The organism is Paenibacillus aquistagni (genome assembly GCF_900177815.1).
In the GTDB taxonomy this organism is placed as follows: Bacteria; Bacillota; Bacilli; order Paenibacillales; family Paenibacillaceae; genus Paenibacillus_B; species Paenibacillus_B aquistagni.
Genome location: NZ_FXAZ01000009.1, coordinates 57,672 through 114,981, shown reverse-complemented (window position 1 = coordinate 114,981; position 57,310 = coordinate 57,672). Strand labels below are relative to the sequence as shown.

The window sequence follows — 57,310 nt, the reverse complement described above, 5'->3', positions numbered from 1 at the left end:
TGCAACAGCAATCATCCTCGGTTAGTGTTCAACCTTCTAGCTACAATCAACAGCTATTCAAGCAAGGATTAATACAGCGTGTGCTTGATGAGACAAATGTGGACGAGATGCTCAAATATGCTTCTAGCATAGGCGTGAATTGGAATCATCCTTGGTTCATGCTCAGTCATGTGCATGTACAGTATGCGAGCTACGATGAACATTACCTTCAGCAATCGTTATCGTTAATTTACTATGCCATCCACAATATTGCGGAAGAGCTGGCCAAAACGTACGAAGGGATTACGCCATTTTTACGGGAGCAGCACCTTGTGATTGTATACAACTACAACGTTAATCTGGCTGATAATAATGTGTTGAACTTTAACAGCTATCTGCTCACCTTGAAGGAGCGAGTAGCTAAATTTATGAGGCTGAATGTTGTAAGCGTTACGATTACAGATAAGCTGCAGCTTAAGCAGCTTAGTGCGTGTTATCACTCCTTGCTGCGCCATAAATATGAGTTTTATGTTGGGGAGTCGATGGTGATTGATGACCGGCAGCAGGGGATGAGACCAACATGGCAGCCCTTGCTTGAAGGGGAGCTGGATCATTATAAGCTTGAATTAAGGCAGGCACTAGATAGACATGATGTGGATGGCATTCAGCATGTTCTAGCGAATATGGAGCGCAGCTTCCGAGAGAGACCAGTGGAGCCTCATGTATTGATGCATGAGCTGCAAGTTTGCTTGCGCGAACTGGCAATTGCCGCTTCTATTCGAATCGATGAAGCCGAGGCGATCTATGATTATATGGAGCAGGCACGGACTTTAGCTGATGTGCTTAAGCTGGCTGAACGTCTGTTGACAGCAATAGCCTTGCTTAACGGTAAACAGGATAAACAAAGACGTGATTCATTAGCTGGTAATAATGAACCAAAGCTGCAGCAAATCCAATGTTTTATCGAGCAGCATTTAGCAGATAGTGTGACATCCATTGATATTGCGAACTATTTGTATTTGAATCCTAGTTACTTCTCTCGCTATTTTAAACGTATGACGGGCAGTAATTTCACAGATTATGTGCATCAGTATAAAGTCAACATTGCTTCGCAGAAGCTGAAAACATCAGGACAGACCCTAGAGCAGATCGCATTGGCACTAGGCTACTCAGACCGTACCTATTTCTCTAAAGTATTCAAGAAATACATGGGCGTAACACCAAGTGAATACAAGAATAAATACTCGTAATTCATTTACCAAAAAAGAGGAAAGAGATGATAATAGATGACATCATTAACTCAGCTTACAATTGAAATTCACGATGCGAATCATGCTGTATTGGCAGCCGCTGCTGATCAGGGGCAAGCCCAGCTTGTCTATCGTCAGGCCTATCAAGAGGGTGACCAAATTGTTGTCAAGAGTGAGCATCCCCGCCAATATTTGATGCTGCAGCTTGACGATACGATGCCGGAAACGTTCGTCTATTTAGCGACAACCAGCTATCGGCTTACGATTCCATTTGGAGAGAAGAAAATTTCCTATAATCCGAAATCATACAGCGGCGACATCCATGCGCTTAGCGTGCGACTAGCGACTGCAGCGGAAATCTCCAGTTACAAAAATGTAGCCCTTAATCCGTTCGACCAACATGAGAATGACAGTTGTTATCCGCATGCGATCGCGAATGTGGAAACACGCGGCGAGTCCGTGTTTGCCGCACGCAATGCCATTGATGGCAATTGTTTTAATGCAGGTCACGGGGCGTGGCCATTTGAGTCGTGGGGCATTAACCAACAAGATGACGCTGAGATGAGCGTGCAATTTGGCCGTACGGTAGCAATTGACGCCATCGCTCTTACGCTGCGAGCAGACTTCCCTCACGATAATTATTGGGAGCAAGCAACCGTCTGCTTCTCCAATGGGGGTTGTGAGACGATTCAGCTCACGAAGACGAATGCAAAGCAGGTCATTAAGCTTAAGCCGCGTCAGGTAGAATCGCTGACATTAAAAAACTTAATCAAGTCCGCTGACCCGTCGCCGTTCCCTGCGCTAACGCAAATTGAAGTGTATGGCTCTGAAGTAAAGTGAGCGCATAGTTTGCAGCTTGATGCAAAAGCGACATTTATAAAAGATATAGGATGCCCTGCTCGCTGTAGTGGCATTCTATATCTTTTTTCGTACTAAGGTCAAAATTTTCCCTGTGGAAGGTCATAATCCGTCCTAGGCTCTCTCTTGCCTGCTGAGTATGATGAAATCAACAATCAGTTATTTGGAAGGAGCATGTTCAAATGATCGAGCAGAACAAGCAAGGTAGAGGGCGACTCACCATTCCAACCGACCTTGATGTCGTAGGAGAAACGCTGAAAACGATGGAGCTATGGGGCGCAGATGCTGTGCGCGATGCAGACGGCACGACTTTTCCGCAAGAGTTAGCTGAATGTGGAGCGAAAGTATATGCGACTTACTATACAACCCGCAAAGACAACAATTGGGCAAAAGCAAACCCTGACGAAGTACAGCAATGCTATATTACAACTCGATTTGTTGCAGCTGTAGATGCAGAACTGTCCATTCGGTTATTGGAAGGGATTAGCGAAGACCTATTACAGGTCAACAGCCACGATGATATTTACCGCTGGTGGGAAGTCATCGATCGTACCACTGGCGAGGTCGTACCAACGAATCGCTGGCGCTATGATGAGGCTAGCGGCTGCGTAATTATAAGTAACACGATACCGTACCATGAGTACAGCGTGAGCTTCTTAACCTATCTAATTTGGGATCCCGTTCATATGTACAATGCCGTCGTTAACGATTGGAAGGATTTTGAACGGCAAATAACGTTTGATGTACGTCAGCCTAAGACACGGGAATACTCGAAAGGCAGATTGCGTGAATTTCTGCGGGACAAGCCTTATGTTAATGTAGTACGCTTCACCACGTTCTTCCATCAGTTCACGCTCATATTCGATGAGCTGCGTCGGGAGAAATATGTGGATTGGTATGGCTATTCTGCGAGCGTCAGCCCTTATATTCTCGAACAGTTCGAGCGTGAGGTGGGTTATAAATTCCGTCCGGAATATATTATAGACGAAGGCTACTACAACAACCAGTATCGGATTCCGTCCAAGGAGTACTTGGACTTTATGGCCTTCCAACGGCGCGAGGTGGCACAGCTCGCTAAAGAGCTCGTTGATATTACCCATGAAGAAGGCCGCGAAGCGATGATGTTCTTAGGTGACCATTTCATTGGCACAGAGCCTTATATGGATGAGTTTAAAACCATCGGGTTAGATGCGGTCGTCGGCAGTGTCGGCAATGGTTCAACATTGCGCTTAATTAGCGACATTCCTGGGGTGAAATATACAGAAGGGCGCTTCTTGCCATACTTCTTCCCTGATACGTTCCATCCTGGCGGCAATCCAACGGCTGAAGCTCAAGAGAACTGGTTAACAGCTAGACGCGCAATCTTGCGTAAGCCAGTAGATCGCATTGGCTATGGAGGCTACTTGAAGCTGGCGCTGGATTTCCCTGACTTTGTTGATTATGTTACACAAGTAGCGGATGAATTTCGTGATTTATATGAGAAGGCGCGCACAAAGCCTCAGTGCTTAGCGAAAGTTGCTGTTCTGAATTGCTGGGGGAAAATGCGTTCTTGGGGCTGCCATATGGTGCATCATGCGCTGTACCAGAAGCAAAACTACAGCTACGCGGGGATTATAGAAATTTTGAGCGGTGCTCCTTTTGATGTATCGTTTATTAGCTTTGATGACATTCGTGAGCAGCCGCAGCTGCTAAATGATATCGATGTCATTATTAACGTCGGTGATGCTGGAACGGCTCATGGTGGTGGCGATAACTGGACAGATCCGTTTATTGTCGAGCATATCCGTGCATTTATTGCTCGTGGTGGCGGCTTTATCGGTGTAGGCGAACCTTCTGCTGCTCAGCATCAAGGCCGTTTCTTCCAGCTAGGCGATGCTCTAGGCGTAGAATTAGAGCGTGGTTATACCCTAGGCTACGATAAATACAATTGGGATGTAAAGCCGGCACACTTTATTACTGCCGATATGGATGGAGACATTCATTTTGGGGAAGGTAAGAAAAATGTATACGCAACTAGCGCTGATATTATAGCTTGTAAGGACAAAGAAGTGCAGCTTGCAGTCCATAACTACTACGGAGGTCGATCTGTCTATATCGGTGGACTACCGTATAGTGCCGAGAACGCCCGTCTGCTGCACCGTGCGATATTATGGTCGTGCAGCAAGGATCACGAATTGCACAATTGGTTTAGTTCGGATGCCCATACGGAAATTCATGCGTATCCGGATACAGGTACGTATTGCGTTGTCAATAACACGGCAGAGCCGCGCAGTACGACTGTATACGCGAATGGCAAGCAATTCGAACTGGAGCTTAAGGGCGGCGAATTGCGATGGTTTGATATATAAGCAATGACCAGATAAGCCCGACACTATTATGATGGAATTGATGCTTGCGGAAGATCGTCAGGAGCAACAACGTGATTATAGCTTGAATCGTAGTTTGGTTGTGATGATTATAAAAGCGAGGCGTGTTTAATCACGCCTCGCTAATGATCTTGAAGTCGCTGATTTATTCTCGCGGCTTTTTTGGCTTGGCTGATTGTTGTAGATTGATATAATAAAGCTTCCTATATACATAACCGTTATAAACTATAATATGCAGCACATAAAAGACTGCTTTCTAGGGGATAACAGTTGTAGATTTTTTGTAGAAAGAATCTACTTTTTTGTTCTGTTTCATCCTTAATAAGGAATGTGTAAATACTAAAAACGCCCTGAATCCTTATGTAAAGGAATTCACGGCGTTGTATCAGCAATCGAAGTCTGTCAAATTAATTCTAATGGCGTCCCAGGAGGACGTTGAAAAAAGCTAACAGACCCTTATATATCAACAATTACTGTTTTTCAGTTGTAGAATTTTTGTAGAATGGCCTAGTAGATTACCCAACCATTGAGCCAAAAATTTTGATAGTACTCTTCACATCTTGTTCGCGTAACTCTTTAACTATGTGAGCGTAATAGCTGAGTGTTGTTTCAATGCCTTCATGTCCTAATCTTTCGGATACATAATAAATCGATACCTTCTTGTATAATAGCACACTTGCGTGTGTGTGTCTTAAACCGTGGATGCTGATAGGCTCGATTTTGCTTTTAGTTAATATACTTTTTAATTCTTTGTTGACTGCACCGTTACTGATTACCATGTATTTTGACTGAGGACTATAGAAAACTAATCCGTATGGTGTATCTGGCAACGTAGTGAACAGTTCCTTAAATATCTTCATGGTTTTTGCATCAATCTTAATTACTCTATTGGACTGTGGGTTCTTTGTCGGTCCGAACCCTGTATGCATCTTTTTGGTGTAGCCCCATGTCTTATTGATTCTTAGTTCATTCGTCTTAAAGTTAAAATCCTCTTTTGTGAGTCCGACTAATTCACCAAAACGAAGTCCAGATACTAACGCTAACAATATGAGATGTTTGGTTAATGTATTGAGGTTCTTGTTCAGTTCCCCTAATAAACGCTTGCTCTCAAAGTAGCTTAAGTGCTTTTCTTCAGGCTTCTTCGAAGCAGTACCACCAGTCAAAATAACCCCACGTGTAAAATCAACTCTGATGATTCCTTCATCGACAGCGTCTCTAATGCAAGCTCTTATGTGAGTGTTGAGTTTCCTTGTGGTGTCCTTAGCTCTAGTTTCGCCGTATCTGTTCAAAAAAGCCTGATACTGCCGTTTGGTGATGCTTTGAAGAGGAGTAGCAAGGAAATATTCTTGAAGTGTCTGTAATGTATTTAGGTAACGTTCATAGGTGTTGTTCACCACACCCTTCTTTTTGTATAGCTCTAGCCAATCCTTGAAATAGTCAGGGAAGGGTATTGGTTTTTGTTGAGGTACTAAGCCTTTTCTTAAATCTGCCTCAACTTCAGCAGCAGCTATTTGAGCTTCCTTTTTTGTCTTAAACCCGCTTTTTCGAATCGGTGAGTATTTACCATTTACCATCTGACTGACAGAGTACTGCCATGATTTCCCCACTTTCGTGAAGCTAGCCATTGTAATTCACTCCCTTCTACAGAACGTATGTTCGGTTATTATGTATGTTAAACAGCCTTTCGGCTGGAAAGCGTAAAGGTTTATTAAAGGTCAAATAATTCAATTACACCAAAGGGTGAAAAACAAACGGTATATTTTCCGACAGGAACATATAGACCATACTTCTCTTCATACCTCTTTATTGCTTCATCAAGGTATTCCTCAGTTACATTAAGGTACTCAGCCAATTCATACCTATTCCTCACGCCGTATTTGTGTGCGTTAATGAAAGATTCTAAAGGAATCAAATAGCCGTATCCCCATTCCCTACCGCGTAACTCTTGTTTTCGATTGCTAATGTCTTTTTGGTCAAGTATGTTCCCCGCGGATTTAAAATGATGACCTAACTCTTCGGCAAGTACACATGTCAATTCTGCCGTAGTGGAAATAGCTGCTTTATTAAGGGTAATGACACTATCTGTGTACAGTCCTTTTAACCTTAAGGATTTGAAATTGTGTTCCCTAATTTGAATACCACATAATTCCGCATCATCTAGGAGTTTGTCGAGCAAGTGACGATCCTCATTTCCGCTTAGTTTTTAAATACTTCGCATATTCCAGTATTTCCTGCATCTCTTCCTCGCTATAGTCTTCGCCTTCAAAATGGGCCGCGATTGTATTGGTTTCTTCATCCTTCTTTTCAATGCCCAATAGATGATCTAAGGAAACGTTGAACAACAGCGACAGATGACGTACGGTCTCCAAACGAGGGTCTCCTAAGCCATTTTCCCACTTTGAAATCATGCCTTTATTTATTGAAGATCCAAATCTAGAATTAAGTTTTTCAGCCAAATCATCTTGAGAAAGACCTTGTTGTATACGCAACTCTTTAATCACTTTACCTATTGAGTATGTCATTTTTAATCTCCCTTAATTTAGATATATCTAAACAGTATATTACACATGAGGTTTCAAAAACGCAACATTTATTTAGAAGAACGCTAAAAAAGTTATTGACTTTGAAACCACACAGGGTTATTCTTGAACCAAGGTTTCATATTCGAAACCAAGGGGGTGAGAATTTGAAACAGATTTTACGCCGACATACTCCATACACTAAGTTTAAGGCATTTTTAAACGAAACAGGTGTAAAACAGAATGAATTAGCAAAATTATTGAATAAATCAACATCTGCATTGAATCAAAATCTAAACGGAACAGGTGGTGATTTTTCAGTATCTGAATTAAGGATCATTTGCGCTACATTTGAGATAAGTGCAGATGAGTATTTTTTACGCCCTGAGGTTTCGAAAATGAAACATAAGGAAAAGTGAAAGGGAAGGTACGAACATGCAGAGTCTAAATGTTCAACTAACGATCCCCATTCCTGATGACATGGTGTTGATTCATAAGGTTGAGTATGAAGGTTTAAAAGCGAATGAGCTTACTGGCGTTTATTGGAACATGAAGGACTTAGAAGAACGAATCAACAGAAAAAGTGTTTGGATTAAAGAAAACATTCTATATCCCACTAAGTTTCGAGCTGTTCTTGACAGTGAGAATGGGGGATTTGTCTTTTACCCAAAGGCTCAGGGTCAAAACTGGGCTTTCCAAGCTACAAAGATGGCAGACTTTTTGGAAAAAAGGTTCAGTCAAATTTTTAGTTCGTGAGAAAGGGGGAAGCTTCATGGTAGAAAACGCTTTGAAGTTGGCTTTGGAAGCATTAAGTCGGGAGTTAAAAGGAAAGCCTATATCACCAGCAAGGGTACAAGCACTTGCAGAGGCAATAAAGGCTTTAAAGGAAATCAACTTTCTTTCACTGCATTGAGAATAATCTTATAGGCTTCGGCAACACAATCTGCAACAGTCGTAGCTTTGGGAAATTCATTGCGAGGTATCCAGTCATTTTCAATCATCTTAATAATGATTTCTTTAGCAATCTCTTTATCATTCAAATTTATAGCCTCCTTTCGAGAATATGATTATCGCACACTTTCATTTTATCTAGTGAAGGGGAAATGATCCAGACAATTACAAGAAAGGAAAATTAATATGAACAGAACTCAAATTGATGTTCTAGCAAACAAGTGGATGGAAAAGCAACGTAAATCGAATGTAGTAGTGCTATCAGGTCGGTTGGTAGTTGAAGCTGGCCAAGTATCATTACAGCTCGACGATGGCGAGCTGGTTGAGCTAAACACGAATGATTGTATTGAGGTTTTAAACGGTGAGCGATTCGAACCAGCTCCGTTATCACGGATTCTCGAAAAGACGGATTCGGCTGGTTGGTCACTGTATGCAGGGCTCTGTGCATCTGTAATACGCCGTAGCAGACACCCTACAGCGAATGAGTTGCTTAATACACAAAAGGAGCTAAATCAAATGTTGAGTGACGGAGCTAAGAAGCGTATTCAAAGAGCTATTGCGGAACGTGTTTATGCTATTGCTAGAGAAGGGCAGGACAAAGAACCATATTTCCAGCAGCTACATAGGGCAGTCAGGGAAAAATGGAATGTGGAATCTTATCATCAGATTGACCAAGCAAGTGTTCTAGAAGTAATCAATTATATTGGGTCTTGGAGACCAGAGGAGGGCGCAAGTATGGCTAGACCGTGGATGCAGGAGCTTATGTGGGTGAAACGCAATGAACAGGGTGTGATTATTGGATATAGTGAGACATTGCCCGAAGGCGTGGATTTCATTCCAACGGTTCCCCGCAACAAAAAGAAAGAACCCTCTGCAAAGGGTTCAGGTTCAAAGCAAAAATAAGTTATTGCTATTGTACACAATGTTAATTCTTTTATCAAGCAATAGGCAAGGAGTTGGCGACGGATGAAGACTGGATATGTTGGGATCGCCAATAAGATATGGGACGAGGTCATCCGTCGCAATTTTACCAAGCGTCAAAAGGATATATTGCTGTTCTTATGGCGCTTGTCTTACGGATGTCAACAAGATGTGGCGATTGTCTCCAAGCAAAAGTATTTTGCCATCTGTGGCGTGGGTGAGGGGCATATAGGGAAGGAATTGAAGATTCTTACCGAGTGCAAGGTAATCTCACGTAATGGCAGCGAGTACCGATTCAACGAAGATTGTCATTTATGGCAAGTCTCACCCGTTAGGGGATGGGATGAAGAAATATTCAAGACGATCCTTCATGACAACATAGAATCATCCAAAAGGCGAAAACTTACTGATTCGGTAAGCTCAGCTAATGAAGAAACTTACCAAAACGGTAAGTACTCAAAAGCTTCTAACTTACCAAAACAGGAAGTTAAACAAGCGAATAAAGTTACTGAAATGGTAAGTTGTCAGACTGGTGAATCCGAAGTAGAGACTTACCAAAACAGTGAGATTTCAAGTGAAGAAAAGTTACCGATTCGGGAAGTTGTTGAAAATACCAATCTTACCGATTCGGTAAGTTCAACAAGTGACGATTTTGAAGAAACTTACCGAAAAGGGAAGTCAAAACTTACTGAAAAGGTAAGTCCGACCCCCAAAAAAGCCAGTCGTGGCGCGGCTTCCGAGCGCTCTAAATACAGTATTAAAGACAGTAAAGATAAATACATTGTCGAGATAGTCAACCATCTCAACGATAAAGCAGGCAAAAACTTTAGTCCGAAGACGAAGAACACAATCAAGTTAATTAGCGCTAGGTTGGGCGAGGGAAGAACGTTAGAAGACTTTAAATATGTGGTTGATGTGAAAGTTGCAGAGTGGAAGGGTACTGACCGTGAAAAGTATCTTCGTCCTGAAACGTTATTCACGGAAACACATTTTGAAGCCTACCGAAATCAGCCATCTCCAACAAGCAAGGTTTTAACGAAGGGCGGCGGCAGCCGTTCACAGAACAACAAGGCTCGTCTTCAACAACGAATGGGGGAGATTGAACGTGAGTCCCAAACAGGTGATGCATTTGCTTTCGCTAGTATCAACGGCTTACCAGACGGTAGAAATAACTGATGAGTATATCGCGTTGTGGGAAACGATGTTGAAGGATGTTGATTACAGCATTGCAGCCCATAACCTTCACCGCCACATGTTAACGAGCAAGTATCCGCCAACAATCGCGGAGATTGTAGAAGATCGGGGGCAGATGCTTGCAAATCGTAGAATGCAGGAGACAAAGCAACGTATTGAGCTGCTAGACACTTGGAACGCTCAAGCTTACCTTCCAGAAGGCAGGGATCAGCATGCACAGTGAATTTTATAACCTTGATGCTGAAACATCCGTTTTAGGCAGCATCTTGCTAAAACCTGATTACATGGATCATACCAAGCTCCATGCAAATGACTTTTATTACGCTTCGCACAAAGTCATTTTTGAAGGAATGGCACGGCTGCATGAAGAAGGAACGCCCATTGACTTTGTTACATTATCGCAAGAGCTTGGTGACTCTTTAGTAGAGGTCGGCGGCGTTTCGTATGTATCCAAGCTTGCGGAAAGCGTTCCTTCCGTATCTAACTTCAAACATTATGAAGAGATCATAAAGGACTTGAGTTTGAAACGAAAGATGCTCGAAACACTACAAGCTAAATTTCGTGAGGGTCGATATAGCGAAGACAATGAACAGTTTATCAGTTCTGTGTTGGATAGTGTTCAGAGTCTCGCGGATGAGACGAAGCCAGAACGAACATTCAGGCCGATGTCTGACGTGCTGGTTGATCACGAAGATAAATTAGCCGAGCGTCAAAAAATGAAGGGTCTTACGGGTGTAAAGACTGCAAGTACAGTGATGGACAAATTAACAGGCGGGTATCAAAAGCAAGATTTAATTATTGTTGCAGCTCGTCCTTCGGTAGGTAAAACGGCTTATATGCTTAATGACGCAATCGCTGCCGCAAAATCAGGGACGGTCGATGCTGTAGGAATCATAAGTCTAGAAATGCCGGATGTGCCAGTTTCAGAGCGTGTCATTTCTGCTGTAGGGCATATTGATAGCTTCAAGATTCGAACAGGGAACCTCAACGACCAAGATTGGGGAAAGTACACAATGGCTCGTCAAATCGTCGCAGATATGCCTATACACATTGACGACTCGCCAAGTGCTACCATCAGTCAGATTGCGTCCAAGGTAAAAGCCTTCAAGAAAAAGCACGGAAGAATCATAGTGTTTATTGATTACCTTCAGTTGATTCATGGAGGGAAGAATTTCAGCAGCAAGACTGAAGAAGTCGGCTATATCAGCGGAAAGTTAAAGGAGATTGCCCGCGAGAATGATTGCCCTATCGTAGTCATCAGTTCTCTGAGTCGTAGTGTAGAGCAGCGACAAGATAAGCGACCGATGATGTCCGACTTAAGGGAATCAGGAAAGATTGAATATGATGCTGACATGGTCATATTCCTATATCGGGATGATTACTATAACACCGATTCAGAAAAGAAAAATATTGTTGAAGTGAACGTTGCTAAAGGACGGAACACGGGAACGGGCTTAATCGAAATGGCTTACTTAAAGAACTTCAATAAATTCGTAGATATTGCTAGCTAGCTCGGTGCATCTACACTGAGACGATTCATTGCATCCATTTTGCCGAACGTACGGTCTTATATTTCATAAATGGAGGGACTCATATCATGAGAAATCTAGCCGTTAAAGCATGGGTATTCAGACCTGATTTATTGTATCGAATTGTACTTGTTACTGGGAAAGACGAAGAAGGCGATAAATGTGATGTTAAAGGGAGAGTTTCTGACTGGATGGGCGACAAAATCGAAGTAAGAAGTATTTATAACTCAGATGTGATTTACACTTTCAGGCTGGAGAATTTTCATGAAGAAGGCTTGAAGCTAGAAGTTTGGGATACTCAGCCCAATGTATATTCTGTTCCAGACGAGTATTGGACGGAGAGTGAACGAAATGAAATGCAGCGCTAACAAACACCATCTGCTAAAAACTTTGAAATGCATGTCTTTCCCAAAAGCAATTCTGAATATTGACGCCATCGATAAAATTTACCTAATCAGCTCAGATGACACGGTCATTACTAAGTCGACTATAGAAGCCGAAGTACAAGACCAAGGACGAGTAACCGTGTCATGTACCATCTTGTATGATGTCCTCTCTAAAATAAGAGGGGACATAATCAAGCTTCAGACGAAGGACAAAAAGTTATATGTAATCGGTGAAAGTGCCAAGGTGTCCATTGCAACTTTAGACGATACATTCACGCATGAGATAGAAGAACCTGATCAATGGTTCTTTACAATACCAGCTTCAGTAATGCGAAAAGCGATCAAGAAGACTAACCATGCAATACAATACGAAAAGGTTCCAGACGCTATAAAAGGGCTTCATATTTGTGCTTCTGGAAATCAATTGACATTCACGGGCACAGATAAAAAACAGTTTGCCATGTTCAGGATTGAACTTCCCTCAGACGAACAATTTGAGGCAATTCTCCCAAAGGAACACCTTAAATGGGTGGAAGGCATCCTTGATGTTGGGGAAGTGAGTTTTTCCATTAAAGATAATTATGGGGTGTTTGCTACAGATACTCACATCCTATATACACGAACGCTCAACGGCAATTATCCAGCAGTATTAAAGTTGCTTGATAAGCAAACGGTTTGCACAGTCAAGGTAGATTCTAATGAACTCTTAAAATCGGTCGAACTAGCAACAATTACAGCAGACAAGAGCAACACCAAAGGAGCAAAAGAAGTGTTCTTGAGTACCAAAGTTGACGGTATAGGAATAGCTGCTCGCAATGAATTGGGGGATGTTACTGACATCCTTCACGCTGAAACCGATGGGCAAGAGTTAAAAGTTGTTTATGACTCAACCCATCTTATCCACGCTATCAAAGCAGCTTCAACAGATAAGACAGAACTAGGGTTCTTGGGTGCGGATTCGCCCTTGGTCATCAATGGTGAAGATTGCAAGTTCATGATCGGAGCTATCAAAAATCGGGAGGTATGACATGTTAAAGCAAATGGAAATGAAAATAATTGATGATGTCCTAGTCATCGAGGAGGAACGGTATGCAGGACTTGATTCCAGAGTACAAGAAGACGATGAAGATTCTTGTAAAGGCGAAAGAGCAAGCGCCTGATGAGGATGATGCCAAAATAATTGGCGAAATGATTTCGAGTACGCAATTTTCTATAGATTATTTAAAGAAAGGGCATCACCCTGAGAATCGACGAGGTATACACCGTCGTTCGGTGCAGCAGCGCACTACACCATTAGATCCATTATGGATGCAATCTTACGCAGCTCCTTCAGGTTGCGGGAGTTATACAAACATATCTGAATCTGGAAGGTTGCAAATTGATATGGCGCTATCTACCTTAACTGTACAGGAGAGACAAGCCTATACGTTGCATAAAGGATTGTGTTTCTCATTGAGTCAAATTGCATTAGAAATGGATGTATCCAAAAGCACGGTTCAAAGCTACATAGACAGAGCCGCGCAAAAGATAGAAGCGGAGCTTCAATGCAGTCTATTTTTTTAAGTTCATTTTTTGCCCTACGGTTGCCACCTATATATGAAAGATAAAATTTTAAAATTAGAAGGGTAGCCGCCTCTACTAGAGGCGGCTAATTGCACCATTAAGTTATGTCTTTTTTATATTGTTCAAGGAATTTCCAAAATAACACTTTTACTTTAATTGCTTTATCTTCGTCCGCGACTTTCATTTCGTTTAATCGTCCAAAGAATTGAAGGAGGTTAATAGTGTTGTTGCTTGAAATTGCAGTGAATGTCGATGCGAATTGACCAAATTCTTTAGGACCAATTATTTTTATTATGGCTTGTTGAACTTTAAAAGCAAAAATATCATCTATTTTAGCAGTATGCGCGATTTTTATTACTTCTACAACCCATTTGAGATGGCTTTTTATTTCGTTAATTTCCGTTAGTTTATGGATGATAGGATCCATTGACTTACCACGATGAACTATCGAAATTGGTTTATCCATTATTAATGTTGCAGAAGTATTGTCGCTATTAGTTAATTCAAATGTTGGATGAAAACCTACCGTTTTTTCTTTTGATTCACTGTTAACTAGTGTAAATCCATAACTCAGTTTTCCAATTCCCTTTAGTACAATATCTTCTTCGGACACGAAATCTAGTTTCATACTCGAATGATCAATACGAGCTAAAGCAAGTCTAAATTTAACATCAAGTTGTTCAAGTGCCCACAAAGCAATGTATAGAAGGACATGGTTATCGATAGGTCTGTATGATGGTGTAGCGAAACATCTCACAATTCTTTTCCCATCTTCAATTACAGTACGAACTAAAACCATTTCTTCCGCATTAATACCTTTGAACCAATAATCAAAGTTGCTTAATAACATAGGAAAATGCTCATGGTCTTGATCTTCAATAAGAAATTTAGCATAGTTACTCATTTTCACAGGAGCAAATAGTTGGTTTACTGCATCGCTTGTGGTAATAAATGCATCTTTTACATCATCTAATGAAATAATAAGTTGTGAATTCCCATCTTCATCTAATTCTGCACCAGCTATGGAAATTGCACGAGATTCTTTTGTAAAATCTTCCTTTGTCCATTTTTTTGTTGGGATCAACAAATCATATATATTCTTGATGCCGCTTATGTTCATGAATTCTTGTGAATCTGAGTATTCATCACCGGAAAAATTGTCGTAGACAGCTTTTTCGAACTCGTCAGAAGTATCTAATAATTTAACGAGTTCACTTTTTCTCACTAACTTATCAACAGTCATAAAAAAACCTCCCGTAAGGATGTGAAATTTAATGATTGAAATAGGTGACATACTTATAATGAAGAATGGTAGGGCATATGAAGTTATCATGGGGCAATCTGATAATTTGGTCGAAGGTGATCTTGTAGTTGTAGAGGTTGATGAGGACAATAGAAGAATTAGCGAGAATCAACAACTCAAGATCGTTGCATCAACTCCAATCATTGACATAATTAGGTGAGTATCTACAAACTTCGCCTTAGAACCTACTAATCCTTCTTGTCTATCCGACATTTGAATTATTTTTTTGTGCTTTTTAAATAAAGAATTAGAAGATAAAACGGCCTGTATATTCGCTTTAATTTGTCGTTCTCAATTGAATTATTCATAAATACTTTAATTTCACATTGAAGGAAAACTCTTCTTGGTGTCGAAGTGTGGCATATCAGGAGGGATAATGATGAAATATAAAAATGTGAGATTTGAATATTATGAGGTTGTTTATAGAACTAAAGATTCAACGAATAACAAAGATAAATTATTTGACTTAGTTCGATGGATCAATAAAGCAAACAAGATCAACGCATTAATTGATAGAACGTATGACTTTTATTCTGAAAAGGCAAGATTAGAAAAAGCTCAGTTCGATGACGATTTCAATTATTATTTTTTACATTTTGTAAGATTAGGGGACAATATTCCTTCAAAGGGTAAATTAGATGGAAAAGTAGAACCATTAGAATTAGATGATGATGAGTATATTGGGAATGAGGTTACCGCATTATATGATGAGGATCATCACATTCTTATGTTGCAACGAAACCGATCAAGTTTGGGACCAAGTGGTGTTGAATTCTACTTAAATCGGTTATGGGATAATGAGGAAGAAACAATTCATTTAAGACCAATTGCACCGAAAGGCATGTTCGAAAATGTAAAAAAAGCAGAGAAGTTTAGAAAGATTCATCTTAAATTTGCTGACATACATTCAAAAAAACCAGCAGGAAATGGACCTGTAATTGCGATGTTAAATAATTTTGGAAAGTTTGAAGGTGTAACAGGTGAAGTGGTTATTTCGGTGGGAAGAACAAAGGATAAATCACTAGATTCACAAACAATGATTGATACAATTCAAGATATCATGGACAATCAGGATAATGGTTTAATGAAAAAAGCTGAGTTGCATTATAAATATACAGATGATACTGCGGTTGAAATTGTTGATTTGTTTGCTAAGAAAACTCATGACTTTGGAAGTTTTCAAATGGAAAAAAGAACAACGTTAAGTCATGAAGCTATAGCCGAAAAAATGCATGAAATTTATCATCAGAATAATAAAAAAAGAAAAATACTTGATTACTTAATGAAGGAATGATTCTGTGTGAAGGAAAAACTGTTGGTATTCCTTGAGGTTTCATTTCCATTCCTTATTGCAGTTTTGTTCACAAGTATTGCAACCAGTTATGGATTTAATTCGAAAATCGATAATTTTGAAAAAATTATAGATGGGACAATTACTTTTTCGTCTATACTCGTGGGATTTATCGCAGCACTTATGGGGATTTTAGTTAGCATTAAGGATTCTGATATTGTAAAGCACATATTTCAGGTTCGAGGGAAGAGATTATTCGCATATTATCTATCCGAAACTGTTATTTTAGGTTTTATAACTGTGATTGCTTCGGGAGTTATGTATCCATTTATTGATAAACCTGATATTATCTTGCCTTTTATCCTGTGGCAATTCACAATTTTTTGGTTTCTCCCATCTTCCATGCGTATTGTATTAGTTATGATGCTTATTTTATTCAAGAGCAATATTAAGGAAGATGTACCTGAGAACAATAATTTAAGCAGAGAAGAGAGAGAGGAAGCTCGAATTCGTAATTCAAAAAAAAGATTGCAAAATAGTTGATGAACAAGGTGGTATTAAACTAATTTACTTTACTAAATTTAGTCGCTGATTATTCAGCGGCTTTTTTATATTGTCATGAAAGGGTGTGGAGTCATGATGAAAATCATTAATTGGTTGGTCAGAATTACCGCCTATCGTGAATCCGAACCTCCAAGGAATCGAGGTGAAAGGAGACATGGCAGGAAGACGTAAAAAGAAAGTCGTCCCTCTATACAAGGAGCCTACACAGCCTATTATGTGCAAGGGCTGTGTATGGGGAAAATGGGAAGGATCGAAACAGTTTTGCTCCAAACCCTTCATTTGCATTACGGTAGGTGATCAGAAATGAAGTTTGTTCAACCGATCAGAGATGTAAGAGTCATCGAGGGGCTTAAACAATATTTTTGGAATCAGAGTGTAAGGAACTTTTTATTCTTTTGTCTTGGTATTTATAGTGGCTTACGAGTTACTGACTTGCTTTCCTTAACGGCTGGCGCAGTGAGGAACAAGACTCACATCACTATTCGAGAGGGCAAGACAGGGAAAATCAAGAAATTCATTATCCATCCAGATATCAAGGACGTACTTGAACAATATATTGCTGATATGAACGATGATGAATATCTGTTTGCGAGTCGACAGAAAAAGACCATAAGCGGTGAAGTGGGAAGTCCTATCCACCGTTCAACAGCATATAAGATGCTCAACACAGCAGCGAAAGAATTCAATCTTACTGAAATAGGTTGCCACACGATGCGTAAAACGTGGGGGTATCATCTTTATATGCAAGACCCTACAAACATAGCGTTACTAATGCACATGTTCAACCATAGCACCCAAGCTATAACTTTGATGTATTTAGGGCTTACTCAGGATGCTATGGATAAGGCTGTATTGCGCTTGAGTTATTCAAAAAAACGTATTATGTAGCACTCAACTTTTTAAAGTGAAAAATAGCTTGATATATCAATATTTCTTCATATTCTGCGAGTGCAACTCTATATATGTTGTGATGCACTCAATTAACATAAATTAGTGGAATTCAGCATTAAAATCGCTCGACGTCGCGCAATCTATAATTACTAAATAATGGTTAATCGTAATGATTACGTGAAAACAAACTCAATTCACTATTTTTCGGGGGTGGGGCTGGTGCTATATGGCAAAGGAACGTAGTCCATTAAGGAGGAAAGCTTTCAAGATTTGGTGTGATAGCGGTCGTACAATGAAACCGTCACAGATCGCTAATAAGTTGAGAATCAACCCTTCTTTGGTTAGGAAATGGAAGAGTGTTGATGATTGGGAAAACAGATCAAACCCAACAGTCGGAGCACCCTATGGGAACAAGAACGCTTTAGGGAATAAAGGTGGAGGCGCACCGCCAAGGAATAAGAATGCTGTCACACATGGGATGTATGAAACCATTTGGGCAGATATGCTCGATCCTGCGGAGCAAATAAAGCTGATGCAAGTTGAGACAGACCCGCGGAAGCAAGTTGAAAATGAGATACGTTTCCTTGAGCTTCGCGAGCGTCGAATGCTTGAAAGAATCAATAAGATTAATGAAGGTTGGGATTCAAGTTCTGTTGTAAGTGAAAGTGCGCTCATCAAGGATGATGAGACAGACATTACCGTCATTGATGATAATGGGAAGACAACACACATGAAGATTACTCAGCCTGTTTTTAAAGAAGTAGCAAGGAAGGTTAAAACTCCACAGGTTCTTGAACGTATCCTTGCTATTGAGGATGCGCTAACGAGAGTTCAGGATAAGAAAGCAAAGCTTATTGAACTACTCTTGAAAATCGACCGCAAGGAATTGGACAGGGAAGAACAGCTTGTTCGCATCGAGAAGCTGAGAGCAGATGTAAAACTAATCAATTCGAAGGCGTGGTGAAGATATGGCGAAGTTTGCTATTCTTCAAAGCTTCTATGCCAGTAAAGAATGGCGTACATTCCGAGCAAATTTGATTCTTGAGCGCGGGAACTGTTGCGAGCGTTGTAAAGAAGTAATCTTGAGACCTGTTGACATCATAGGTCATCACATCATTGAGCTGACACCTGAGAATGTGCACGATCATACTATCAGCTTGAATCCTGAAAATGTCGAGCTAATATGCTATGACTGTCACAATATCGAACACAATCGATTCGGTCATCAAGGCAAGAAGCAAGTGTTCATGGTATACGGCGCGCCATTTAGTGGTAAGGCTGCACTCGTACATCAGCAGATGAAGCGAGGGGATTTGATTGTGGATATGGATCGCCTTTATGAAGCGATATCAGGATTGTCTTTCTATGATAAACCAGACAACCTATTTTCAAATGTTATCGCTGTTCATAACCTTCTGCTCGACAATATCAAGACACGGATGGGCAAGTGGAACAATGCTTGGATTATCGGCGGTCATGCGGACAAGTTCAAACGCGAGAGGTTGGCAAATGATTTAGGCGCTGACTTGATCTTCTGTAGCGCGACCATTGATGAATGTTTCGCGCGGCTGGAGGAAGACGAGGACAGGCGGTATAGGAAGACCGAATGGAAGAAATATATCGAAAAGTGGTTTGAACAATATTGTCCATAAGTCTGACTAGCTGTAAAATGGTGGATAAGGAAGTGGTCGTAATTTGACAAATCCGTTTTTTGGCGATTTCCGATATAGAAAATACGGAGGGTCAGCATGTCTTTATTAAACAACGTGTGGTTCGTAGGCATTATTGGTGGAATAATTAGTGGTGTTATTGTGTATTTCATAACTGATTTTTTTGTTAGTAAGAAAAATAAGAAAATATATAAAGAAAAAATAAATTTAGCTAATGCAGAAGTCCTTAACTCGCTAAAGCCGATGGTAACAGATGAAACTTCATTTGATATTAAACTTTATCAGACAGTTTCAAGGGCGATTGCAACAAAGCATAAGATAAATCAAATCGATTTATATGATTTTAAAATTGTAATTGATTTAATCACAACAGAAATTATGCAGTCACAATTTCTTTCTTATGAACAGAAGAAGAATTATGCTAACACCTTGATAAATGTATACAGAGAACAAGAAAAAATTGATATACAAAACGATAAAGAAATCCAAACAGTAGTGAGTATTTCCAATACCAACACCGTATCTTCGAAGTATTTAAGTCTTACGTTAGCAATAATGACAACATTATTTGCAATTATTTCTACAACATATATTAGTTTAGATAGGTTGAATGAGCTGAATAAGATTGCAAACATTAATGATCAAGTAAGAGCGGTACTTGTACTTTTGACAGCTATCCCATTACTTTCTGTGCTGGCTTTGACTTTAATGCAAAGCACCTTAGCATTAAAGAAAATTAAAAGAAATAAACTAATAGAAACAACTAGCTCGATAGGAACTGAGAATAAAGAAGAAAATTAATTTTTTTATAGTAATAACTAGCCCCCCCTTCTGGGGGTTTTTGTGTGTCTACTAATAACCGTATAGGGGACACAAATTTCACACACGCTTAAAATTTTGAAATTCGTTGGGAGGAAATGAACGTTGGAAAAAATCCAAGTTTATGCACAAGAATTGAAGAAGCTGCACGAGATTTTCCAAGATGTCGACCCTTCCCAATCCAAGTTGTGCGAGGGGTTGATTGAAGATGCTGCTTTTCTAAAGGCTGAAAATTATGTGTTAAAAGGAGTCCTTACCCAGATCGGGATGGTGAAGATTCATCCGAACCACCCAGAAATGCAAAAGCCAACAGAAGCCGCAAAACAGTACCTGAAAAATCTGAATTCCTACTCTGTTGTGATCAAGACGCTTAATGGCGTATTAAACAAAGTGGCGATGGATGATGAAGATGAATTGAGTGATTACGAATGACGCAAAGGTTGCGCACTTATTTGGCACACTCCAATCTATTGGAGTATATCAGTAAGTGTAAATCAGGTGAAATTATTATTGGCGAAGAGCTGATGATGATGCTGGATGTTTTGTTAACTCACTTTGACAATCCTGAAATCAAGATTGATTTTACAGAGGCTCAAAAACGTATAAAATTCATTGAATCAGAATGCCGACACTTCGAAGCGCCATTTGCAGGAAAGCCGTTCAAACTCGAATTATTTCAAAAAGCATTCGTTGAAGCGATATACTGCTTTCTTATTTACGACGATGAGGTCGGTCAGCACGTTCGACTTTATCAAGAAGTCCTATTTTTGGTTGCTCGCAAAAATGGAAAAACGCCGCTAGTCTCCGCCATAGATTTGTCGGAGTTTTTTTGTGGTGAAGTTGGAACAAAGATATTGTGTTCAAGCAATGATTATGAGCAAGCCGATCTCATGTTCCAAGCTATTGACGCGATGAGGGAAGAAAGCCCGACGTTATCGAAAGTGACAAGAAAAAATATTAAGGGAATCTTCTTTGGTAATCCCAAAAAGATAAAGAAAAAAGGGAAGTTTAGCTATGCCAACAAAGGCAGCATACGAAAGATATCTGCAAAAACAGGAGCAAAAGAAGGACGCAATATTAAAGTTGCCTCAGTGGATGAAGTTCATGAATTAAAGGACGACACATCAATTATGCCTATTCGACAGGCTCTTTCGACACAAGACGAACCCTTGTATTTTGAATTGACAACGGAAGGGGTTGTGAATGATGGTTACTTGGATGGTCGTTTAAAAGAAGCCAGACAGGTTTTAAACGGCGAATTGGAACGCCCGCGGTGGTTGATATGGCTTTACACGCAAGACAGTGAACAAGAGGTGTGGCAGGATGAAAGTTCATGGGTGAAATCAAATCCGGGACTTGGAGTCATTAAAAAACGTCGCTTCCTTCGCCAGATGGTAGAGGAAGCAAAGACCAGTAAGTCGAAGCGGGTTTTTGTTCTATCCAAGGACTTTAATATCAAACAAAATAATGCAACCGCTTGGCTTACAAGTGATGATATTAAGAATGAACAGACGTTCGATCTTGAAGAGTTCAGAAATTGCTTTGCAATTGGAGCGGTTGACTTGTCAAAGTCGGGTGACTTAGCAAGTGCTCGTGTCATTCTGATGAAGCCAGATAAGCCAGAGAAGTACACGCTTCAAAGATACTTCATACCTGAATCCAAATTAGCGAACTTAAGCAAGGAAGATAGAACCATGTTCGAGGATTGGATAAGAAAAGATTTGATTGAAGTATCATCAGGTAATGAGAATGACTTTAGCAAGGTGACAGCGTGGTTCTATAGGCTATTTAAGGACTATGGAATCCGAGTTTATAAAACAGGGTACGACAAATGGTCGGCGGTCTATTGGGCAAAAGAAATGGATGGGTTTGGTTTTGATTGCGTCCGAGTGTCACAAGAATTCGGCAGCATGTCGGAACCCATGAAACTTGTGGAAGCTGATCTACAAAGCAAGAAGATTATCTATAATGACAATCCAATTGATAAATGGTGTTTAGAAAATACAGCTTTGACGCCGAATTCAAAAATGGAGATCATGCCTACTAGGATTCAAGGTAAGGAAGATAAGAAAATTGATGGTGCAGTCACAATGATTATCGCTTATCGAATCTATATAGACAACCGAACTGAATTTCTAGAACTTGTTCGAAGAGGGGGGTGAGTGATTGTCGTTTATATCTAGCTTTAAACATTTAATCTCGAAGGGCAAGGAATTCGTTAGAGCCAAGATGTTGAATGGGTACATTCCTTCATTCAGCCAGTTTGGTCAGGATATTTACGCTTCAGATAGTGTACAAAATTGTATTGATATCATCGCAACCGATATCAGCAAATTACAGCCAAGGCATATTAGAACCGACAGTAATGGAATGCAAAAATATCCGAAGAGTAGTCTTAACCGACTTTTCAAAATCGCGCCGAATCCCATAATGACCACGCGCGATTTTCTAGAAAAAACGGTATGGCTGCTCTTTTTAAATTACAACGTCTTTATATATCCAACTTATGAATACAGGCAAACAAAGGACGGGAAGGTTCGTTATTACACAGGATTCTATCCCCTTAATCCCTACCAAGCTGATTTTGTAGAAGATGGAGCGGGTGTCCTGTACGTAAAGATGTACTTCCGGTCTGGAGATATCTTTACGATACCTTATTCGGAACTGATTCATATCCGTAAGAAATACTCGGTTAATGACATTATGGGTGGCGGGCTTAATGGTCAGCCCGATAATGCCGCATTGCTCAAAGTGCTGCAAATCAATGATGTTGTCTTACAAGGACTCGAAAAAGGGATCAAGACGAGTATGTCTGTGCGGGGCATTTTGAAAATCAATACGATGTTAGATGATGAGTCACAACGCAAAGAAAGAGAGCGCTTTGAGAAATTGCTATCTTCAGGCGATTCTGGAATTATGCCTCTCGACCTAAAGGGTGAGTTTTTGCCTGTAAACATTGACCCGAAGTTCGTGGACAAGGATGTCATGGAGTTTCTAAAAAGCAGCGTGCAGGAGTGGTACGGTATTTCGAAAGCGATCCTTTCGAGAGATTACAACGACGAACAGTATCAAGCCTATTATGAAAGCGTCCTAGAACCCATTGTGATCGGGCTTGGTCAAGCCTTCTCGAAAACGTTATTTACAGACCGCGAATTAGATATGGGGAATGAGATTGTATTCTATCACAAAGACGTGATGTATTTAAGCACAAACGCCAAACTTAACATTCTACAAACAGCAGGGGATCAGGGATTACTTTCGGACAATCAGAAATTGGCACTTCTAGGATACCCACCTATTGAGGGTGGAGAGAGAAGAACGATGTCATTGAATTATATTGATGTTAACCTTGCTAATGCTTATCAGATGGGAAGGAAGGGGGAAGGTACAAATGAGCAAAAGCAATCTACCTAACATAGCAACTCCAGTAAAGCGCAGTTTTGGACTGGTTGATCTTAGAGCTGTTGATGATGGCAATTACATTGAAGGACATCCAGCGGTATATGATCAGAAGACAAATATAGGCGGCTTTTTCTATGAAGTCATCGAACGTGGAGCGTTCGATGGTTGTAATTTCGATGATGTTCTTTTTAGTGTAAATCATGATTTGCGCAAAATTCCACTCGCCCGCAGCCGTCGTAATAACGGAAATTCAACTATGTTACTTCGAACGGATGATATCGGGCTTTATGTAAAGGCTAATCTTGATGTAGAAAACAATACCGAGGCTAAGGCGCTATATAGCTCAGTCAAGCGCGAAGACATCGATGGGATGTCTTTTATTTTTTATGTGGACGAAGAAGATTGGCAAGACCTTTCGACCGAGATGCCAACACGTCGCATCAAGAAGATTAAACGTGTAATCGAAGTTAGCGCGGTCAATTTCCCTGCTTACACAGGGACTGACATAAATGCTCGTGACCAAGATGCGTTGGATAACGCAAAGAAAGCATTGGATAATGTGCGGTCTCAGTTGGACAACTCGAACAACGAGCTGGAACTTTTAAAACTCAGAAATCAAATTCTAATGAAGGGCTAAGGTGAAAGAATATGAAAAAGAAGTTACAAGCATTGTTGGCAAAAAAAGAAGCTAGAAAAGCTGAGCTTGGCAATAAAGCAAACACCACAACATCGATTGAAGAAATGAGAAGTATTAATACCGAACTTGAGAGCTTGAATATAGAGATTCTAGAACTTCGCAGTATGATTGATTCCATGCCAAATGACGAAGAGGATGGAGAACTTCGCGACCAACTTCCACATGACCACGTACAGCAACGCAGCGGCTCGACATTGAGCGCTTCGAATGTTATTGGTTCATTTGGTCTAGGAAGAAATGGAGGGCAGCAAGAACGCGCACAGGAGCCAACAGATGTATACGGCACTCTTGAGTACCGCAGCGCATTTATGAAATTTGCAAAGACAGGACAAATTACACCTGAACTTCGCGCAGATGCTACCGCAACGACGGGGGATATTTCTGCCGTTATCCCAACAACGATCTTGAATGAAGTCATTACAAAATTAAAAGTTTACGGACAAGTGTTTAAACGGGTGCGCAAGCTTAACATCAAGGGTGGTGTAGAAGTACCGATTCTTTCTTTGAAACCTACTGCAACGTGGATCGGGGAAGGGAAGTCAGATAAACAAAAGGTTCAAGCCAATACGAAAGTATCTTTCAGTTATCACGGTCTAGAATGCAAAGTTTCTATTTCTTTACTTGCTGATACAACAACGCTGGAAGGGTTTGAGACCACGATTACAGACTTGATTGTCGAAGCTATGGTGAAAGCTGTTGACCTAGCAGTTATCCGTGGTGATGGTACGGGTAAGCCAAAAGGGATCATCAATGATACTCGTGTTCCTTCTGAGCAAATCATTTCTTTAACTGATGATGAATTTAAGTCATGGGAGGCTTGGAAGAAAAAAGTCTTTGCTAAAATGCCTCTAGCCTATAAAGCAGGCGCCACTTTCCTCATGGCTTCTGGAACCTACGATGGCTATATCGATGGAATGGTAGATAGTACAGGTCAGCCGATTGGTCGGACAAATTACGGCATTGTAGATGCACCACAAGGACGCTTTGGAGGCAAGGAGGTCATCGAGGTGGAGGACGATGTGATTGTACCTTATGATGGCGCTGCTGAGGATGAAGTAGTCGCCATTTATTGCAATCTGGGTAACTACGGGTTTAACTCAAATATGCAAATGACCTTGTTCCGATATCTTGACCATGACACAAATGAATGGATCGACAAAGCTATTCTTATTGCAGATGGTAAGTTAATAGACCCTAATGGCGTTGTGATCGTTAAAAAAGCAGTAAAAACACCTTAAGAGGGGGTTTCCCCTTCTTTCTTATTGAAGCGGGTGAGTAGATGGAATTATCGAGCGTAAAAGGGTATTTACGAGTTGATTTTGACGAAGATGACCTGTTAATCAATGGATTAATTCTCGCAACGAAGGTTTATCTGAGAGATGCAGGAGTGCCAGAGCAAGCAGCTAATGAGTTATACAATATGGTTGTCCTCATGTTAGTTGCTTTTTTCTATGAGAACCGTTCATCTGATGTGGGAGCAATACCAAGCACCATAAGTCATCTTATCACGCAGTTGAGTTGTAGCGGGGTGAGGCAATGAATGCAGGGAAGTTCAAACCTATTGAACTATGGGGAAACGTCGAAACGACCAACGAGCTTTTGGAAACAGATATATCTGCAAATAAGATTCGTACGGTTTGGGCTGAATTGATTCCACGAACGGGCGCGATGCTGAGGGGGGAAGCAGACACCATTATCAGCAAGTGTACGCATAAGTTTAAGATGCGTTATGGATCGGGCAAGGATATTGAAGAGGATATGTGGTTTGTGTACCGTGGTCAACGATTTGATATCAAGTTTATCCTAAATCCTCGCTTCAAGGATGAATCACTTGAAATCTTTGTGGAAGAGGTGGTCAGATGAATGGCATCGATTCGGATGGACTTGGCGACTTTGCTAAGCAGCTTTTAGCGCTCGCTGAACATAAAATGCCGCGAGAAGTCAACAAGTTTATGCGGAAAGAAGGTAGTACGCTTCTTCGTAAAACAAAGCAAAAAGCGAGGCAAAAGGTAAAAAAGAGAACAGGTAAGTATCTTAAGGGCATCAAGCGGGGCAAGGTCTATAAATTTCAAGGCGAGGATACGGCCATTCGGGTATATCACGGTGCGCCTCATGCCCACTTGCTTGAGGATGGACACAGGATTGTTGGGCGTGATGGTAAAGAACACGGATTTGCGAAAGGATACCACGTCTACAAAGAGTCAAGAAGGGAGTTTGAGAAAGAATTTATACGTGACTGTGAAAAATTCATCGACGACATGCTTGAACAGGGATTGAGGTGAGACGTTGATTACATTGAAAGATATTGCACTAGCTATTAATAAAAGATTGAAAGAGGTATTACCCGAAATTGAAATTAACAGCAAGGACATCAAAGAAGGTTTTAAAAGACCTTCTTTTTTTGTTGATTTCGAAAGTGGATCAAAACAGCAACTTACTCGTCATCAAGTCGAAAGAATGATTCACATCATCGTGTACTACTTTCCCAAAAATCCACATCAATACAAACTTGAGATTCTAAACATTCAGGAGTTGGTGGAGGATGCATTTCGTGATGAACTTGTTATTACAGATGATATCCGACTATACACGAACGAGATATCAAATAACGTTGTGGATGGCGTCTTACAGTTATCGTTTGACATTCATTATCTCGAAATTAACGATCCAGCACGACATGATTCCGAGCTTCCATTCATGGAAATTTTACAATACAAAGGGTGATGAAACATGGCAATTGGTTTGCCGCAAATTGAAATCACATTCTCTTCTTTGGCTCGTACAGCCGTACAACGGTCAGCCCGTGGGATTGTTGCTCTTATCGTGAAAGATGATACCGACACGTCATTTTCGGTGAAGGAATACAAGCTTGCTTCCGAGGTTGAGAAGGCAGCTTTTACCGCTGAGAACGTGAAATACATCCAAGACGTGTTGGGCGGCGGTGCTAGTAAAGTAATCGTCGCTAGGGTTTCCGTTGACAGCACAGAGGCAACAGAAGAAGCAATCCAAGCAATCGGGAAAAAGAAATACAATTGGATTGGTCACGCAACAGGAGCAGCCGCAGAACATACAAGCTTAGCCGCTTATGTCAAAGAGCAAGAGAAGACAGGCAAGAATATCAAGGCTATCGTTTACAAGGCTACAAATCCAGATAGTATGTGTGTCGTTAACTTCACCAATGAGACCTTGACCAAAATAGATGATAGCGAGATTGCAGGCGATAAGTACATCGCGCGTCTGCTTGGTCTCTTAGCTGGTTTACCCATGACACAGAGCGGCACGTACAAAGTGTTAGAAGATTTGAAGTCTGTCAAAGAGCCTGCTGACCTTGAAGCTGCTGTAAACAATGGTGAGCTTGTTCTATTTAATGACGATGATCAAGTACGGGTTGCCCGTGCTGTTAACTCGCTTCAGACACTAGGTGAAGGTGTGACCGAGGACATGAAGAAAATCATCGTCGTCGAAACGATGCACTTGATCCGAGAGGACATTTATACGACCTTTAAGCAAGATTACTTGGGCAAGTACAAAAACAAATATGACAATCAAATCTTGTTTATTAGCGCTGTGAATACCTATTTCGACGCTTTGGAGAGAGAAGAGATTCTTGATTCCGAATACGACAATAGAAGTGACATTGATGTAGAGGAGCAGCGTCAAGCATGGATAGATATTGGGAAAACGGAAGCATCGGATTGGGATGATTCAAAGGTAAGGATCAATACTTTTCGAAGCAACGTCTTCTTAGCTGGGAGCATCAAGATACTTGATGCGATTGAAGACTTGAAGTTTGGTATCACAATGCAATAGAGAAAGGGGGATGAAAAGTGAATAGAGGATCGGTAGTATTGTCTGGTACAGATGGAACGGCATGGATAAATGGAGAAGAGTGGGCAGAGCTGAAAGCAATTGAAGCGAAGGTGACAGGGGAGTTCGAAGACGTAACATTTTGTGGCGATTACGGTACTTACAAACGCTTTATGGGGCGAACATGTGAAGGGACATTGACCTTGAACAAGGTTATGAGCCGAGGAATGAAGCTGATGGCAGAAGCATTCAAAACGGGTGTAATGCCTGATATTAAAATCATCACGAAGCTGGTGAATAAGCAAACGGGCAAAGCGGAGCGGGTAGCCCTAAAAGATGTGGTCTTCAGTGAATTCGCTATAGCAAAATTCGAAAACCGTTCGTTGTTGGAAGAGGAATTACCTTTCACATTTAGTGATTACGATATCTTGGAAGCAATCTAGGAGGGATTAATATGAACCGTGATCCACGTTTAACATTAGCTGATTTGGTAGCGAAGAAATTGCAAAAACAGGAGAAGAAACGAAAGACAAAAGATTACTTTGTTCCGAGTCTTGAAGGTAATGTACTAATCGAGCAACCAGAAGAAGCAATAGTACTGAAGTCCATGGACATGATGGGGGATGGTAATCTAACTTCAATTGTGGCTGCTTATGATTATCTCATCTATAATTCCATTGCTGTGTTCCGTGATCCAGAACTGCATAAGGAATACGAAATTATTGACCCTATCGACATTGTGTCTGCGTTGTTAGAGTTAAACGAACGCTTCCAGATCGGTGAGGCAATAACAAAGATGTCAGGCATTGAGGACTTAGGTAACGATGTAAAAAACTAATCAAGCATGACCCCGATCTTCAGATCATTCAATTTTGGATGCTTCGTGGTCATGATCCTGATAAGCTGTCAAACCTAACTGAGCTTGAAAAGATGATCTACTTTGAATTTATGAATCAATACTATGAAGATGAAGAAAAACGACATCAAGCAATGTTTGGCGGCGGGTAATCTACCCGTCGCTATTTGCATTAGGGGGTGAGTGGTATAGCCAAAACCATTCATACAATACTTTCCCTTCGTGATCGATATTCTAAGCCAATAATAAGCGCTGCTGAGAATACCAAAAAAATGCAGCGACAAGTGAAGCAGGCTAGCAATACCATTTCCTCATTTGCTGATAATGCAAACAAGCGGTTCCTTTCTATCACCAAAACGGTAAGTACTTTTACCGCCACTACCATTGCGGCAGTCACGGGATTAGCTGTGAAGTCAGGCTTTAGCGAAGCCATGGATTTAGAGGGCTTCCGATTGCAATTAGAAACGGCGACCAAGGACGCGAAGAAAGCCGCTGAGATCATGTCCTATTCTATTGATCTGGCGAACAAAACCCCGTTTGAAGGCGGGGAGCTTGTCCAAGGTGCCGCTAAGCTGGAAGCGATGGGGATGAGCGCTAAGAAGTGGCTACCTCAGATCGGTGATATGGCAGCAGCAACGAATAAGCCGTTTGACCAAGCAATCGAGGCAATCATTGACGCTCAAGCGGGCGAGTTGGAGCGCCTGAAGGAATTCGGGATTACAAAAGCAAAGATCACCGAAAAAGCAAATGAAATGTTTCGTAATCAAGAGGTTGTCAACAACAAAGGGCAGATTGTTGACCAAGAAAAGTTCAACCAAGCTATGGTTCAGATCATGAACGACCGATTTACTGGAGGGATGGAAAAGCAATCTACTACCCTCAAGGGAATATGGTCAACCGTTACGGGCGTTACGAAGTCGGCTCTATCCAACATCGTCGGGATAACATCAGACGGCAGTATCAGGCAGGGCAGCCTATACGAAATGCTTAAGGACAAGATCAAATCCGTCGCTTCGACACTAGAGCGTTGGCAGAGTGACGGAACCTTGCAAAAGATCGCTGATGAAGTAACAAACAAAGTATCAGCAGCCATCGAATTCTTAAGCAATTCGGTCAAATGGTTGAAGGACAACATGGATTGGTTAGCTCCCGTGGCTGCTGGACTTCTAAGTACATTTATCGCATTTAATGTAATATCCAAGGTGGCGGGATTTGTAAAAACCTTAACTGGAGTTATTAAAGGGATAACAGCGGCTCAAGGAGCATGGAATGTTGTCATGGCTATGAATCCAATCGGATTGATTGCTACAGCAATAGGATTACTTGTAACAGCAGGGATACTGTTATGGAAAAACTGGGACACGGTCAAGGCGAAGGCGACTCAATTATGGCAGTATCTCACGAATGTATTTAATAACATCAAATCTTCGGTCACGCAGGTATGGACAAACTTGTCAAATTGGCTATCAAGCTTCCCGTTTGGTCAAGCCATCCTTGGTATAGTTGAGAATATCAGGAATTCAGTCGAACAAATCTTTAACGGCATTATAACCTTTGTAAAAGGAGTCTTCTCGGGCAATTGGTCGCAAGCGTGGACTGGAATAGTTGAGAGCTTCAAAGGGACGTTTAATTTGATCAAGACTTATGCAAAAGCCCCAATTAATTTTATCGTCGGCTTGATTAACGGCTTGATTGATAAGATCAATGGCATAAGCGTCGAAATCCCTGACTGGGTTCCAAGCGTTGGTGGTGAGACGTTCGGTTTCTCCATTCCTAAGATACCAGAGTTCAAAACAGGGACAAGTTACTTTAAAGGCGGACTAGCAAGGACGGATGAGGCAGGCGGTGAAATTAAAGCTTTGCCTAACGGTACAAAGATTATTCCGCATGACCTATCTAAACGCATGCTAGGTGGTCAAGGTGGGGTTAATGTTTATGTAACCGTTCAGGGGAACGTGATTGGGAACGAACAATATGCCGATCAAATGGGCGATTATATCGCACGTAAAATCATGCTAGCTTTAGGAAACAAGTAGGAGGGAGTACATGGATATTGTATTTAGCGCGAACAACATGCAGGAGACTTTGACGCTGCCCATCATCCCTCCTGACTTTCAATTCTCTATCCCCCGAAAAAATGAAGAGTTCGAGACGATAGGACAAGGGACGTTAAACCTAATAGGCTTAAGAGGGCTAAAGACATTAAGTATTTCGTCATTCTTCCCTCTTAAGACCTATCGTTTCGCGAAGCATAAGAAGGATGGATGGAGCTGTGTTCGCTTCTTCAACAAATGGGCAAATAAGCGGCTGCCTATCCGAATCATCGTGACAGATAACAAGTCTAACGAGATTGTGAACATGGCTTGCACGGTAGAAAGCTTCACTTACGGCTTAGATCGTGCGGGGGATATCGCTTATACGTTAGACTTGAAAGAATTTGTATTTGTGAAGGTGACGTGATGCATGAGCTTATTCTGGTACAAGGGAAGACAAAGAGAAACATCACACAGCTCGTGGGCAATGTGACATGGTCAAGTAACATGGATGCACTGGGAGTGGAATTGAGTTTCGATTATGCCTTTAACGATTCCGTTCATTTTGAAAAGTTTGATTTGATTGAGATAGGGAATCATGTCGTGCTGATGAATGAGGGGAAGGTAATTAGTCGTTTCGTCATTGTTGCTGAGAGCGTCAGTGGGCGGTTCGGGAAGTCTTACACATGCTTTGACTATTCGTGGTATCTCAATAAGAATGAGACCGTGATCCAATTCATAAAGGCTTCTGCAAGTCAAGCTATCGCAAAGATGCTGGATCGATTCGGAATCAAACACAAGATTACCCCAATTAAGACTCTAATCACAAAGATATACAAGGATATGACGATAAGTGATATCATCAATGACATTCTGGAGCAAGCGACACAAGAAACCAAAACAAAGTATCGGCTTGAGATGAACAAGGATGTATTGACCATATCGAAAATGAGTGATCTTGTTATAAGTCCAAAAGTGCGACTTAGCAGCAACATACCGTTAATACCGATTCCGTCAGCATTAGGGAATCCTTCTCGTTCTCGAAGTATTGAGGATATGAAAAATAATGTGATCGTCGTTAACGGTAAAGAGGATTCCAGCAAGGTACTTGCATCCTTAAAAGATTCAAAGAGTATGGCTAGGTATGGTCAACTTACTGAAGTGATTACAGCGGATGAAAAGAATGAATCACAGGCTCGCAACATCGCAAAGAACACGCTTGCTGAAATGAATCGGATCAAAGAGACGGTATCCATCGAAATGTTGGGTCACGATGATGTAAGGGCGGGTAGAATTCTAGCGATTAAAGAGCCTGTAACAGGACTATCAGGCAACTATCTGATCGTGTCCGCAAGCCACGCATTAAACAATGGCATTCACAAGGTTTCGGTTGAATTGGAGGCGGTATGATGGAAACGTGGGAAGTGCAGCTTGCGGGGTTGTTCAAGGAACGTAATAACCCGAAGCGGATCGGAGTGACGGCAGCCGTCATTATCGATCCGTTACCTAACCTTAAAATCGGTCTAGGTGATGAGATTATTTTGGACATGGATCAGTTGATCGTTGCCAATCGAATATATCAACTCTCATTGAAAGCAGGTGATGAGGTTGTGTTAGTGCCGGCTACAAGCGAACAACAATTCTATGTCATTGATAAGGTGGGTGCGTAATGTTCCCAACATTCGAATTTGAAGAGAACACTGGAACCATTGAACCTAAGATGGGGAAGGTGTTCCTTTTTTGATTTCAACGAAAGGAAACATGTATTAGTTGACGGCAAGCCCATTCTGGCGACATATGAGGAAGCAATCAAACAATGGCTTACGATGCTGCTGATTACGGAGCCTGACAAATACAGAGTATACAGGGGCACTTCATTTGGGATTGAGCTTGCCCATTTTATCGGTCGCCGCGATCTGCCAATAGGTGTGATTCTAAGTGAAACAAAACGGCAGATTGAGGAAAAGGCTTTGCTGCATCCCGAAATCCTAGAAGTCGATGAATTCGAAATCCGACGTTCAAACGGCGTTGCTGAGATCAGTTTCACAGTAACGACGAAACGTGGTGGGATAATCCCATTCGAAAGTGAGGTGAAATACAGTGGATGACATGCTTGCTTTCCTCTTAAGCAATGTAAGTGATGAATACGACAAATCGGAAGGGTACTTGGTCTACGACCTTCTGAAATCTGTTGCTATGCTGCTTACTGAACAAAACGCGAAGATAGAGAATGTCGAACAGCTCATCAATGTAGACAATCTATCAGGCAGCCTACTAGAAGCTTTCGTTTCGCAGCGCAAAGGGATAGTAAGGACGCAGGCGACATATGCAAAGGGTCAATTGTTTGCTTTAGGCAATGGTGAGATTTCAAAAGGCGACTTGTTCGAGACAAAGAACGGGGTACAATTCGAAGCGCTTGAAACGGTCGCGATTACAGGTAATGGAACTGTAAATATTAAAAGTGTGAAGGCGGGTGCTATTGGCAATGTTCCAGCCAACCAAGTCACACAAATGCCTGTGACCATTTCGGGGATTACGTCTGTGACGAATCCTAACCCCATCACTGGTGGTTATGAAGCAGAATCAGATGAAAGCTTGAGAGAACGCTATTATATTGCGATACGTACACCGCCGACGTCGGGCAATATTTATCATTACTTGCAATGGGCTAAAGAAGTGTCGGGGGTTGGCGATGCGAAGGTGTTTCCTGTCGCCCGCGGGGAAAACACGGTCGAAGTCGTGATTATAGATCAAAACAAGCTTCCAGCCCCTGCCGAGCTTGTGCAAAGGGTGCAAGAACACATAGACCCGAATAGCGAAGGGTTAGGGAATGGACAAGCGCCTATAGGTGCGAAATGCTTCGTTGTGGCTGCTGAAGGTCTTGAACTTAAAATCGACGTAGTGGTAACACCTGAATCGGGGTATGAGTTGGATACAGTGCTTGAAAACATAAAAGCTTCGATCACAAGCTATCTAAAAGAGATTGCTTTTAAGGTAAATTACGTTAGCTATGCAAAGATAGGCGAAGCAATCATAAACGCCGCAGGAGTGGAAGATTATTCTGGCTTAACCGTTAATGGAGGGATAGCAAATGTGCAAGTAGGGGAAAAGCAAGTCGCGATTCTAGGAGGTGTAACCCTTGGATAAGATCACAGAAAATCTACACAATGTAATGCGCCATGACCCATTAACGAATGAGATGTCAGGAGCAATCAATGTATCCATTGATGACTTGGATGCCCGTATCAGCGGCTTCGTGGATCAGCTCAACGTAGATACAGCTTCTTGGGGTCTTGATGTGTACGAGCATGAGTTAGGCATTCCTATCGATCATTCAAAACCACTTGACCAACGTCGAAGCGTGATCAAGTCGAAGCTTCGGGGCAGCGGAAAGGTCGGGGCTGCTCAAATTAAATTAGTTGCAGATTCTTACTCTAACGGTGATGTTTCTGTGACTCTCGATAAAGGTATCGTCATAGAATTCACAAGCATCTATGGCGTACCTGACAACATCGAAGACTTGAAAAAGGTTTTACGTGAAATTGCACCAGCTCATCTGAGCCTAAGCTTTATCTTTAAGTATGTCCTATACGGCGACATCAAAGATAAACAATACAGCGAGCTTTCCGCAATGTCATATAACGAGTTGGTGAACAAGGGGGCTGCCTCAAACTACTCATTGAGTTTGAATGCACTTGGTACGACTGCCCACGGGCTACCACTCATAGATGACACGATGACCGCAGATGTGCCACGGGACTATAATGCTCTATCTCAGGCAGTTGATACAGCAATCACAGAAGCGGTAAGCAGTATTGAAGTAACGCCCGAATCAATCGGTGCAGCGTCCAGTGCTGAATTTGACGAACATAAGAACAACCAAGACATTCATGTCACAGTATCAGATAAGACGAAATGGAATGCAGCATTCCCGAACACGGGCGGCGAGCTTAACGGGGACATGACGCTAACGCAAGGTAAAAAGATCAAAGTCAAAGCTCCAAACGGCTCTAGTATCGACGCTATCTATCATCAAGGCGGTGACCAAAACGGAACTGCTCTTGGTATCGGCGCAGGGGGTCTCACTGTTGTAGGAGCTGGAGAGTCTGCCAAAACGATCTTGAACAACATTCCTTCTATCTCACAAAACGAGGGAACCGAGGAACTGTTATTAGCTGCAGATACACATCTGCGGCTATGGAGTAATCTGCAAAATGGGGTTGCTGGACGAAAAGAAGCGACGTTTGACAATGCGGGCAATTTCGTTATTAACGGCAACAAGGCAATCACAGAAGGAACCTTGCGAGTAAGAAATGGTAAGCTGGAGTTCTGGGACGGCTCGGCTTGGAAAGGAGTTGGAGGTGGAGGAGTGACGCATTTAGTTAACAGCACTACGGTTGTGCAAGAAAAAACAACAGGAAATGTAATTCTTCAGGCCGACGAAAGAAAATTCCTCTTTGCATTTTATCCAAAAGGAACTGGCGCAATAAACGTTTACGCTAGTTTTAAAGACCCTGAAATTGCAATGGAGAATCAAAGAGCAAAGATAATTTTTACTTCATCAACTAGATATGGTTCCAGTGCAACTAGACCAGACTTAGTTAAAGCCGATTACCACTCTATATCCGGTAATGGTCATGAAACATATTTCGATTTAACATTACCGCAAGGAGCCGCTTCGCGCTCAGCTAATAATACAGATTCAGAAGCTGCATTTGATGTTAGATTGCCGCCAGGTTCGAGTTTGACTCTGATTGGTAGGATTGTAATAAATAATACATCCCCTATCACGTTCGAGATATCGAACCCAAGCTACGTCGAACAAACGTTAACAGCGCTTCAACTAAGATACACGATAAAGGAGGGGTAGAATGTATTCAATCATTTTAAACGGGAAAACCGTTGTAAGTTATATTGAAACGGAACTCATGCCACCTGATTACGAAGGTGAGTACATTAACATTGAAACTTTACCTAGTGGATTCAAGGAGAACTTTAACAAAGGGCGTTACACATACGAAAATGGGGATTTTATCTTCCACAAATACATTCCTATCAAGACACCTGAGGAAGTCATGAAGGATGACATCGCATCACTGGAGCTTACTGTTTCCGCCTTGACAGCCGAAAATCAAATGATGGCTAATGACCACGCTGCACTATTACTACAGCTAGCATCGAAAGGGGCATTATAATTATGAATTGGTATGCTATTGTCAAACGTTACTATGATATGGGGATTTACAAAATCGACCCAGCAGACCCGATGTATGTTGGACAGTTCGTTCAGCTCGGAAAGATCACAGAAGAACAGTACAAAGAAATCACGAATATTGATTTCGAAGCTTAAGCGCTGCCCGAATGGGTAGGCGCTATATTTATGCCCTCACAGCAAAGTGGGGGCTATTTTATTAAGGGGGTTACTCATGAAAGAGAATGGTATTGGGTTGATTGTAGCAACTGTCGGAACAATCGGAACAGCTTACCTAGGCGGTTGGGACATTGCGTTACGGATTTTGGTATTCTGCATGATCGCAGACTATGTAACGGGGGTCTTGGGAGCAATCCGCACAAGGACGCTTAACAGTGAAGTTATGTTCTGGGGCGGTATTCGTAAGGCGATTATCTTTGTTGTGATTGCACTTGCTGTGATGCTGGACGAGTATGTAGGGGATCAGTCTCCTATATTCCGCACGCTGGCCATGTATTTTTATGTTGGAAGAGAAGGGATCAGCATTGTTGAGAATCTAGGCGTGCTTAACGTTCCGCTGCCTTCCTTTGTCAAAAAGATCTTAGAACAACTGCAAGAGAAAGGAGATGGCTCCAATGGTAATTATCCAAAAGGGCAATAAATATACCAACAGCAGCAGCCGAGATGGGCATGTGCCGTGCTGCATCGTTAACCACATCTCAGCAGGCTCTATGGGTAGCATGGACAATTGGTTTACAAGCCCAAGTAATGATGTTTCATCGGCGCACTTTGGTGTGGCGAAGGATGGCCGCATTCATCAATATGTAGACATTCGGAGAATGGCGTGGGCCAATGGATTAACGGCAACAGGAACAACCCAAGCGCCTGCCAAAGTTGTACGAGATCGTTCAGGCATCAATCCTAACAAATATACGATTTCCATTGAACATGAAGGCGTGGATGGAGACCTGACCGAGCCCCAATTTTCCGCAAGCGTTTGGTTGCATCGCTATATTCAACAGGAAGTGGAGCGAATCTGGGGCAAGACGTTTGAGCTGGACAACTATAACGTTATTGGACACTGCCACATTGACCCAATCCGAAAGGCTTCGTGTCCTGGTCGCAAGTTTCCGTGGGGGCGACTATATTCAGTATTGAAGGAGGAGCAATTGGATAAGGTAAAGGTTGTAGTGAATGGAAAAATCCAGAAAGAGGGCTTTTTAATCGATGGAGTGACATATATCCCTGCGCGGGTTGTGGCCGAATCTCTAGGTGCGTCAGTCGCTTGGGACGGAAATCAGAAACGTGTGGACATCATTTCCAAATAGTTGTATTATTAGTGCATACTTATTTTTCATACAATGAGCCGCATGTTATTACATAGCGGCTCTTATTCTGTTCTTATGGAGTGATGCAATATATGAAGTATATCTTTCTAACAATTCTTCACAACTTAAAGTTACAGAACTCTTATAACACTGGTAGAGAAATTAGCATAGGTATGCGAATAAGTAACGGAAAGGGAAATTTGTCAAGAATAACAGAAACTAGATTACTGGAAAGTACACTAGGAATCCATTCAATAAATGAATTTAATGGTAAGAGTTATGTTTATATGAGCGGCGAATTTGATGATATTTCCACTAAAGAGCAAATGGATGAGAAGGGATCGATGTGTACTTTTCAACTATTACGAAAAGCTGAGCAGTTTGTTCTATGCACTTGGAATGTAAAGGATAATAACATTTATGTAAGAGATGGCTTTTTAGTTGTTTATAGTGACAATATAGAAGATGGATTTACTTACAAAGCTGCATTGACCACAATCTATGGGAAAGCTTCTGGAGATAATTCAGAAACAATTTTCACAGATGATGAATTAAGCAATGCGATAAGTTATTTTAGTCATTTGAACTACGGGCGATTTAAGTTGGATGAAATAGAATTAGAAAGTTTTGGAGGTAAGTACCCGCAATTCGATCATTTTTATAAAAGTCAGAGATATTCAAGAAAGGAAAGAGTTAAATACTTCGTAATAGCTGCAAGAGGAAATCCTGCTTTACCTATGAAAATTGTTTTGTACTGCACGGCATTAGAGTGCTTATTTTCAACCAGTAATACTGAAGTAAATCATAAGATAGCTGAAAGAGTTGCTTGTTTAATTGGATTGGAAGTAGTGGGGAAGGTTGACACATATAATTTCATCAAGAAGGCCTATGATCTGAGATCAAAGATCATCCACGGATCTGTTATTAAGACTCAAGAGGGGCAATTAATTGCTTTTTCAACTCGTTTAGATGAAATTCTAAGAAGACTTATTGTGGAAAATTACGATGTTTTTGATATGTCAGATAATGAAATGGACGATTATTTTATAAATGAATTGTTTACAGGGATACAAACTAACGAAGAAATATTGATGGGGATGCCTAAGTAGGTTGAGATTATAACTAGTTTATACTGAAGTTGAGTGGATAACTTACGGATGAACGATATCTCTTTTTAAGCAATAGCATGTATGCGAGCCGTATGGGGAAGAATCCCTGCGGCTCTTTTTTTTACTTCATTAGTGGCAGCCGAACTGCACCCCGTAAATAATACAGACATCATAATGATTCCAACTAATATTTTTCTCACATTACCCCTCCTATGGAATATTGATACAATTAATAATTGTACATCATTTCAAGTGCTGATGAAGTGACAATACTGATAAATGTGGTACGCCTTGGGATGAAGTAGGGAATAGACATAACGAAGGAATGATTTTAAGTCGCATGGTTTATCCTCGTGGGTTTTGTTGTTTTGAATGCCTGTTTGCGAAAAAAGCTACCTATTATAAGTGAGCTTTTTAAATCATGCTAAGATTAGCACATAAAAGACTGATTTCTAGGGGGACAATAGTTGTAGAATTTTTGTAGAATGATTCTACTTTTTATGTTATTCTTCTTCATTCTCGAAGGAGGGGGTGGATGCTAAAAACGCCCTGAACCCTTATGTAGTAAGGGATTCAAGGCGTTGTAACAGTAATTGAAGTCTGTTAAATTAATTCTAATGGCGTCCCAGGAGGGATTCGAACCCCCGACCGACGGCTTAGAAGGCCGTTGCTCTATCCAGCTGAGCTACTGGGACATTTTTTGAGAACAGATATGATTCTAACAAAAAAACATCATTTGTGCAACAAGAAATTTTGATTTTCTTGAATCCGCCTCGGCATATACAGAACAAGGAAGCTTCCGATATGCAGTATGAATAAGGTGTTTGTGATATAATGCTTACAACTGATCCTATATACATATGATGTCATCGGCGTTCGTTCACATTCAAGCAGCTGTGCAAGGAAAGAAGGTGTTGACTATAACAAATGCGAAGAAGAGCGAATCGAGCAAAGCCAACGTGGTGCTGTTTCCAAAGACCTATGATTATTATCAATTAGAGCTTACTCGGCTGTTAGAAGCGGAGCGCTATAAGGATGCGGTGCAGCTGCTTTCCTTTTTGCTGCAGTTTGAAGGAGAACAGCGTGAGATTAGAGAGGAATGGAATTCCTTATATCATTGGCTGCTTCAGGCCTTCCCTGACCTGCGCGAGGTGGAGGCGACTGTAACAAGCACTATACATACGGAGCAGGACCATAAAGATGACGATGAGGCTGAGCTTTCTGAATCAGATCTTATGAGGCAGCAGCTTGCGAAGAAGCAGATGCTGGATGAGGAATATATTGAGCGGCTTCTCCAATCACTGAAGGAGCCCCCCCTTGATGAGCGCAAGTGGATGGTGCTGGAGCAGCTTGCTTTAGCCGATTCCGAGACGCTGACGGATGATCTCATTCATTATTTGGAGACCGAAGAGCTCCATCCGCTGCTTCGATTCGGCTTGTTAACCACGCTTGTGAAGCGAGGGGCTAAAGGCAAGGTCACCTATTGGCACGGAGCAGAGCAGATTGTGGTCCAGATTGAGGATACGCCGCTTGACTATTCCACCTTTCCTGTTTCCTTGAGGGCTCCTGCAGAGCTCTTGTACGAATCGATGTCAGTCAGAGATCCATCGCTTACTTACTTTGCTCAGGAAATATGGCAGCAATTTGTAAAAGCCATATATGGAACAACGCTGTACAAGCAGATGAGAGACGAGGCTGAACCATCTGTGGCGATATGGGCAGCAGCGCTGCATAGTCTAGTGTCTCGCCTGCTTCAATTAGATGCGGACGATGTGTTTAGAATCTATGGTCTATCATCGGAGGATCGCATGGATTATGAACGCGGAATTCTTCGAATCTCAAACGCTATGATTGAAGATTAATGTGGTGAAGAGTGCAGTAATCGGTATCGAATGTGTCCAAAACGTGAAAACGCACACATTCTGGCAAAGGTGTCGCCTTGAAAATCTATTTGTAGTCAGATATAATGTAATGGTTATTTCGAACGTGCAAGAGTTAGCTCTAGCCATCGATCTTTTTGGAGGGGAAGGCATAAAATGAAAGCAACCTGGGAAAAAATAGAGAATAACGTTGGGGTTCTTGAAGTAGAAGTGAATGAGGAGCGAGTGACTGGAGCATTGGACCAAGCGTTCAAAAAGGTTCAGAAGCGTGCAAACGTTCCTGGATTCCGCAAAGGTAAAGTGCCTCGCCAAATCTTCGAAGCTAAATTCGGAGTGGAAAGCCTTTATCAAGACGCCATCGATATTTTGCTTCAAGAGGTTTACCCTGAAGCTGTGAAAGAAGCGTCTATCTTTCCAGTAGATCAGCCAGAAGTTGAAGTTGAACAGTTTGCAAAAGGACAAGCGTTCAAATTCAAAGCAAAAGTAACGGTTAAGCCTGAAGTTGAGCTTGGCGAATACAAAGGCCTTAACGTTGAAAAGCAAGCAGTAGAAGTAACAGAGGAAGACTTGAACGCTGAGCTTGAGCGTCTTCAACAACGCCATGCTGAATTGGTCGTCGTTGACGAAGATACAGCAAAAGAAGGCGACACAGTTGTCATGGACTTTGAAGGCTTCGTTGACGGTGAAGCATTTGAAGGCGGCAAAGGCGATCGCTACAGCTTGGAGCTTGGCTCCAACACGTTTATCCCTGGCTTCGAAGAGCAATTGATTGGTCTTGGAACTGGCGACTTCAAAGATGTTGAAGTAACATTCCCTGAGGAATATCATGCAGAGAACTTGGCTGGCAAGCCAGCTACATTCAAAGTGAAAGTTCACGAAATCAAGCGCAAGCAGCTCCCAGTATTGGATGACGAGTTTGCTAAAGATGTAAGTGAATTCGACACATTGGACGAGTTCAAGGAAGATCTTAAAAAGCAAATCGCAACTCGCAAAGAGCGTGAAGCTGAGCAAGCATTCGAATCAGCTGTTGTTGAAAAAGTTTCCGAAAATGCAAAAGTGGAAATTCCAAGCGCTATGATCGAAACTGAAATTCAACACATGGTTAAGGACTTGGACAACCGTCTTCGCTCCCAAGGCATGAACATTGATATGTTCTTGACTTTGTCCGGCCAAACGATTGCTGACCTTCGTGAGCAAATGCAGCAAGATGCAAGCAAGCGCGTGAAGAACAACCTTGTGATTGAGCAAGTTACCAAAGCTGAAGGCATTGCAGTCTCTGATGAAGAGCTTCAAGAAGAGCTTGAGCAAATGGCGCAAATGTACCAACGCTCTGCTGAAGAGATCCGCACGATCCTTGAGAAGAACGGTACGCTTGACAATCTCCGTGAGGAAGCTGCGGTTCGCAAGACAATCAAATTCCTTGCAGAAAACAACTAATAACATATTGAACTGAGGAGCATACATCTCAGTGCACCTAGGTAAGGCACGTCAATATTTCATTGCGTGCCTTATCTTTTCATCCGAGCGAGGATGAGTGAATACATACTTAGCGAGCCATGCATGGAGAGATCGCATGCACGCATTTTTGCCTGAAAGAGTTTCATCTTTTAGGAATGTAGTGTACATATGGGTAAGACAACCATCATTTAATTCGAAGTTCGAATACTAAGTCATAATCGTCATGACATACATATGGAATAATGGTGGATATGACATTAGCTTCGTAACATGATAGAATGATCATGATGGTTGAAAAGCTTGATAAAGAAAAGAGGTCGGTACCATGAACTTAGTACCTATGGTCATCGAGCAGACAAATCGCGGAGAACGCTCTTACGATATTTATTCCCGGTTGCTGAAGGACCGAATTATTTTTCTTGGCAGCGCCATCGATGATGATGTAGCGAACAGCATTATTGCGCAGCTGCTCTTTTTGGCAGCGGATGATCCGGATAAGGATATCGCGTTGTATATTAACTCGCCAGGTGGATCTGTGACAGCAGGTCTTGCTATTCTGGATACGATGAATCATATTAAGCCGGATGTATCTACCATCTGCGTAGGACTTGCGGCTAGCATGGGTTCGCTGCTGCTTACAGCTGGGGCGAAGGGCAAGCGTTTGGCGCTGCCTAACAGTGAGATTATGATTCATCAGCCATTGGGTGGAGTTCGAGGCCAGGCTTCGGATATTAAGATTCATGCGGACTGGATTCTTAAGACCAGAGAGAAGCTGAATCAGATTTATGTGGATACCACAGGACAGCCGCTTGAGAAGATTGAGCGCGATACAGATCGCGATAACTTCATGAGCGCTGAAGAATCGAAGGCATACGGTATCGTGGATGCAGTGCTGCATTCCGGCAGCGAGTTGCCGAAGTAAGGAGGGAAGCGCATGTTCAAATTTAATGAAGAGAAGGGCCAGTTGAAGTGTTCCTTCTGTGGGAAGTCTCAAGAGCAGGTACGCAAGCTAGTTGCCGGACCTGGGGTCTACATTTGTGACGAGTGTGTGGAACTCTGCAACGAGATCGTTGAAGAGGAGCTCGGTCATGAGGAAGAGGTTGATCTCAAAGACATTCCGAAGCCGAAAGAAATTCGTGCGATTCTCGATCAATATGTCATTGGCCAAGAGCAGGCGAAGAAGTCGCTCTCGGTTGCGGTATATAATCACTACAAGCGAATTAATTCGCAAAGCAAGTCTGAGGATGTTGAGCTTCAAAAAAGTAACATCCTGCTTGTAGGTCCTACCGGATCCGGTAAGACTTTGCTTGCTCAGACGATGGCTAAGATTCTTAACGTGCCATTCGCTATTGCTGATGCCACGTCCTTGACGGAAGCCGGCTATGTGGGTGAAGACGTAGAGAACATCCTGCTCAAGCTGATTCAAGCAGCGGATTATGATGTAGAGAAAGCAGAGCGAGGCATTATTTATATCGATGAGATCGATAAAGTCGCTCGCAAATCTGAGAATCCGTCGATTACGCGCGATGTATCCGGTGAAGGGGTACAGCAAGCTTTGCTCAAAATTCTTGAAGGTACTGTTGCTTCTGTGCCGCCGCAAGGAGGCCGCAAGCATCCTCATCAAGAATTTATTCAGATCGATACAACGAATGTACTGTTCATTTGCGGTGGTGCATTTGACGGCTTGGAACAGCTGATCAAGCGTCGTGTAGGCAAGAAGGTTATTGGCTTCAACTCCGACAGTGTCCAAAAAGAACTGAAGGCAGGCGAATATTTGTCCATGACATTGCCTGAGGACTTGCTGAAGTTCGGCTTGATTCCTGAGTTCGTGGGACGTTTGCCTGTTATCTCTACCCTCGAGCCGCTCGATGAAGAGACGCTTGTTCGTATTTTAAGCGAGCCGAAGAACGCATTAACGAAACAATATCAGAAGCTGTTAGAGATGGATAATGTGAAGCTTGACTTCGAGATAGGCGCTCTTGAAGCTATCGCTCGTGAAGCGATCAAGCGCAACACAGGTGCGCGCGGCTTGCGTGCGATCATCGAAGGCATCATGCTGGATGTGATGTATGAGGTGCCATCTCGTGAAGACATAGCGAACTGTGTCATAACGGAGAAGGTAGTCAATGAACGAATCATTCCGGAATTGACGACGGAGAAGAAAGAGGAAAGCGCCTAAGGGCGCTTTTCCGTCGTTATCCGCATGGGAGAGTATGAACATGTATTTGCGACATCAAACTAGACCTGTACAAGTTGGAAATGTCACTATTGGCGGCAGCAACGAAGTCATTATTCAAAGCATGTGTACGACAAAGACGGCTGATGTTGAAGCGACGGTAGCGGAGATTCTTCGCTTAGAGGAAGCGGGCTGCCAGATCGTGCGCGTAACCGTCAATAATCAGGAAGCCGCTGAAGCGATCAAGGAGATCAAGCAGCGGATTCACATTCCGCTTGTAGCGGATATTCATTTTGACTATCGACTTGCGCTTAAAGCTATAGAAAACGGGATTGACAAGGTTCGCATCAATCCGGGCAACATCGGTCGCCGCGAGAAAGTGGAAGCCGTAGTAAAAGCCTGCAAGGAGAAAGGGATTCCTATTCGTATCGGGGTGAATGCCGGCTCCTTGGAAAACCATCTCTTGGAGAAGTACGGCTATCCTACACCAGAAGCGATGGTAGAGAGCGCCTTATTCCATATTGGCATCTTGGAAGAGCTTGATTTCCACGATATTATCGTGTCCTTGAAGGCCTCGGATGTTCCGATGGCGATTGCTGCCTATTCGAAGGCAGCGGAAGTCATTCCTTATCCGCTTCATCTAGGAATCACGGAAGCTGGCACCTTGTTCTCTGGAACGGTAAAAAGCGCAGCGGGCCTAGGAGCGCTTCTTTCCATGGGAATTGGCTCTACGGTGAGAATCAGCCTTAGTGCTGATCCGGTGGAAGAGATTAAGGTAGCTAGAGAGCTCCTGAAGAGCTTCGGCTTGATCTCTAATGCGGCAACGCTTGTCTCTTGCCCAACCTGTGGACGCTTGGACATTGATTTATTCTCCATTGCCAATGAGGTGGAAGAATATATCGCGAATGTCAAAGTGCCGATTAAGGTATCGGTGCTAGGTTGTGCGGTAAATGGTCCTGGTGAAGCTCGCGAGGCAGATATCGGGATTGCAGGTGCTCGTGGGGAAGGCATGCTGTTCCGTTATGGAGAGATGGTGCGCAAAGTGCCTGAAGCGGAACTGGTTAACGAGCTCAAGAAAGAAATCGATCATATTGTGGCAGAGTATGAGCGTACTGGCGAGATACCTGGACGCAAGCAGCATCTTCCGCATTTGTCATAAATATTACAGCCAGCAGCATCTGTTGGATGTTGAACAGAGGCCATATTCCTACGGGGATATGGCTTCTTTTTTATCCAAGAACGCATTTATTGAACGATAGGACGACAGGGCGGATGTTTTTCATCATATAGAGCCTTCAGAGCGGCAGCTCGGTGTCGCCTGCAGAGGGAAGCTAATCACACGCCTGCATATGTTTTGCATGCAAGGATACGGGATGGAGAACACTAGCTTGAAGCGTGATATGAAGCAAGCTGTTGAAGAAAAATAATGCGAGGCGATTACGGATCTTGGGTCCGGGTGCAGGTGGTCTGTTCTCGAATTTATCTCATAGACTGTCGGGGTATGGTTATGAAATAAGGTAAATGTTTCAAAGCTATTAAACATTTTTATCAGAGGAATTAACGATCGGAATGAGTAGATGTGGCAAATATTTTTGCTATTTTCAGCATAATCAGTTACAATCAATTTTGTTATATGTCAAGAAACATGACATGGACCCGGAACTTCAAGTAAAACAGCGAGAAAGGGTGCGATATATGCATTTGCAAGAATGGATCGGAATATTTAATGAAAAATGGTATCTTATGCTTATTTTCGTCCTGGCTGCTGTCGGAATTTATTTTTCGATACGTACAGGCTTTGTTCAGATAACGGCAATAGGAGAAACATTTAGAATCCTCACAGGAAAGGATGTACGCAAGTCTTCAAGTAAAGATAAGAAAGACAAGGGTGTATCTTCATTCCAAGCCTTCATGATGAGTACGGCTTCTCGTGTAGGAACAGGAAATATGGCCGGTGTTGCTATCGCCATCTCCGTCGGCGGCCCTGGAGCGGTATTCTGGATGTGGCTGATTGCCGTGATCGGCGCAGCCTCTGCCTTTATCGAGTCTACTCTGGCTCAGATCTACAAGGTGAGAGACGGCAAGACCTTCCGCGGCGGACCTGCTTATTATATGGAAAAAGCACTTAATGCACGTTGGCTGGGGATTATTTTCGCGATCTTAATCACGGTCAGCTTTGGCTTTGTATTCAATTCTGTACATTCTAATACAGCGAGTGCGGCCTTCCAAGAGCTGTTCGATGTGAACCCGATTGTAATGGGTATCATTTTATCGGTGCTTGTGGTATTAACGATCTTCGGTGGTGTCCAGCGCATTGCCAAGGTATCTGCTATCGTTGTGCCGGTTATGGCCCTTGCTTATATTGCAATGGCGCTTGTCGTTATGATTATGAATATGGATCAGATTCCAGCAGTGATTGGAACGATTCTCCGCAATGCCTTCGGCATCGAAGAAGCAGTTGGCGGTGGACTTGGCGCTGCTGTCATGAATGGCGTAAAACGCGGACTGTTCTCTAACGAGGCAGGTATGGGTAGTGCGCCGAATGCGGCAGCTACTGCAACGGTAAGCCACCCTGTAAAGCAAGGATTAATTCAATCTTTTGGGGTGTTTGTGGATACCCTTCTTGTGTGCAGTGCAACAGCGTTTATTATTTTGCTCTCGGGCGTTCATGAATCAGGAGTTGCAGACGGCATTCTCATGACCCAGCATGCGCTTGCTTCGCAGTTTGGCGGTTGGGCGAACTACTTTGTTGGCTTTGCGATCTTCTTGTTTGCCTTCTCATCCTTAATTGGGAACTATTATTATGGTCAGAGCAATATTGAGTTCATTACGAAAAAACCAGGCTGGATGCTGGCCTATCGTATTGGAGTTGTTGCGATGGTGCTGTTCGGTTCTGTTGCAAAAATTACGCTCGTCTGGGATATGGCCGATATGTTCATGGGCTTTATGGCACTGATTAACCTCGTTGTCATTATGATTCTTGGCAAGTTCGCCTTCCAATCTCTTCATGATTATAAAGAGCAGAAGAAGCATGGAGCAGAGCCTGTATTCTATGCAGACACGATCCCGGGACTTAAGCATGCAGAATGTTGGGAACGCCCTGTAGAGAAGTCGTAACAGCGATGGCAGCATGACGTTGCCATAGAGTTAGAAGTGGATCGGTATAGATCCCATCATCTAAAAATGTTGGCGAGTTCAAGCCTCACAACTTTTGTATAAAAGGACTTATATGGAATCCGGCAAAGGGTAATACTACCAAGTATTAGTCTTTACCGGATTTTTTGTTTTCTCGTGTAAGGCGAAAGTTGGACAGATCGGGAGGATGGACACATGGACCTCAGTATGTTGTTAATGTTGATTAATGCGTTTTTTGCAGTGGTGATCGGTATTTACTTCTGGAATCTGCTGCGCAGCCAGAAGACAAATCGCTCCGCTGTAGATAGAGAGTCTCGCAAAGAGATGGATAAGCTGAGAAAGATGCGTTCCATCTCGCTGACAAAGCCATTGGCGGAGAAGACGAGACCTTCTCATATGAATGACATTGTCGGCCAGAAGGATGGATTGAAGGCGCTGAAAGCGGCCCTCTGCAGTGCGAACCCGCAGCATGTCATAATTTATGGTCCGCCTGGCGTCGGCAAGACAGCGGCGGCTAGGGTGGTGCTTGAGGAAGCGAAGAAGAGCCCGCTATCACCTTTTAATCAGGAATCAAAGTTCATTGAGATTGATGCGACAACGGCGAGATTCGATGAGCGCGGAATTGCTGATCCCTTGATTGGGTCTGTTCATGACCCGATATATCAGGGGGCAGGGGCAATGGGCGTAGCCGGGATTCCTCAGCCGAAGCAAGGCGCGGTGACGAAGGCGCATGGAGGCATGCTGTTTATCGATGAGATCGGAGAGCTTCATCCGATTCAAATGAATAAGCTCTTGAAGGTGCTTGAGGACCGCAAGGTATTTTTGGAGAGCGCCTATTATCATTCTGAGGATACGCATATTCCGAATTATATTCATGATATTTTTCAAAATGGGCTGCCGGCTGACTTTCGTCTTGTGGGCGCCACAACGAGATCGCCGCAGGATATTGCACCTGCGCTGCGCTCTAGATGCATGGAGATCTTCTTCCGTCCGCTGCTGCCAGATGAGATTGAGAGCATAGCGGAGCAAGCAGTTCAGAAGATTGGCTTCCCTCCTGCGCCAGATGCGGTTCAAGTGCTGAAGAAGTATGCTACGAACGGCCGTGAAGCGGTTAATATCGTGCAGCTTACGGTTGGCCTTGCTTTGTCAGAGGGCAGAAGCACGATTGAAGCAGCGGATGTCGAATGGGTAGTGAACAGCAGCCAGCTCTCACCTCGACCAGAACGCAAGGTTGGGTCTGAGCCGCTGGTTGGGATTGTAAACGGTCTTGCTGTATATGGCCCGAATATGGGCTCCCTGCTTGAGATTGAGGTGTCTGCCATTAAGGTTAAGAATGGGCATGGCAAATACAACATTACCGGTGTCGTGGATGAAGAAGAGCTTGGCGGCGGCAGCAGGACGCTGCGCCGTAAGAGCATGGCGAAGGGCTCCATTGAGAATGTGCTCACCGTGCTTAGAAGCTGTGGTTTTGAGACGATGAACTATGATCTTCATATCAACTTCCCAGGCGGATCACCGGTAGACGGACCATCTGCAGGCATTGCAATGGCGGTGGCGATTGCATCTGCGATCAAGCAGTGGCCGGTGGACAATCGTCTTGCGATGACAGGAGAGATTGGTGTTCACGGCAAGGTGAAGCCGGTTGGAGGCGTGCTTGCGAAGGCAGAGGCAGCCTTCCAAGCGGGGGCTACACGTGTGCTTATTCCGAAGGAAAATTGGCAGGAAATATTCGCTAATCTAAGCAGTGGACTGCAGGTCATTCCTGTGGAGGCGATAGATGAGGTGCTGAGGCATACCTTTGCTTCGCAGCTTGGGGAAGACGCAATTCATCTGCCGAAGCTTTATGAGCGTGCCTCTGGCTCATCTGTACCGCTCTTTCAAGCGAAAGCCACAGATGTGAATCATGCGGAATAACTCACCAAAATTGGTGTTTTGAAATACAATTTGTTAAACTTGATAAAGACAACAGCAAACCTTTATTCCTTCTTGCTACTCGAATGCGAGTGCTTGCGGGATAAAGGTTTTGTTATATGAACATATCCTTGGGGGTGCCATGAAGATGGGGCTTAAACTGGCAAAGGAACGGAAGCTTCCTCTATTACCGCTAAGAGGACTGCTTGTGTATCCAAGCATGGTGCTTCATCTGGACGTCGGTCGAGAAAAATCGGTTAAGGCGCTTGAGCAGGCGATGCTGGAAGAGCAAGAGTTGCTGCTTAGCTCTCAAAAAGAAAATAGCATTGAAGAGCCGATGCATGATGATATTTATCGAATCGGGACGATCGTGAAGGTGCGCCAGATGCTTCGGCTTCCTAACAATACGATTCGAGTGCTCGTTGAGGGTGTATCGCGTGCGAAGATTACCGAATATGTCCCGAACGAGCAGTACTATGAAGTGAAAGTATTGATCATCAAGGACGAGACCGATGTTACGCCTGAGATTGAGGCTTTGATGAGAACGCTGCTCACACAGTTCGAGAGCTATGTCAGCTTGTCCAAAAAGGTGACGCAGGAAACGCTGTCCACCGTATCGGATATCGAGGAGCCAGGGAGATTTGCCGATGTGATGGCAAGTCACCTTCCGATTAAGCTAAAGGACAAGCAGCATCTCTTGGAGACGCTGGATGTGAAGGAGCGGCTGAATGAGCTCTTGAATCTTCTGAACAATGAGAGCGAAGTGCTCAATATGGAGAAGAAGATTAATTCTCAGGTGAAAAAGCAGATTGAGAAGACACAGAAGGAATACTATCTGCGTGAACAGATGAAGGCCATTCAGAAGGAATTAGGGGACAAGGAAGGCCGTGCAGGTGAAGTCGAGGAGCTAAGAGGGAAGCTCAAAGAGATTGATGCCCCTGAGAAAGTAGCGGAGAAGGCGAACAAGGAAATTGATCGGCTGGAGAAGATGCCAGCAACCTCTGCAGAAGGATCTGTCGTTCGCAATTATGTAGACTGGCTCTTATCCGTGCCTTGGTCCAAGCAATCAGAGGATGTGCTCGACTTGGAACGGGCCGAAGAGATTCTAGAAGCCGATCATTATGGACTAGAGAAGCCGAAGGAGCGGGTGCTTGAATATCTTGCTGTTCAGCAGTTAGTCAAGCAGATGAAGGGACCTATTCTATGCCTTGTAGGACCGCCAGGAGTCGGAAAGACCTCGCTTGCTCGCTCAATAGCGAAGTCGCTGGATCGCCAGTTCGTGCGCATCTCGCTTGGCGGCGTACGCGATGAAGCTGAGATTCGCGGGCATCGCAGAACTTATGTCGGCGCTATGCCTGGCCGAATTGTGCAGTCGCTGAAGACGGCGGATACGATGAATCCGGTTATGCTGCTTGATGAGATCGACAAGATGGCAAATGATTTTAGGGGCGATCCTGCATCTGCGCTGCTTGAGGTGCTTGATCCAGAGCAAAACCATAATTTCAGCGATCATTTTATGGAAGTGCCGGTGGATCTGTCCCATGTCATGTTTGTAACCACAGCCAATACCGTACATAATATTCCTAGACCGCTTCTTGACCGTATGGAGTTGATATCTCTTGCTGGCTATACGGAGCTTGAGAAGCTTGAGATAGCGCTGCGCCATTTGCTTGGCAAGCAGAAGAAGGCGCACGGTCTTGAGGAGGAACAGCTGCAGCTGTCGAATGAGGTGCTCAAGAAGGTGATTCGACTCTACACCAGAGAAGCGGGCGTCAGACAGCTGGAGCAGCAGCTAGCTGCAATTTGCCGCAAGGCTGCGAAGCGGATCGTCTCCGAGAAGCTGGATCATGTTGTGATCAAGCCAGAAGAGGTGGAAGACTATCTCGGGCTTCCACGCTATCGCTACGGGCAATCAGAGGATAGCCATCAGATTGGCATGGTGACAGGCCTGGCTTGGACGGAAGTCGGCGGAGATACTTTGACGATTGAAGTTGCCATCGTGCCCGGCTCTGGGAAGCTGCTCCTGACAGGCAAGCTTGGCGATGTGATGAAGGAGTCTGCTCAGGCTGCCTTCAGTTATGTGCGCTCAAAGGCCGAGGAGCTTCAGCTTGAAGCAGGCTTCCATGAGAAGCTCGATATCCACATCCATGTGCCGGAAGGAGCAATTCCGAAGGATGGGCCTTCAGCAGGCATCTCGATGGCCACGGCGCTTGTGTCAGCATTGACCAAGCAATACGTTTCCAAGGATGTGGCGATGACGGGGGAGATCACCCTTCGCGGGAGAGTGCTCCCGATTGGCGGGCTTAAAGAAAAGTCGCTTGCTGCCCATCGCGCAGGCATTAAGAAGGTCATTTTTCCACATGACAACATTCGGGATTTGGAAGAAATTCCTGATATGATTCGAGAGGAAATGACCTTTGTGCCGGTGAAGCATTTAGATGAAGTGCTCATGCATGCTTTAGTGCCTCATGAGTCTCAGAATTAGATCAACATACAAATATAGGCCGCAGCAGCAGACGGGCGCTTATTGACCAGTGCCCGTTTCCTTATGTGTAATTGGAAGGTGGAGATGCAATGAAGATAACGAGCGCGGAATTTATAATTAGTGCAGTAGGACCAGCGCAATATCCGGAGGATGGACTTCCGGAGATCGCGTTAGCAGGACGCTCCAATGTGGGAAAGTCCTCGCTCATCAACAAGATGATTCAACGGCGCAACCTGGCACGAACCAGCTCGCAGCCGGGCAAGACGCAGCATTTGAACTATTACCGGATTAATGAACAATTGTATTTTGTAGATGTGCCGGGTTACGGCTATGCGAAGGTATCCAAGACGCAGCGGCAAGCATGGGGGAAGATGATCGAGGCATATTTGCAAGAGCGCAAGCCTCTTCAACTCGTCATTCAGGTCATTGATCTGCGTCATCCGCCGACGAAGGATGATGTGGCGATGCATGAATGGCTGACGCACTATGATATCCCTTTATGTGTGGTGGCGACGAAGGCGGATAAGATTCCGCGCAGCAGATGGCCGAAGCATCTAAAGGAAGTCAAGACAACATTAGGTCTGACAGCAGCGACTCCGCTCATTATGTTCTCTGCCGAAACAGGCGCGGGCCGCGATGAGCTGTGGGATGTTATTCTTAAGCACGCGGCAGCACAAGAATTGCCGGATGCGCTTGACCCTGGTCTTGATGATGCAAAGGGACAAGGTGAAGCAGACCTTTAACATTAGTAAATAGATCTCTTGGCAAGCCAATAGGGGAGTTCGAACGAACAAAGGATCTTATCGTCCAGACGTAATGTGGACGGAGATCCTTTTGTTTATTTCCAGCGATGATGTACATTGTCCAGCGGACAAGCGGTGCAAAGAAATTCGTATCGTTGCATGTAAATACGTGAAGGAGCTTGAAAAATTAAAAGGATTTCAGCGGTTGTTCGGGCTCAATTGGCGTTCATAACGATTTTTGAAGATAATTTCATGATTTCTTAGGACTTCGTAAACAGGAATTATATATAAGCGTGTAGTATAATAAGATAGAGCTAGGAAACGGTTAAGAATTGAGGAGATACTTATGGCTAGGCGATTAGCCACAGAATATGTGAAAGCCCGTATGCAGTTGACAGAGTCTCAGTTAGCCCATTTGTTGCAAACATTTCTGGGTCAATCCATCGTATGGCATGTGAAAGTGCTGGATAACGGCAGTCAGGAGATCGTGCTGGAAGATGGTCTTGGGGATGAGATTACCTTTCTGTTTGAGAAGCTAGGCAATCGATATGTCTGTGTAACGTCTTGTCGCTTGGAACGGCCGAAGCTTACGCAAGTGATGCAGAAGCTGGTCGCAACCTTCCGAGGAGATGCAGTCGTCAATCGGATTTTTGCTGGATTTACCATGACTTATTATTATATGGAAGGCACTGTTCAACGAATTGTACAGCACCAGGACGGAGAGTCCCGTCTCATATATGAGCGCAAGGATCAGAGCAGATTGAAGGAACTTGCGCAGTTGTTCGTTCAAGATCACGTGGAGCGCAAGATTCATGAGCTGAAGCGTGAGGTTAACAAGTGGCTTGATGCTCGCAATCAAGCACGAGACAAGGATGAGGTTCAAGCGATTGATCAGCAGTTGAATCAGCTTGTTCATCACATGTTTGTTTTAGAGGCATACTAATATAGGATGCAAGAAGGAAGGCTGTATGAATACAGCCTTCCTTCTTTTTATGACCATAATGTTCCGAATTAGCTGATGAATGGGCTTCCGTCGGGGCTTTCACCCTATAGAATCGCAAAATAACGAACGATTATTAGATATTTTTACAAAAAAGATAAGGAACCGAACAGGCTCCCGAACCATAATTTGTGGTGTGATTCTAAACGTTCGGCACATTCTTTATGCGTGTCTCGAAAAAAAGAGTTGCAATCGAGCGAATAAGATGTTATTTTTAATCTCGTTGAACACAATATTAGGAACCAGGATTCACTCAGGACATTGTATGTTGCGAGAGATTATTCCCTCGGGAAGTGAATGACGTAGGTCCTAGCGGATGAAATTTTTTTCAAACATTTTATTCCTAGGAAGGGGGAACCGAGAGATGGAATACTCAACTTTCGGAAGACACGTTGCGGTTGATGCTTGGGGAGTTAATTTCGACATGCTGAATGATGCCGAATATCTTCAGACTCAACTCGTAGAAGCTGCAGAAGTTTGCGGTGCTACTGTACTATCGGTTCAAGCTCAACAATTTGAGCCGCAAGGAGCAACTGTGCTCGTCTTATTGTCGGAAAGTCATCTTTCCATTCACACTTATCCTGAACGTGGATTTGCAGCAATTGATTGCTACACATGTGGTGATACTGTAGATCCTCAAGCAGCGATTGACCACCTGGTGTCCGTGTTGAAGCCAGAGAAGACTTACGCGAAGAAATTGGTTCGCGGTATCGGTGAGATGGAAGTTGTTACACCTGAGATCAAAGCGGCAGAGCTAGTTTAAGCTAGACCTTGTTTGAATTAGCGTGCCTTTGAGAAGGCGCCGGTGCTGTAACTGTTAGGATACACAAATGCATGAATTGGAACAGACTCGTCGTTATTGGCGGGTCTGTTTTCATATGAATCAATGACTTGACCTATTACGATTCAGTCTGCTTCTAGAGAACTTTTCCATGTATACACAAGAGCCTCGAATGATATAATACGAATTGGAATCTTTTTCATGGTTTAGTCATAAATGCAGACCTCTTATTTGTCGAACTGTGCTATAATGAGAATGATTATTATCATAGCAATATTCTAATTATTATGATTAAAGCAGGTGAGCATCTATGCATGTAGTTGTCGTCGGCATGAATTACCGAACGGCACCTGTAGAGATTCGGGAGAGATTTGCCTTATCTGAACAACAGTTGACCGATGCTCTTCAGCAGCTCCTACAAGTACAAAGTGTTTCCGAGTGTGTGATTGTATCGACGTGCAATCGCACGGAGTGGTATGTTGTTGTGGATCGCATGCATATGTGCGGGCATGATATCAGACATTTTATGGAGCAGTGGTACGGTGTGGAGAGACGCATATTCACTCCTTATCTATATATTCATGAATCGGAACGCGCGATTGAACATCTGTTCCGTGTTACTGCTGGTCTTGACTCTATGGTAGTAGGGGAGACTCAGATTCTAGGTCAGATTCGCCAGGCCTTCTTGCATGCGCAGGAGCAGGGAGCGACAGGGACATGCTTTAATCATGTATTTAAGCAGGCCATTACCTTCGCGAAGCGTGCGCATGCGGAGACGAGCATCAATGATAATGCCGTATCGGTTAGCTATGCGGCTATTGAGCTTGGCAAGCGCATCTTTGGAACCTTTGCGGGTAAAAAGGTGCTGATTCTAGGCGCAGGCAAGATGAGTGAATTGACGGTAAAGCATTTATACAGTCAAGGGGCAGCTGAAGTAATGGTGGCTAACCGTACGCTTCAGCGAGCAGAGGAACTTGCCGAGCAGTATCAAGGAAGAGCATGTACACTTGAGAAGATGGATATGCTGCTGCCTGAGGCAGACATTGTAATCAGCTCCACAGGATCGCCATCTTATGTGCTCCGTGCTCAGGATGTTGAGAAGATGATGAAGCAACGGCGCACACGTCCATTATTCCTTATTGACATCGCGGTGCCAAGAGATCTTGATCCTGCCATCGGTGAGGTGTCGAATGTGTTCTTATATGATATTGATGACCTTGAAGGAATCGTGCAGAGCAATCTTGAGCAGCGAGACAAGGCCGCTCATATCATTGAAGATATGATCGAGATGGAGATTGTGGAGTATCGTCAATGGCTGAAGATGCTTGGTATTCATCCACTCATTCGTTCCTTGCAGACGAAGGCGAATCGGATCCATGAGGATACGCTTGACAGCATGTTCAAGAAGCTGCCTGATCTTAGTGAACGTGAAGCTAAAGTGATTCGTCAATTGACGAAGAGCATGTTGAATCAGATGATGCAAGATCCAATTCTACAGCTCAAGGATCTTGCCGCTGGCAAGAATGGAGCCGATGCGATGCATTATTTTGCAGAGCTGTTTGCTCTTGAAGAGGAAGAGAAGGAGAAGCCTCAGACTGCTCCGACATCTCTCTCTCGCAAACATGAAGAGAGAGCATCACACCCCGAACAGGAGAAGCCCAAGTTGAATTGGGCAGCTGTTACATGGTAATTGTTTATATACAGGGGGCGACAGGCTCATATGGTTACGAGCAGCTGGATCTATGATGCGATCATTTACACTTATGCCCTGAGCCTTCTGTTTTATTTCTCTGATGTGATGGATGTGAATCGGAGAGCGAAGCGGATAGGTACAGGGCTTCTTGTTTTAGTATGGACCATCGAGACGGTTTTTTTGATTACTCGGATCATTCGCCATCAGAGCGGCGAGATGTTCAGCAGCTTTGAATTTATGTTTATGTTTGCATGGCTGCTGATCACCATGTCCTTGGTCATTAATCGTTTTTTTCAAATCGAATTTATCGTTTTTATTGTGAATTTAATCGGATTTATCCTGCTCTTGATCAACATGCTGAATGATCCTACTGCACCAAGCTCTATGGGAGAGTGGGAGATGCTTCGCAATCTTCTTGTCTTTCATGTTGGGCTGGCAGCTTGTGGCTTTGCCTCTTTTACGTTAAGTGCCGTTTATTCGGGAATGTATTTATTTTTGCACCGTCGTCTAAAGAGGCGCAAGTGGTCGGATGCAGTCCGCAGGCTTCCAAGCTTGGATCGCATCGAGCGAGCTTCCTATATTGCCATCACGATTGGGATACCGCTGTTCTTGCTATCGTTGTCTGTCGCTGTATCGGCAGTGTGGATTGGCAATCGGTCTGAGCTCTTGCTTGACTTCAAAGTATGGTTTACCATCTTGGTTGTGTTCATGTATGGTGGATATTTGCTGTGGCGCAAATCTTTTGCCGGCATGCAGCTTGCCTATTACAACATGATCTGCTATGCCATTATGCTGCTTAATTATGGCCTTAACAGCATCTCAACCTTCCATCGTTGGATGGGGGTGTAGGAATGAAGGTGCATGAAGAGAACGAGAGCTATCCTCAATATGCCCTCATGCTGAATCTCATGAATAAGAAGGCGGTTGTGGTAGGAGGCGGACAGGTTGCAGGGAGAAAGATTAAGCAGCTGCTAGAATGCGGAGCCAAGGTGCTTGTCGTAAGCCCAGTGCTCATAGGCGACCTTGAGGAGCTTGCAGGTGAGCAGCGAATTGAGGTGCGCCGCAAGCCTTACAGTACAGAAGATCTTCAAGGAGCCTGCTTGATATTTGCAGCCACAGACGACCCAGAGGTGAATCAGCTGGTCGCTGAGGATGCCCATCAGGCAGGCATATTCGTCAATATTGCCCACGCAAGCGAAGGCTCCGACTTCACAAACCCTGCGGTGCTTCGCTATGGACATGTTCAGATCAATGTCTCCACTGGCGGTGCGAGTCCTACCTTGACTCGACATATCGTGGAGCGGGTGGATGACATTATTGATGAGCGCTTAGAAGGGCTGGCTCTTCATCTGCACGAGGCGCGCCAGCGTGCGCAGCAGGATATAAGCGCTGCGAAGAAGCGTCAGCAAATATTGAGAGCCTATGGGAATGCTTGCTGGGAAGCCTGGGAGCAAAAACGGCCCTTTCCAATCTGGGAAGAGTGGTACAGCAACAACGAATAACAGGACCCAGTTCAATAAGGGGGAACGCCAATGAGAGTCATTAAGGTAGGAACAAGACAAAGTGCGCTT

Annotated in this window: 65 protein-coding genes and 1 tRNA gene (2 of these 66 only partly in view); 59 read left to right on the top strand and 7 right to left on the bottom strand. The window is 43.2% G+C overall.

The genetic code is table 11. From position 1 onward, the window contains the following. From B9Y93_RS22705 to gnpA, 3 genes are all read left to right on the top strand, one after another. Nucleotides 1–1,229: the 3' portion of a response regulator transcription factor gene (locus B9Y93_RS22705; protein WP_085498579.1), read on the top strand. Its footprint begins 373 nt before the window's first position; the window shows 1,229 of its 1,602 coding nt (coding positions 374–1,602); the start codon falls outside the window, past its left edge; the stop codon is at nt 1,227–1,229. Between the two features lie 36 nt (nt 1,230–1,265). Next, a complete protein-coding gene (locus B9Y93_RS22700) occupies nt 1,266–2,069 on the top strand; it encodes a carbohydrate-binding protein (RefSeq protein WP_085498577.1) in 804 nt (267 codons plus the stop codon). Nucleotides 2,070–2,269: 200 nt separating this feature from the next. Continuing rightward, on the top strand, nt 2,270–4,435 hold the full coding sequence (gnpA, locus tag B9Y93_RS22695) for a 1,3-beta-galactosyl-N-acetylhexosamine phosphorylase (protein WP_085498575.1): 2,166 nt from the start codon (nt 2,270–2,272) through the stop codon (nt 4,433–4,435). 533 nt (nt 4,436–4,968) lie between these two features. Here the strand turns inward: gnpA and B9Y93_RS22690 are convergent. The 3 genes from B9Y93_RS22690 to B9Y93_RS22680 all read right to left on the bottom strand — a co-directional run bounded on the left by B9Y93_RS22690 (nt 4,969) and on the right by B9Y93_RS22680 (nt 6,975). Next, nucleotides 4,969–6,078, bottom strand: a complete 1,110-nt coding sequence (locus tag B9Y93_RS22690; protein WP_085498574.1) for a site-specific integrase — start codon at nt 6,076–6,078, stop codon at nt 4,969–4,971. A gap of 83 nt (nt 6,079–6,161) precedes the next feature. After that, on the bottom strand, nt 6,162–6,629 hold the full coding sequence (locus tag B9Y93_RS22685) for an ImmA/IrrE family metallo-endopeptidase (protein ID WP_139829214.1): 468 nt from the start codon (nt 6,627–6,629) through the stop codon (nt 6,162–6,164). 10 nt (nt 6,630–6,639) lie between these two features. Next, nucleotides 6,640–6,975 carry a helix-turn-helix domain-containing protein gene (locus B9Y93_RS22680; RefSeq protein WP_085498572.1) on the bottom strand — a complete coding sequence of 112 codons (336 nt, stop codon included), beginning with the start codon at nt 6,973–6,975 and terminating at the stop codon, nt 6,640–6,642. A 164-nt stretch (nt 6,976–7,139) separates the two neighbouring features. Here B9Y93_RS22680 and B9Y93_RS22675 point away from each other — a divergent pair, with 164 nt between their 5' ends. The 3 genes from B9Y93_RS22675 to B9Y93_RS24725 are packed head-to-tail and all read left to right on the top strand — an operon-like array spanning nt 7,140 to nt 7,885. After that, complete coding sequence (locus tag B9Y93_RS22675) at nt 7,140–7,391, top strand: helix-turn-helix domain-containing protein (RefSeq protein ID WP_244903541.1); 252 nt, start codon at nt 7,140–7,142, stop codon at nt 7,389–7,391. A gap of 16 nt (nt 7,392–7,407) precedes the next feature. Further along, complete coding sequence (locus B9Y93_RS22670) at nt 7,408–7,728, top strand: DUF771 domain-containing protein (RefSeq protein WP_085498570.1); 321 nt, start codon at nt 7,408–7,410, stop codon at nt 7,726–7,728. A 16-nt stretch (nt 7,729–7,744) separates the two neighbouring features. Next, complete coding sequence (locus B9Y93_RS24725) at nt 7,745–7,885, top strand: hypothetical protein (RefSeq protein ID WP_176229010.1); 141 nt, start codon at nt 7,745–7,747, stop codon at nt 7,883–7,885. On the opposite strand, the gene B9Y93_RS24720 is transcribed toward B9Y93_RS24725, so the two are convergent. Beyond that, the gene (locus B9Y93_RS24720) at nt 7,863–8,012 is read right to left on the bottom strand and encodes a hypothetical protein (RefSeq protein ID WP_176229009.1); all 150 of its coding nucleotides are present in this window, start codon (nt 8,010–8,012) and stop codon (nt 7,863–7,865) included. The two genes, B9Y93_RS24725 and B9Y93_RS24720, sit on opposite strands and share 23 nt — an antisense overlap. A gap of 97 nt (nt 8,013–8,109) precedes the next feature. Between B9Y93_RS24720 and B9Y93_RS22665 the strand changes: the two genes are divergently transcribed. The 7 genes from B9Y93_RS22665 to B9Y93_RS22635 all read left to right on the top strand — a co-directional run bounded on the left by B9Y93_RS22665 (nt 8,110) and on the right by B9Y93_RS22635 (nt 13,516). Continuing rightward, entirely contained in the window at nt 8,110–8,826 is a 717-nt protein-coding gene (locus B9Y93_RS22665; protein WP_085498568.1) for an ORF6C domain-containing protein, read from the top strand. A 63-nt stretch (nt 8,827–8,889) separates the two neighbouring features. Then, the gene (locus tag B9Y93_RS22660; RefSeq protein ID WP_085498567.1) at nt 8,890–10,020 is read left to right on the top strand and encodes a conserved phage C-terminal domain-containing protein; all 1,131 of its coding nucleotides are present in this window, start codon (nt 8,890–8,892) and stop codon (nt 10,018–10,020) included. After that, on the top strand, nt 9,950–10,261 hold the full coding sequence (locus tag B9Y93_RS22655) for a replicative helicase loader/inhibitor (RefSeq protein WP_139829213.1): 312 nt from the start codon (nt 9,950–9,952) through the stop codon (nt 10,259–10,261). Before B9Y93_RS22660 ends, B9Y93_RS22655 begins: the two co-directional genes overlap by 71 nt. Then, nucleotides 10,251–11,549 carry a replicative DNA helicase gene (dnaB, locus tag B9Y93_RS22650; RefSeq protein WP_085498563.1) on the top strand — a complete coding sequence of 433 codons (1,299 nt, stop codon included), beginning with the start codon at nt 10,251–10,253 and terminating at the stop codon, nt 11,547–11,549. The genes B9Y93_RS22655 and dnaB overlap by 11 nt, the downstream gene beginning before the upstream one ends. Before the next feature lie 86 nt (nt 11,550–11,635). Beyond that, complete coding sequence (locus B9Y93_RS22645; RefSeq protein WP_085498560.1) at nt 11,636–11,935, top strand: hypothetical protein; 300 nt, start codon at nt 11,636–11,638, stop codon at nt 11,933–11,935. Continuing rightward, complete coding sequence (dnaN, locus tag B9Y93_RS22640) at nt 11,919–12,980, top strand: DNA polymerase III subunit beta (RefSeq protein WP_176229008.1); 1,062 nt, start codon at nt 11,919–11,921, stop codon at nt 12,978–12,980. Before B9Y93_RS22645 ends, dnaN begins: the two co-directional genes overlap by 17 nt. A gap of 62 nt (nt 12,981–13,042) precedes the next feature. Beyond that, nucleotides 13,043–13,516, top strand: coding sequence for a sigma factor-like helix-turn-helix DNA-binding protein (locus tag B9Y93_RS22635; RefSeq protein WP_085498556.1), 474 nt, complete (start codon nt 13,043–13,045; stop codon nt 13,514–13,516). A 97-nt stretch (nt 13,517–13,613) separates the two neighbouring features. Here B9Y93_RS22635 and B9Y93_RS22630 read toward each other — a convergent pair whose 3' ends face one another. Then, nucleotides 13,614–14,759, bottom strand: a complete 1,146-nt coding sequence (locus B9Y93_RS22630) for a hypothetical protein (protein WP_085498554.1) — start codon at nt 14,757–14,759, stop codon at nt 13,614–13,616. A 31-nt stretch (nt 14,760–14,790) separates the two neighbouring features. Between B9Y93_RS22630 and B9Y93_RS22625 the strand changes: the two genes are divergently transcribed. The 31 genes from B9Y93_RS22625 (at nt 14,791) to B9Y93_RS22475 (ending at nt 38,477) form a co-directional block, all read left to right on the top strand. Then, entirely contained in the window at nt 14,791–14,979 is a 189-nt protein-coding gene (locus tag B9Y93_RS22625) for a hypothetical protein (protein ID WP_085498551.1), read from the top strand. Nucleotides 14,980–15,195: 216 nt separating this feature from the next. Beyond that, nucleotides 15,196–16,113, top strand: coding sequence for a DUF6731 family protein (locus tag B9Y93_RS22620; protein ID WP_244903540.1), 918 nt, complete (start codon nt 15,196–15,198; stop codon nt 16,111–16,113). A gap of 6 nt (nt 16,114–16,119) precedes the next feature. After that, a complete protein-coding gene (locus tag B9Y93_RS22615) occupies nt 16,120–16,653 on the top strand; it encodes a hypothetical protein (RefSeq protein ID WP_085498547.1) in 534 nt (177 codons plus the stop codon). A gap of 324 nt (nt 16,654–16,977) precedes the next feature. Further along, nucleotides 16,978–17,562: a tyrosine-type recombinase/integrase gene (locus B9Y93_RS22610; RefSeq protein ID WP_085498545.1), complete on the top strand. Its 585-nt coding sequence runs from the start codon at nt 16,978–16,980 to the stop codon at nt 17,560–17,562. Between the two features lie 229 nt (nt 17,563–17,791). Further along, the gene (gene terS, locus B9Y93_RS22605) at nt 17,792–18,529 is read left to right on the top strand and encodes a phage terminase small subunit (protein WP_085498543.1); all 738 of its coding nucleotides are present in this window, start codon (nt 17,792–17,794) and stop codon (nt 18,527–18,529) included. Nucleotides 18,530–18,533: 4 nt separating this feature from the next. Beyond that, complete coding sequence (locus B9Y93_RS22600; protein WP_085498541.1) at nt 18,534–19,217, top strand: HNH endonuclease signature motif containing protein; 684 nt, start codon at nt 18,534–18,536, stop codon at nt 19,215–19,217. A 96-nt stretch (nt 19,218–19,313) separates the two neighbouring features. Next, on the top strand, nt 19,314–20,036 hold the full coding sequence (locus tag B9Y93_RS22595; protein ID WP_085498539.1) for a hypothetical protein: 723 nt from the start codon (nt 19,314–19,316) through the stop codon (nt 20,034–20,036). A gap of 123 nt (nt 20,037–20,159) precedes the next feature. Then, the gene (locus tag B9Y93_RS22590; RefSeq protein ID WP_085498537.1) at nt 20,160–20,486 is read left to right on the top strand and encodes a hypothetical protein; all 327 of its coding nucleotides are present in this window, start codon (nt 20,160–20,162) and stop codon (nt 20,484–20,486) included. Nucleotides 20,487–20,506: 20 nt separating this feature from the next. Beyond that, entirely contained in the window at nt 20,507–22,216 is a 1,710-nt protein-coding gene (locus B9Y93_RS22585; protein ID WP_206110195.1) for a terminase large subunit, read from the top strand. A 4-nt stretch (nt 22,217–22,220) separates the two neighbouring features. Beyond that, a complete protein-coding gene (locus B9Y93_RS22580; RefSeq protein WP_217809705.1) occupies nt 22,221–23,468 on the top strand; it encodes a phage portal protein in 1,248 nt (415 codons plus the stop codon). Then, nucleotides 23,446–24,093, top strand: a complete 648-nt coding sequence (locus B9Y93_RS22575) for an HK97 family phage prohead protease (protein WP_085498535.1) — start codon at nt 23,446–23,448, stop codon at nt 24,091–24,093. Before B9Y93_RS22580 ends, B9Y93_RS22575 begins: the two co-directional genes overlap by 23 nt. A gap of 11 nt (nt 24,094–24,104) precedes the next feature. Beyond that, the gene (locus B9Y93_RS22570; RefSeq protein WP_085498533.1) at nt 24,105–25,391 is read left to right on the top strand and encodes a phage major capsid protein; all 1,287 of its coding nucleotides are present in this window, start codon (nt 24,105–24,107) and stop codon (nt 25,389–25,391) included. Between the two features lie 41 nt (nt 25,392–25,432). Continuing rightward, nucleotides 25,433–25,693: a head-tail connector protein gene (locus B9Y93_RS22565; RefSeq protein WP_085498531.1), complete on the top strand. Its 261-nt coding sequence runs from the start codon at nt 25,433–25,435 to the stop codon at nt 25,691–25,693. Then, nucleotides 25,690–26,016 carry a phage head closure protein gene (locus B9Y93_RS22560; protein WP_085498529.1) on the top strand — a complete coding sequence of 109 codons (327 nt, stop codon included), beginning with the start codon at nt 25,690–25,692 and terminating at the stop codon, nt 26,014–26,016. The genes B9Y93_RS22565 and B9Y93_RS22560 overlap by 4 nt, the downstream gene beginning before the upstream one ends. Next, nucleotides 26,013–26,435, top strand: coding sequence for an HK97 gp10 family phage protein (locus tag B9Y93_RS22555; protein WP_085498526.1), 423 nt, complete (start codon nt 26,013–26,015; stop codon nt 26,433–26,435). Before B9Y93_RS22560 ends, B9Y93_RS22555 begins: the two co-directional genes overlap by 4 nt. A gap of 4 nt (nt 26,436–26,439) precedes the next feature. Next, on the top strand, nt 26,440–26,877 hold the full coding sequence (locus tag B9Y93_RS22550; RefSeq protein ID WP_085498524.1) for a phage tail terminator family protein: 438 nt from the start codon (nt 26,440–26,442) through the stop codon (nt 26,875–26,877). 6 nt (nt 26,878–26,883) lie between these two features. Beyond that, nucleotides 26,884–27,963 carry a phage tail sheath C-terminal domain-containing protein gene (locus B9Y93_RS22545; RefSeq protein ID WP_085498522.1) on the top strand — a complete coding sequence of 360 codons (1,080 nt, stop codon included), beginning with the start codon at nt 26,884–26,886 and terminating at the stop codon, nt 27,961–27,963. 17 nt (nt 27,964–27,980) lie between these two features. Then, nucleotides 27,981–28,403: a phage tail tube protein gene (locus tag B9Y93_RS22540; RefSeq protein WP_085498520.1), complete on the top strand. Its 423-nt coding sequence runs from the start codon at nt 27,981–27,983 to the stop codon at nt 28,401–28,403. 11 nt (nt 28,404–28,414) lie between these two features. Next, a complete protein-coding gene (locus B9Y93_RS22535) occupies nt 28,415–28,798 on the top strand; it encodes a hypothetical protein (RefSeq protein ID WP_085498518.1) in 384 nt (127 codons plus the stop codon). 290 nt (nt 28,799–29,088) lie between these two features. Beyond that, the gene (locus tag B9Y93_RS22530; protein WP_085498516.1) at nt 29,089–30,852 is read left to right on the top strand and encodes a tape measure protein; all 1,764 of its coding nucleotides are present in this window, start codon (nt 29,089–29,091) and stop codon (nt 30,850–30,852) included. A 10-nt stretch (nt 30,853–30,862) separates the two neighbouring features. Continuing rightward, the gene (locus B9Y93_RS22525) at nt 30,863–31,276 is read left to right on the top strand and encodes a hypothetical protein (RefSeq protein ID WP_085498514.1); all 414 of its coding nucleotides are present in this window, start codon (nt 30,863–30,865) and stop codon (nt 31,274–31,276) included. After that, nucleotides 31,276–32,259 carry an XkdQ/YqbQ family protein gene (locus B9Y93_RS22520; RefSeq protein ID WP_085498513.1) on the top strand — a complete coding sequence of 328 codons (984 nt, stop codon included), beginning with the start codon at nt 31,276–31,278 and terminating at the stop codon, nt 32,257–32,259. The genes B9Y93_RS22525 and B9Y93_RS22520 overlap by 1 nt, the downstream gene beginning before the upstream one ends. Continuing rightward, nucleotides 32,256–32,519, top strand: a complete 264-nt coding sequence (locus tag B9Y93_RS22515) for a DUF2577 family protein (RefSeq protein ID WP_169026459.1) — start codon at nt 32,256–32,258, stop codon at nt 32,517–32,519. Before B9Y93_RS22520 ends, B9Y93_RS22515 begins: the two co-directional genes overlap by 4 nt. A 39-nt stretch (nt 32,520–32,558) precedes the next feature. Further along, nucleotides 32,559–32,957 (top strand): DUF2634 domain-containing protein, encoded by a 399-nt coding sequence (locus tag B9Y93_RS22510; RefSeq protein ID WP_176229007.1) that lies wholly within the window; start codon nt 32,559–32,561, stop codon nt 32,955–32,957. A gap of 1 nt (nt 32,958) precedes the next feature. After that, nucleotides 32,959–33,996: a baseplate J/gp47 family protein gene (locus tag B9Y93_RS22505; RefSeq protein ID WP_244903544.1), complete on the top strand. Its 1,038-nt coding sequence runs from the start codon at nt 32,959–32,961 to the stop codon at nt 33,994–33,996. Next, on the top strand, nt 33,989–35,719 hold the full coding sequence (locus B9Y93_RS22500; protein WP_085498508.1) for a putative phage tail protein: 1,731 nt from the start codon (nt 33,989–33,991) through the stop codon (nt 35,717–35,719). The genes B9Y93_RS22505 and B9Y93_RS22500 overlap by 8 nt, the downstream gene beginning before the upstream one ends. Nucleotide 35,720: 1 nt before the next feature. Beyond that, nucleotides 35,721–36,044 (top strand): hypothetical protein, encoded by a 324-nt coding sequence (locus B9Y93_RS22495; RefSeq protein ID WP_085498507.1) that lies wholly within the window; start codon nt 35,721–35,723, stop codon nt 36,042–36,044. Between the two features lie 2 nt (nt 36,045–36,046). Then, nucleotides 36,047–36,199, top strand: coding sequence for an XkdX family protein (locus B9Y93_RS22490; RefSeq protein WP_085498506.1), 153 nt, complete (start codon nt 36,047–36,049; stop codon nt 36,197–36,199). 76 nt (nt 36,200–36,275) lie between these two features. Next, nucleotides 36,276–36,701: a phage holin family protein gene (locus tag B9Y93_RS22485; RefSeq protein WP_085498505.1), complete on the top strand. Its 426-nt coding sequence runs from the start codon at nt 36,276–36,278 to the stop codon at nt 36,699–36,701. Continuing rightward, nucleotides 36,676–37,368, top strand: coding sequence for an N-acetylmuramoyl-L-alanine amidase (locus tag B9Y93_RS22480; protein WP_085498503.1), 693 nt, complete (start codon nt 36,676–36,678; stop codon nt 37,366–37,368). The genes B9Y93_RS22485 and B9Y93_RS22480 overlap by 26 nt, the downstream gene beginning before the upstream one ends. Nucleotides 37,369–37,460: 92 nt before the next feature. Beyond that, nucleotides 37,461–38,477, top strand: a complete 1,017-nt coding sequence (locus B9Y93_RS22475) for a HEPN domain-containing protein (protein WP_085498500.1) — start codon at nt 37,461–37,463, stop codon at nt 38,475–38,477. 65 nt (nt 38,478–38,542) lie between these two features. Here B9Y93_RS22475 and B9Y93_RS25105 read toward each other — a convergent pair whose 3' ends face one another. Together B9Y93_RS25105 and B9Y93_RS22470 are read right to left on the bottom strand one after the other, a co-directional pair. Next, a complete protein-coding gene (locus B9Y93_RS25105; RefSeq protein ID WP_280522911.1) occupies nt 38,543–38,677 on the bottom strand; it encodes a hypothetical protein in 135 nt (44 codons plus the stop codon). A 418-nt stretch (nt 38,678–39,095) separates the two neighbouring features. Continuing rightward, nucleotides 39,096–39,172: transfer RNA gene (locus tag B9Y93_RS22470), tRNA-Arg, on the bottom strand. 219 nt (nt 39,173–39,391) lie between these two features. Between B9Y93_RS22470 and B9Y93_RS22465 the strand changes: the two genes are divergently transcribed. From B9Y93_RS22465 to hemC, 15 genes are all read left to right on the top strand, one after another. Further along, nucleotides 39,392–40,339: a hypothetical protein gene (locus B9Y93_RS22465; protein ID WP_139829212.1), complete on the top strand. Its 948-nt coding sequence runs from the start codon at nt 39,392–39,394 to the stop codon at nt 40,337–40,339. 174 nt (nt 40,340–40,513) lie between these two features. Continuing rightward, on the top strand, nt 40,514–41,794 hold the full coding sequence (gene tig / locus B9Y93_RS22460) for a trigger factor (RefSeq protein ID WP_085498496.1): 1,281 nt from the start codon (nt 40,514–40,516) through the stop codon (nt 41,792–41,794). 346 nt (nt 41,795–42,140) lie between these two features. Then, nucleotides 42,141–42,737, top strand: a complete 597-nt coding sequence (gene clpP, locus B9Y93_RS22455; RefSeq protein WP_085498494.1) for an ATP-dependent Clp endopeptidase proteolytic subunit ClpP — start codon at nt 42,141–42,143, stop codon at nt 42,735–42,737. Nucleotides 42,738–42,749: 12 nt separating this feature from the next. Then, the gene (gene clpX / locus B9Y93_RS22450; protein ID WP_085498492.1) at nt 42,750–43,994 is read left to right on the top strand and encodes an ATP-dependent protease ATP-binding subunit ClpX; all 1,245 of its coding nucleotides are present in this window, start codon (nt 42,750–42,752) and stop codon (nt 43,992–43,994) included. A 40-nt stretch (nt 43,995–44,034) separates the two neighbouring features. Further along, nucleotides 44,035–45,150: a flavodoxin-dependent (E)-4-hydroxy-3-methylbut-2-enyl-diphosphate synthase gene (ispG, locus tag B9Y93_RS22445; protein WP_085498490.1), complete on the top strand. Its 1,116-nt coding sequence runs from the start codon at nt 44,035–44,037 to the stop codon at nt 45,148–45,150. A gap of 536 nt (nt 45,151–45,686) precedes the next feature. After that, complete coding sequence (locus tag B9Y93_RS22440; protein ID WP_085498488.1) at nt 45,687–47,108, top strand: alanine/glycine:cation symporter family protein; 1,422 nt, start codon at nt 45,687–45,689, stop codon at nt 47,106–47,108. A gap of 213 nt (nt 47,109–47,321) precedes the next feature. Further along, nucleotides 47,322–49,040, top strand: a complete 1,719-nt coding sequence (gene lonB / locus B9Y93_RS22435) for an ATP-dependent protease LonB (protein ID WP_085498486.1) — start codon at nt 47,322–47,324, stop codon at nt 49,038–49,040. A gap of 145 nt (nt 49,041–49,185) precedes the next feature. Further along, nucleotides 49,186–51,522: an endopeptidase La gene (lon, locus tag B9Y93_RS22430; protein WP_085498485.1), complete on the top strand. Its 2,337-nt coding sequence runs from the start codon at nt 49,186–49,188 to the stop codon at nt 51,520–51,522. Between the two features lie 89 nt (nt 51,523–51,611). Beyond that, complete coding sequence (yihA, locus tag B9Y93_RS22425) at nt 51,612–52,265, top strand: ribosome biogenesis GTP-binding protein YihA/YsxC (protein ID WP_085498483.1); 654 nt, start codon at nt 51,612–51,614, stop codon at nt 52,263–52,265. A gap of 346 nt (nt 52,266–52,611) precedes the next feature. Beyond that, complete coding sequence (locus tag B9Y93_RS22420) at nt 52,612–53,208, top strand: non-ribosomal peptide synthetase module (RefSeq protein WP_085498481.1); 597 nt, start codon at nt 52,612–52,614, stop codon at nt 53,206–53,208. A 421-nt stretch (nt 53,209–53,629) separates the two neighbouring features. Next, nucleotides 53,630–54,028 (top strand): adenosylmethionine decarboxylase, encoded by a 399-nt coding sequence (gene speD, locus B9Y93_RS22415; RefSeq protein WP_085498479.1) that lies wholly within the window; start codon nt 53,630–53,632, stop codon nt 54,026–54,028. A 328-nt stretch (nt 54,029–54,356) separates the two neighbouring features. Continuing rightward, nucleotides 54,357–55,736 carry a glutamyl-tRNA reductase gene (gene hemA / locus B9Y93_RS22410; RefSeq protein ID WP_085498477.1) on the top strand — a complete coding sequence of 460 codons (1,380 nt, stop codon included), beginning with the start codon at nt 54,357–54,359 and terminating at the stop codon, nt 55,734–55,736. A 30-nt stretch (nt 55,737–55,766) separates the two neighbouring features. After that, nucleotides 55,767–56,588, top strand: a complete 822-nt coding sequence (locus B9Y93_RS22405; RefSeq protein ID WP_085498475.1) for a cytochrome C assembly family protein — start codon at nt 55,767–55,769, stop codon at nt 56,586–56,588. 2 nt (nt 56,589–56,590) lie between these two features. Further along, on the top strand, nt 56,591–57,241 hold the full coding sequence (locus B9Y93_RS22400) for a precorrin-2 dehydrogenase/sirohydrochlorin ferrochelatase family protein (RefSeq protein WP_085498473.1): 651 nt from the start codon (nt 56,591–56,593) through the stop codon (nt 57,239–57,241). Between the two features lie 30 nt (nt 57,242–57,271). Further along, a protein-coding gene (gene hemC / locus B9Y93_RS22395; RefSeq protein ID WP_085498471.1) for a hydroxymethylbilane synthase crosses the window boundary here: on the top strand, nt 57,272–57,310 show its 5' end (the start). Its footprint extends 894 nt past the window's final position; only the first 39 of its 933 coding nucleotides appear in the window; the start codon lies at nt 57,272–57,274; its stop codon lies beyond the right edge, outside the window.

Bases quoted from the DNA above. Each gene is read 5' to 3' on its own strand.
- B9Y93_RS22610 (WP_085498545.1), top strand. From the start codon at position 16,978: ATGAAGTTTGTTCAACCGATCAGAGATGTAAGAGTCATCGAGGGGCTT.
- B9Y93_RS22595 (WP_085498539.1), top strand. From the start codon at position 19,314: ATGTCTTTATTAAACAACGTGTGGTTCGTAGGCATTATTGGTGGAATA.
- lonB (WP_085498486.1), top strand. From the start codon at position 47,322: ATGGACCTCAGTATGTTGTTAATGTTGATTAATGCGTTTTTTGCAGTG.
- B9Y93_RS22515 (WP_169026459.1), top strand. From the start codon at position 32,256: ATGATGGAAACGTGGGAAGTGCAGCTTGCGGGGTTGTTCAAGGAACGT.
- B9Y93_RS22555 (WP_085498526.1), top strand. From the start codon at position 26,013: ATGAATGGCATCGATTCGGATGGACTTGGCGACTTTGCTAAGCAGCTT.
- B9Y93_RS22680 (WP_085498572.1), bottom strand. From the start codon at position 6,975: ATGACATACTCAATAGGTAAAGTGATTAAAGAGTTGCGTATACAACAA.
- B9Y93_RS22670 (WP_085498570.1), top strand. From the start codon at position 7,408: ATGCAGAGTCTAAATGTTCAACTAACGATCCCCATTCCTGATGACATG.
- B9Y93_RS22660 (WP_085498567.1), top strand. From the start codon at position 8,890: ATGAAGACTGGATATGTTGGGATCGCCAATAAGATATGGGACGAGGTC.
- B9Y93_RS24725 (WP_176229010.1), top strand. From the start codon at position 7,745: ATGGTAGAAAACGCTTTGAAGTTGGCTTTGGAAGCATTAAGTCGGGAG.
- B9Y93_RS22530 (WP_085498516.1), top strand. From the start codon at position 29,089: ATGCAGCGACAAGTGAAGCAGGCTAGCAATACCATTTCCTCATTTGCT.
- tig (WP_085498496.1), top strand. From the start codon at position 40,514: ATGAAAGCAACCTGGGAAAAAATAGAGAATAACGTTGGGGTTCTTGAA.
- B9Y93_RS22690 (WP_085498574.1), bottom strand. From the start codon at position 6,078: ATGGCTAGCTTCACGAAAGTGGGGAAATCATGGCAGTACTCTGTCAGT.
- speD (WP_085498479.1), top strand. From the start codon at position 53,630: ATGGAATACTCAACTTTCGGAAGACACGTTGCGGTTGATGCTTGGGGA.
- B9Y93_RS22525 (WP_085498514.1), top strand. From the start codon at position 30,863: ATGGATATTGTATTTAGCGCGAACAACATGCAGGAGACTTTGACGCTG.
- B9Y93_RS22665 (WP_085498568.1), top strand. From the start codon at position 8,110: ATGAACAGAACTCAAATTGATGTTCTAGCAAACAAGTGGATGGAAAAG.
- B9Y93_RS22480 (WP_085498503.1), top strand. From the start codon at position 36,676: ATGGTAATTATCCAAAAGGGCAATAAATATACCAACAGCAGCAGCCGA.
- hemA (WP_085498477.1), top strand. From the start codon at position 54,357: ATGCATGTAGTTGTCGTCGGCATGAATTACCGAACGGCACCTGTAGAG.
- yihA (WP_085498483.1), top strand. From the start codon at position 51,612: ATGAAGATAACGAGCGCGGAATTTATAATTAGTGCAGTAGGACCAGCG.
- B9Y93_RS22560 (WP_085498529.1), top strand. From the start codon at position 25,690: ATGAATGCAGGGAAGTTCAAACCTATTGAACTATGGGGAAACGTCGAA.
- B9Y93_RS22405 (WP_085498475.1), top strand. From the start codon at position 55,767: ATGGTTACGAGCAGCTGGATCTATGATGCGATCATTTACACTTATGCC.
- B9Y93_RS22635 (WP_085498556.1), top strand. From the start codon at position 13,043: ATGCAGGACTTGATTCCAGAGTACAAGAAGACGATGAAGATTCTTGTA.
- clpX (WP_085498492.1), top strand. From the start codon at position 42,750: ATGTTCAAATTTAATGAAGAGAAGGGCCAGTTGAAGTGTTCCTTCTGT.
- dnaB (WP_085498563.1), top strand. From the start codon at position 10,251: ATGCACAGTGAATTTTATAACCTTGATGCTGAAACATCCGTTTTAGGC.
- B9Y93_RS22545 (WP_085498522.1), top strand. From the start codon at position 26,884: ATGGCAATTGGTTTGCCGCAAATTGAAATCACATTCTCTTCTTTGGCT.
- B9Y93_RS22420 (WP_085498481.1), top strand. From the start codon at position 52,612: ATGGCTAGGCGATTAGCCACAGAATATGTGAAAGCCCGTATGCAGTTG.
- B9Y93_RS22570 (WP_085498533.1), top strand. From the start codon at position 24,105: ATGAAAAAGAAGTTACAAGCATTGTTGGCAAAAAAAGAAGCTAGAAAA.
- B9Y93_RS22565 (WP_085498531.1), top strand. From the start codon at position 25,433: ATGGAATTATCGAGCGTAAAAGGGTATTTACGAGTTGATTTTGACGAA.
- B9Y93_RS22645 (WP_085498560.1), top strand. From the start codon at position 11,636: ATGAGAAATCTAGCCGTTAAAGCATGGGTATTCAGACCTGATTTATTG.
- B9Y93_RS22490 (WP_085498506.1), top strand. From the start codon at position 36,047: ATGAATTGGTATGCTATTGTCAAACGTTACTATGATATGGGGATTTAC.
- B9Y93_RS22495 (WP_085498507.1), top strand. From the start codon at position 35,721: ATGTATTCAATCATTTTAAACGGGAAAACCGTTGTAAGTTATATTGAA.
- B9Y93_RS22505 (WP_244903544.1), top strand. From the start codon at position 32,959: ATGCTTGCTTTCCTCTTAAGCAATGTAAGTGATGAATACGACAAATCG.
- B9Y93_RS22475 (WP_085498500.1), top strand. From the start codon at position 37,461: ATGAAGTATATCTTTCTAACAATTCTTCACAACTTAAAGTTACAGAAC.
- lon (WP_085498485.1), top strand. From the start codon at position 49,186: ATGGGGCTTAAACTGGCAAAGGAACGGAAGCTTCCTCTATTACCGCTA.
- B9Y93_RS22600 (WP_085498541.1), top strand. From the start codon at position 18,534: ATGGCGAAGTTTGCTATTCTTCAAAGCTTCTATGCCAGTAAAGAATGG.
- B9Y93_RS22520 (WP_085498513.1), top strand. From the start codon at position 31,276: ATGCATGAGCTTATTCTGGTACAAGGGAAGACAAAGAGAAACATCACA.
- B9Y93_RS22400 (WP_085498473.1), top strand. From the start codon at position 56,591: ATGAAGGTGCATGAAGAGAACGAGAGCTATCCTCAATATGCCCTCATG.
- ispG (WP_085498490.1), top strand. From the start codon at position 44,035: ATGTATTTGCGACATCAAACTAGACCTGTACAAGTTGGAAATGTCACT.
- terS (WP_085498543.1), top strand. From the start codon at position 17,792: ATGGCAAAGGAACGTAGTCCATTAAGGAGGAAAGCTTTCAAGATTTGG.
- B9Y93_RS22440 (WP_085498488.1), top strand. From the start codon at position 45,687: ATGCATTTGCAAGAATGGATCGGAATATTTAATGAAAAATGGTATCTT.
- gnpA (WP_085498575.1), top strand. From the start codon at position 2,270: ATGATCGAGCAGAACAAGCAAGGTAGAGGGCGACTCACCATTCCAACC.
- dnaN (WP_176229008.1), top strand. From the start codon at position 11,919: ATGAAATGCAGCGCTAACAAACACCATCTGCTAAAAACTTTGAAATGC.
- B9Y93_RS22630 (WP_085498554.1), bottom strand. From the start codon at position 14,759: ATGACTGTTGATAAGTTAGTGAGAAAAAGTGAACTCGTTAAATTATTA.
- B9Y93_RS22620 (WP_244903540.1), top strand. From the start codon at position 15,196: ATGATGAAATATAAAAATGTGAGATTTGAATATTATGAGGTTGTTTAT.
- clpP (WP_085498494.1), top strand. From the start codon at position 42,141: ATGAACTTAGTACCTATGGTCATCGAGCAGACAAATCGCGGAGAACGC.
- B9Y93_RS22625 (WP_085498551.1), top strand. From the start codon at position 14,791: ATGATTGAAATAGGTGACATACTTATAATGAAGAATGGTAGGGCATAT.
- B9Y93_RS22535 (WP_085498518.1), top strand. From the start codon at position 28,415: ATGAACCGTGATCCACGTTTAACATTAGCTGATTTGGTAGCGAAGAAA.
- B9Y93_RS22575 (WP_085498535.1), top strand. From the start codon at position 23,446: ATGAGCAAAAGCAATCTACCTAACATAGCAACTCCAGTAAAGCGCAGT.
- B9Y93_RS22485 (WP_085498505.1), top strand. From the start codon at position 36,276: ATGAAAGAGAATGGTATTGGGTTGATTGTAGCAACTGTCGGAACAATC.
- B9Y93_RS22700 (WP_085498577.1), top strand. From the start codon at position 1,266: ATGACATCATTAACTCAGCTTACAATTGAAATTCACGATGCGAATCAT.